The following is a 55,927-nucleotide window of genomic DNA, read 5'->3' on the forward strand; positions in this document are numbered from 1 at the left end:
CTGCCGGCCACCGAGCTGACCGTCTGCCCCGGGGCCGGGCACATGCTGATGATGGAACGCCCGGACGAGGTCAACGCCGCGCTCACCGGCGTGCTGCGGCGGGTGCTCGCCGAAACGCCACCGGCCCACCATGCCGCCACCGCGACCCCGGCCGAGACGGGTGCCTGAGCACGTTCGCGCACCTCGGGCGCGGCGGGTCGAGCCGAGGGCCGTACCCTTCTGCGGTTGGCCCGCGCGGTTCCCGCCGCCTGCCAGCGACCTTTGAAGGAGCGTGCGTTGACCGACCAGAACGGCCTGGAGCAGGAGATCGCCGTCGAGCAACGGCACCTCGACCGGGTGTACGCCCGGCTGGCCGAGCTGCGGCGGTCGGCCGTCCGCGCCGAGCGCGACGGCTACCGGATGGCGCGGGTGGGCACGCACGGCGCACTGGTCGAGCGCGACGCGATGGTCTTCCACGCGGCGCAGCGGCGGCACACCCTGGACGCCGAGCACGAGGGGCTGGTCTTCGGCCGGCTGGATCTGCGCGACCGTCAGGTGCTGCACGTCGGGCGACTCGGAATCCGCGACGAGGACGCCGTCACGCTGGTCGTCGACTGGCGCGCGCCGGCCGCCGCCGCCTTCTACCAGGCCACCCCGGCGCAGCCGCTGGACGTGGTGCGGCGCCGCACGATCCAGTCCCGCGCCGAGCGGGTCACCCGGATCGAGGACGACCTGCTGGACCCGAACGCCGCCCCGGAGGGGATGACGGTCGTCGGTGACGGCGCGTTGCTGGCCACCCTCTCCAAGGCCACCGGTCGGGGCATGCGCGACATCGTGGCGACCATCCAGCGGGAGCAGGACGAGGCGATCCGCTCGCCCGGCTCGGGGGTGACCATCGTCGCGGGCGGCCCCGGCACCGGCAAGACCGCGGTGGCCCTGCACCGGGCCGCGTTCCTGCTGTACTCCGACCGCAGTCGCTACGCGGGCGGCGGAATCCTGGTGGTCGGCCCGTCGTCGGTCTTCGTCGAGTACATCGGCTCCGTGCTGCCGTCGCTCGGTGAGGACACCGCGACCCTGCACTCGCTGGGCACCCTCTTTCCGGGGATGAGCGCCACCCGTACCGACCCGCCCGAGGTGGCGGCGGTGAAGGGCTCGCTGCGGATGCGCCGGGTGCTGGAGCGCGCGGCCCGCGACGCGGTGCCGGGCGGCCCAGGTGAGCTGCGCCTGCTCTACCGGGGCACGCTGCTGCGGCTGGACCGGGCCGCGCTGGACCGCATCCGGGACCGCGCGCTGCAACGCGGCGCGCGGCGCAACGAGGTGCGCCGGGCCGGTTTCGACGGGGTGTTCGCCGCGCTGTGGGCGCAGGCCCGTGAGCTGAGCAGCGGTCGGCTGCCGGAGCAGCCGGCCTTCGAGGCGGAGATCGCCGAGCGGTCGGAGTTCCGGGAGTTCCTCAAGGCGTGGTGGCCTCGGCTGCACCCCCGGCACGTGCTCGGCTGGCTGGCGCAGCCGGACCGGCTGCGCCGGTACGCCGGGGGGATCCTCTCCTCGGCGGAGATCCGGCTGCTCGACGCCGCGTACCGGAACCTGGACTCGGCCGGGCTGACCATCGCCGACGTGGCGCTGCTGGACGAGTTGGACGCGCTGCTCGGTAAGCCCGCGCAGCCGGCCCGGGCGCGACGCGATCCCTTCCAGCTCGCCGGTGGTGTCCGCGAGCTGAGCACCCTCGGCGAACGGCAGCGGGCCGCTCGCGCGGCGGCCCGGGAGCGTCCGGAGGACTACCGGGATTACGCGCACGTGGTTGTGGACGAGGCGCAGGACGTCTCGCCGATGCAGTGGCGGATGCTCGGTCGGCGCGGCCGACTGGCCTCCTGGACCGTGGTGGGCGACCCCGCGCAGACCGCGTGGACCGGCGATCCGGAGGAGTTGACCCGAGCCCGCGACCAGGCGCTGGGCCGGCGCAAGCGACACGATTTCACGCTCACCACCAACTACCGCAACTCGGCGGAGATCTTCGCGGTGGCGGCGGCGGAGATCCGCCGGCTCTACCCCGACCTGCCGCTGCCGACCGCCGTCCGCTCCACCGGCGTCGAACCGGTCGAGCTGGTGGTGCCCGCGCCAGGGTTGGAGACCGCGACCGTGGAGGCCGCCGCCGGCCTGCTGGCCGAGGTGGAGGGCACGGTCGGGGTGATCACGCCGGTCCCCCGCCGCGACGAGGTCGCTGGTTGGCTCGGCGCGCTCGGCGCGCCCAGGTTGCAGGTGGTGACCAGCTTGGAGGCCAAGGGCATGGAGTACGACGGGGTGGTGCTGGTCGCCCCGAGTGAGATCCGGGCGGATCCGGGTGCCGGGGTACGCACCCTGTACGTGGCGCTCTCCCGGGCCACCCAGCGGCTCACCACCATCGACCCGACCGGCTGACGTGCGCGGACTGCCGCCAGCGAGAGGCGCTGCGCGTACACTTGCACACATAGCGATGTGAGCATACATTTGACCGGGTCCCGGCCGGCGGCGGAAGGTAATTCTCGTGGGCGCAGGTCATGACCACCACCATGGGTCCGTCGCCAATGCCGCACACCAGCACCGGGGTCGACTCTGGGCGGCGTTCGGGCTGCTCGCCACCCTGATGATGGTCGAGGCGGTGGCCGCTCTGCGCACCGGCTCGCTCGCCCTGCTCTCCGACGCCGGGCACATGTTCACCGACGTGCTCGGCATCGGGATGGCGCTCGCCGCGATCACGGCGACCCGGCGGGCCACCGGCGATCCGCAGCGCACCTTCGGGCTCTATCGACTAGAGGTGCTCGCCGCGCTGGCCAACGCCCTCCTGCTCTCCGGCGTCGCGATCTACGTGGTGATCGAGGCGCTTCGCCGTTTCGGCGACCCACACGAGGTAATCGCCGGCCCGATGCTCGCGGTGGCCGTGCTCGGCCTGCTCGCGAACATCGCCGCCTTCGCCCTGCTGCGCGCCGGGGCTCGGGAGAGCATCAACCTCCAGGGCGCCTACCTGGAGGTGCTCGGCGACCTGCTCGGCTCGCTCGGCGTCATCGGCGCGGCGCTGCTCATCACGGTCACCGACTGGTGGTGGGCCGACCCCCTGGTCGCGGTCGCCATCGGCGTGTTCATCCTGCCGCGTACCTGGCGGCTGGCCCGTGCCGCCATCCGCATCCTGGTGCAGGCCGCACCGGAGCACCTCCAGGTGACCGCCGTGCACGACCGGCTGGCGGCGGTCCCCGGTGTCGTCGAGGTGCACGACCTGCACGTCTGGACGCTCACCTCGGGCATGGAGGTGGCCTCGGCACACCTGACCATGGCACCCGGCGCGGAGGTCGGCGCGGTGCTCACCGCGGCGCGTACGGCCCTGCACGACGACTTCCGCATCGAGCACGCGACGTTGCAGATCGAGCCCGGTGCCACCTCCGGAGCGTGTGGCTCCATCGAGTGGTGACGGGGCTTTTCAGAGCATTGCTCGACTTTCGGCCCAATTTTCGGTGATGACGCACGCACCGTCCGTCACATTGGCTGCAGCCGCCCCACCGGCACCGGTAGGCTCGGTCCCGGCCTCCACCAGGCGGCGCCTCCCGGCGCCGGTGGCGGTCGCCGCCTAATCGCCCAACTGGGCGAACCGGGGAACCATGTTCCTGGGGTGCATCCGCGTCAGCGGTAGGGATCTTCCGTCCCGAACCCGTCAGCTAACCCGGTCGGCGGCTGACGGAAGGACATGCGCAGTGGCACCAGCACGACCACCCGCCGCCCGACTGGCGGCCCTGATCGTCGCGATGTTCGCCCTCGGCGTCGCGCTTCCGGCCGGCACCGCCTCGGCCGCTCCCCCGACCGGCCTGCGAGCTGCCGCACCCGACTCCGACGAGGAGGGCGGCACCCCGGCGTTGCGCGCCCAACTCGAGGCGGCCAGCAAGGGCTATCTGGACGCGAAGCGCGCCCTGGACACCTCCGTACAACGGCAGCAGCAGCTCGCCACCCAGCTGAAGACCATCGAGGTCGAGATCGACCAGCGCAACGGCAAGGTCGGCGAGATCGCCGAAGTGGCGTACCGGACCGGACGGCTCGGCGCGATGTCGGCGCTGCTCAACAGCAGCACTCCGGAAGGCTTCATGGACCGGGCGGCCGCGCTGGACGCGGTGGCCGCCAACGAGGACCGGGTGCTGCGCGACCTGTTGAAGAGCAAGGACCAGGCCAACCGCACCCGGGTCGCCCTGGACAGCGAGATCCTCGAACAGCGCAAGCAGGTCACGGTGATGGCCAAGCGCAAGGAACAGGCCGAACGGGCCCTGGCCGTGGCCACCACACCCAAGACGCGGACCACCGCCGACACCTCCAACCGGGGCACCTCCACCGCCAACGCGACGGCGGCGCCCCGCAACTCCGACGGCTCCTGGCCGTCGGAGTCGTGCAGCGTCAACGACCCCACGCCGGCCAGCGGGTGCATCACCCCGCGCACCCTGCACGCGCTCAACCAGGCGAAGGCCGCAGGCTTCACCCGGTACGTCTCGTGCCACCGCCCCAGCGGCTCCGGTGAACACCCGAAGGGTCGGGCCTGCGACTTCGCCGCGCAGAAGGGTGGCTTCGGCGGCGCCGCGACCGGTGGCGACAAGACCTACGGCAACAACCTGGCCGCGTACTTCATCCGCAACGCGGACCGGCTCGCCGTGCTCTACGTGATCTGGTACCGGCAGATCTGGCTGCCCAGCAGCGGGTGGAAGTCGTACAGCGGGGCGCACGGCACCCCGTCCACCGACCACACCAACCACGTACACCTGTCGGTCTACTGACCCGCGCGTGGTGATGCCTGTGAGTCGTCCTGGCGACTCACAGGCATCACGCACGTCCGGGGCCGGGCTACGTCGCCGGGCGTACCCCTGATGTCGTCGCTCGTCGGACGACCCGGTCGGGGGCCGGCGGGCAGCATCGCGGTATGCCTCGGATCCGACCCACCACCCGCAAGGCGCTGCTCACCCTGCACCTCGTCACCTCGCTCGGCTGGCTCGGCACCGACCTGGTGCTGCTCACCCTCGGCGTCGCCGTGCAGCGGGGCGCCGACCCGGCGGTGGTCTATCCGGTCAGCGCCCTGATCGGCACGGTGCTGTTCGCGCCGCTGAGCATCATGGTCTGGGTGATCGGAGTCGCCAGTTCGCTGCTCACCCCGTGGGGCCTGCTGCGCCACCGCTGGGTGCTGGTCAAGCTCGTGCTCACCACGGTGATGGTCGGGCTGGTGCTGTTCCTGCTCACCCCGAACCTGCGCCACGCCGGAGCGGTCGGCGCCGCCCTGCCCGCACGCGATCGCGCCGACCTGGTCATCGCGCCGGCGGTGTCGACGAGCCTGATGATCATCGCGACGGTGCTCTCCACCTACAAGCCGTGGGGCCGCCGCCGCACCGCCGCAGCCACCCGCACCGCCGCAGCCACCCGCACCGGCGGTGGCCGCGCTACCGCACGGCAGTAGCGACCGCCGCACACCGATGATCGTGCTCGATCCATGATGTAGTGGCCTCGATGCGTCAGGAGGCCACTACATCCACGATTGAGCGCGATCATGAAGCGGGGTGGCGGGGCGGGGCGGCGGGGTGGCGGGGCGGGGCGGCGGGGTGGCGGGGTGGCGGGGCGGGGCGGGTCAGGTGGGTGGCGGTTCGCCGGTGCGGTCGAGGGCCGCGCCCAGCCGGGTCGCGAGGGCGAGGTGGGCGGCTCGGGCCTGGCGGAACGCGTACCGGAACAGCGGCTTCGGCGCGGTGAGGGTGATCTCCACGTCGATGCGGACCAGGCCGTCCGGCTCGGCGCGCAGCCGGGTGTGGTTGCGCACCGTGGTGGCTGGCCACTGGCGGGCCACCATGACGATCTCGTCGGCCTCGCTGATCAGCACGTCCGCGTGGTAGGTGGTCTGGAAGCGCAGCGGGCCGGCCATCAACCGGTCGTTGATCGTGTAGCTGGCCTGCGCTCCGGACCGGGGCGGCACCCGGCGGACCCGGACGATCAGCGGATGCAGCTCACCCTGCCGGGTCAGGTCGCTGAGCAGCGCTGCCGCCTCGGCCAGTGAGCAGCGGGCCTGGACGGTGTAGCTGAAGGTATCGCTGCTGAGCACACCGTCTCCCGCCGTGGTTGGTCGCCCGATCGTCCCGTACCGATGTCCGGCTGGCAACGCCCGACCGGCCCCAGCGACCGCGACGGGGCGGGCCGATGCGGCGACCTGCCACTACCTGCCCTATTAAGGTCAGTTAGTGCGAATCTTCCGAAGGCGCCGGAGGGCGGCCCGATGAACGGCGACGACCAATGAGCGGGCACGTGATGGTCTTCGCGCCCACGCCACAGCTGACGGTGACCGTGGACCAGCCCAACGACCACCCCGAGCTGCACCTGCACCCCGGCGGGCAGGGCGTCTGGCAGGCCCGGATGGTGATCTCCCTCGGTGTCGACGTGGTGCTCTGCGCCGCCCTCGGTGGCGAGATCGGCCAGGTGCTGGAGCCGCTGCTGCTCAGCGAGGGCGTGGACCTCAAGGTGGTGGTCCGCGACTCCGGCAGCGGTGGGTACGTGCACGATCGCCGGGAGGGCTCCCGGCGGGAGATCGTCGACGTGCCCGGGCATCCGCTGAGCCGGCATGAGATCGACGAGCTGTACAACCTCGCCCTCGGCGAGGGCCTGCGAGCCTCGGTGAGCATCCTCAGTGGACCGAACGAGCCCTGGCTCGTACCGGCCGACCTGTACCGACGCTTCGCCGCCGACCTCGGCGCGAACGGCGGCCGGGTGGTGGTCGACCTCTCCGGCGATCACCTCGGTTCGGTGCTGGAGAGTGGAGTGTTCTTCCTCAAGGTGAGTCACGAGGAGTTGATCCGCGACGGCCGCGCCCGCAGCGACGACACCGTGGAGCTGACCCAGGCCATGTACGAGCTGCACGCGGGCGGCGCCGAGACGGTCGTGGTGAGCCGCGCCGACCAGCCGGCGCTGGCGCTCATCGACGGGGAGTTGTTCCAGGTCGAGATGCCCCGACTGGAGGCCGCCGACCCGCGCGGCGCGGGCGACTCGATGACCGCCGGAGTGGCAGCCGTCGTGGCCCGGGGCGGTGACATCCGGACCGCCATCCGCACCGGCGCCGCCGCCGGCGCGCTGAACGTGACCCGGCACGGCCTGGGCACCGGACGACTGGATTCGATCACCGGGCTGGTGGACCGGGTCCGACTGGTACCGGCGGACAGCCGGCAACAGGAGCGGACCACCCCGGACGAGCTGGCCGACCGGGTGACCGAGCGATGACCCTGCGGGTGTTGATCACCAACGACGACGGGATCGCGGCGCCGGGCATCCAGGCGCTGGCCTGGGCGGCCAGGCAGCGGGGCCTGGACGTGGTGGTCGCCGCGCCGATGGAGGAGGCGAGCGGCACCAGCGCCGCGATGAGCGCCATAGAGCGCGACGGGCGGGTCATCGTGAACGACCACCCGCTGCCGGAGCTGGCGGGGGTGCCGGCGTACGGGGTGGCCGGGTCCCCCGGCTTCATCACGCTGATCGCGCTGCACGGGGCGTTCGGTCCACCGCCGTCGGTGGTGCTCTCCGGGGTCAACCGGGGTGCCAACGCCGGCCGGGCGGTGCTGCACTCCGGGACCGTGGGGGCTGCGTTCACCGCCGCCTCGAACGGTTGCCGGGCGATGGCGGTCTCCCTCGACGTGCTCTCGGCCGGCGAGGCGACGGCCGCGAGCGGTGGCGCAGCGGTGGACGCCGCCGCCCGGGTACGCGACGCCGAGCGGCACTGGAGCACCGCCGCGCGCGTCGCCCTGGACCTGCTCCCCCGGTTGACCTCCGCACCGATGGAGAGCGTGCTCAACGTGAACGCCCCGGACCTGCCGCACGAGCAGCTGCGTGGGGTGCGGCGGGGCAGCCTGGCCAGCTTCGGTCAGGTGCAGATGACGGTGGCCGAATCCGGCCACGGCTTCGTCCGTACCTCGCTGGAGGAGCCGGGGCAGGCCGCACAGCCCGGCACGGACGTGGCGTTGCTGGCCGCCGGGTACGCGTCGGTGACGGCCATCCGAGCGGTCACCGAGGCGACCGACATCGACCTGACCGGCCTGGACGGGCAGCCCTGACGGCGGTGCCGACGCGCTCAGGCGCCGGGCAGCACCTCGGGGGTGGCGGTGCCGGCGAAGTAGGGCTCCGGGGCACCGAAGAGGCCGAGCAGGCCGGTCACCCAGAGCTGCCGGTGCACGAACCGGCTCGGCTCCGTGACGACCAGCTTGACGTCGCTGACCTCGGCCGTCTGGAAGCCGGCCACCATGGCGCTGATGCCGACCGAGTCGATGAAGGTGACCAGCCTCATGTTGAGTTCGATGCGCAGCGGGCGGCCCTTGGCCAGCACCTCCGCGATCGCTTCGCGCACCTCGTACGCTGTGTCGACGTCGATTTCGCCCCGCGGGGCGATCTCCACGACACCACCGGACAGAACCGACTTCACGATCGACAGGCTCACGCGAGCACCTCCACCCGCCCGTCCCCCGGGCGCCTCATCAGTACGCGGGCCGCGACCGAGAGTATTCCTCCGATGGCCTCGGTCGCCACCCCTCTGGATGAGCAATTCGCGGATCCGGGCCCAAAAAGCCGCCCATATCCGCACTTTTCAGTATCTGATTACTCAAGACTTTTTGTTATCCGAGCATCGACGATCGGTCGTGACCGACGCGCCGCCGAACCAGGGTAGCGGTCCGGACGTGGCCCATCCGACAACCCGCCCCCGACGTACGCCCGCCCCGTGCGCCGTCGGCGTGTCGCGCACCGTCGGCCGGCGCGATCCGCGCCGAGGGTTGTCCACGCGCCCTAGCATCGGCCGGGACACCCACCGTGACGGAGAGGATCTTCGATGATCAAGCGACTTGCCGGGTTGGCCGGCGTCGGCATTCTGCTCGCCCTCGTCCTGGCCTGCGGTTTCGGTGGCGGAGACGACGATGACGACGACGATGACGACTTCGCCAGGGGCGTCACCGTGTCAGCGGTGCGCTGAGCCGGTGGCGCGTCGGGTGACGGCGCGCGCCGAGCTACCTGTGTTCCGCGGAGGTCGGGGTTTGCGTCCGGCTGACGCGGGGCACTGCGGGATGGGCGACACCGTGACGCGCTGGAAAGACGCCGAAGTCCGAAGTGGCCGGCGGCTTCGGCACCTGAGGAGGTAACCACGATGTTCGGAACCAACCTGCTGGACCGGCGCAGCAAGCCGGAGCGGATCGCGGACCAGGCCTGGGAGCACCTGATCTCGGCCGTCAACTCCGCCGGAGACAGTGTGCTGGGCACCGCTCGCTCGGCCCGTCGCAACAGCAGCGACCTCGCCGAGGGGGCGGGTGACCTGGTGGGATCCGCCGCCGAGGAGGCGCGACGCCGCGCCTCGCTGGCCTTCGACGCGCTCGCCGGCCGCCAGCCGGCACTGCCCTGGACGCTTCTGATCGGCGCCGCGCTGGTCGGCGCGGCGGTCGGGTGGGCCGTCGGTTCCGCCGCGCGAGCCGCCGGCAGCCGGGACGACCGTCCCGTCGACGACGTGGAGTTCGTCGACGTCGACCGCCCCAACTCCCCCGCCGTCTGAACGACAGCGCCACCACGGGCCCCGCACGACCCCGGTCGGGTGGGGCCCGAAGTCATGCGCAACCTTCCACCGCGACTGCATGATCAGCGCCGCTGGGCGGGCCGGCCCGCCGGGTGCCGGACCCCTCAGGCGGCCCGGCGGACCGGTGTCTGTGTGGTGATCCGGGGTCCCGTCCGGATCACCTGGGCAGTGGCGCGCGCAGGTGCTGGCCTCCGGGTCTGGTGGCCACCAGCCGGAGTGCGCGCAAGTTGTCGATCAATGGGCGGGCCGCGGGCCGAAGTGGACGTCGGCACCGGTGGAGGGCGCCGGACTGAATCTCCGCATCTGCGGTTCCTCTCGGGATGAAACCCCGGGGGACGGGGTCGATCGACTGGGTGACGCCGTGGCCCGGGGGACGAGCACGACGACGGAGACGGACGGAGCTGCCCTGGCTCCACCACCCGACGCGACGGCTCCCGCGATCGAGGAACGCAATTACGGTAACCGAAAGCCGCTCGCTTTGGAAGCGCTCCCATCATCGATGTTGGTCCGTGCTTCCCAGCCGTACCGCCCAGGTCGGGCCGCGCCGTCACCCGGTCCGGGCGACGGCGGCTCACCCGGTGCGGCGGCAGGATGGCAGCACGGCGGACCTCCGGCCACAACCGCCACCAGGTCCGCCATCGCAACAGCGGAGGAGGACAGATGGCCATCGCGGAGATCAACCGGACCGACCAGGACATCCAGTCCGCCGTGCTCGACGAGCTGACCTGGGAACCGCGGGTGCAGCCGCACGAGATCGGCGTGACCGTCGCCGACGGCGTCGTCACCCTGACCGGCCGCGTGGACAGCTACGCCAAGAAGTGGGCCGCCGAACGGGCCGCGCACCGGGTCACCTCGGTCCGGGCGGTCGCCAACGACCTGGCCGTGCAGCTCACCAGCAGCACCGAGCGCGCCGACACCGACCTGGCCGCCGCAGCCAGCCACGGGCTGGAGTGGGACGCGTTCGTGCCCATCGAGAAGCTCCAGGTCACCGTCTCGGCCGGCTGGGTGACGCTGCACGGCGACGTCGAGTGGGAGTACCAGCGCCGAGCCGCCGAACGCGCGGTCGCGCGACTGACCGGCGTACGCGGGGTGAGCAACGGCATCACCGTCCGACCGGCCGCCGCGCCGGACGGCCGCGACCTGGCCGATCGGATCGTCGACGCCCTCACCCGGGCCGGCGCGACCGAGGCCGAACGGATCAGCGTCCGGGTGCACGGCGACACCGCGATCCTCGCCGGGTTGGTGCACTCGATGCCCGAACGGGCCGAGGTCGAGCAGGTGGCCTGGTCCGCGCCCGGCATCCGGGAGGTGCAGAACCACATCGCGGTCGCCCCGGTGCTGCGCTGAGAGCGCCCGGGCGCGGAACCACCCGGGGTGGGTGAGCCCACCTCACCCACCCCGGGGGCAGGCTCGTGGCATGAGTGATCCGAACGGGCTGATCCAACCGGGACGCACCGCGCCCGATTTCACCCTGCCGGCCACGCCGGACGGTGCTCTGACGGGGCCCCAGCAGTTCCGTGGCCGGCCGGTCGTGCTCGCCTTCTACCCCGCCGACTGGAGCCCGGTCTGCGGGGACCAGATGTCGCTCTACCAGTCGGCGGCACCCGTCTTCGCCCAGTACCAGGCGGTGGTGCTCGGCGTGTCGGTGGACAGCATCTGGTCACACCGGGCGTTCGCGGAGAGCCGGGGCATCGAGTTCCCCCTGCTGGCCGACTTCGAGCCGAAGGGCGAGGTTTCGCGCCGCTACGGGGCGTACCAGCCGCAGCGGGGCGAGGCGGCTCGCGCGCTGGTCGTGCTCGACCCGACCGGGAAGGTGACCTGGAGCCACCTGTCGCCGCCGGACGTCAACCCCGGCGCCGACGGCATCTTCGACGCGCTTGACCAACTCACCGCCGATCGGAAGGTGATGGCCGGATGAGCACGCCACTGCAGGTCACCGCCCGACTTCGCGACCCGGTGACCACCGACGACCACATCCGAGGGCCCGCCGACGCGGCGGTGACAATCGTCGAGTACGGCGACTTCCAGTGCCAGTTCTGCGGTGCCGCGTACCCGAACCTGCACGAGTTGCTGCGGCAACGGGCCGACACCGTACGGCTGGTCTACCGCTACTTCCCGATCGCCAACGTGCACCCCTACGCCGAACGCGCCGCCGAGACGGCCGAGGCCGCCGGGGTTCGGGGCCGGTTCTGGGAGATGCACGACTGGCTCTACGAGCATCAGGACCAGCTCGACCCGGTGCACCTCTCGCTCGGGGTCGAGCAGGTCGGGTTGCCGCCGGACGAGTTGAACGCCGAGGTGGAGAACCGCACGCACGCCGACCGGGTGCGCCGGGACTTCGTGGGAGGCATCCGCAGTGGGGTGAACGGCACCCCCACCCTCTTCGTCAACGGCATCCGGCACGACGGCGGGTACGACCTGCCCGACCTGCTGACGGCCGCGGACGCCGCCGCCAACGCCTGACCCGCTCAGATCAGCCGCAACTCGCGCGCCCGCCGGACCGCCTCACGCCGGCGGGTCGCGTCGAGTTTCCGGTAGATGTTGCGGACGTGGGTCTTCACCGTGTTGACCGAAAGAGACAACTCGCTGGCGATCTCCACGTTGGACAGGATGCTCTGCAGGTAGCGCAGGATCGTCAGCTCCCGCTCGGTGAGCGGCTCGTCGAGCCCGCCCTTCGGCCCGGCGACCGGCTCCGCAGCGCCCTGCCCCGCACTCCGCACCAGGTCACTGACGAGCGCGAAGTGCGCGGTGCCGGCATCCAGGTGCGCGGCCAGCAGGTCCCGCACCGGCGGCTCGGCACGGGTGAAGGCTCTTCGGCAGCCCTGCGGGCCGGCCAGGTCCAGCGTCTGCTCCAGGATCCGGCCCGCCCGACGCGCGTCCCCGGCGCGCTCGGCCAGCACCGCTTCCAGCAGACCCGCGTCCAGCCGTACCGGTAACGGCCAGGCCGAGGCGGCCGGGGCCTGCCACTCCGGCAGGGTTCGTTCGGCGGCGGCGGCGTCACCGGCCAACAGCTGCACCTTCGCCAACGCCACCGCCAGCACCGGATCCGCCCCCTCGTCGGCGGCGCCGGTCAGCACGTCGTGGGCGTAGTCCAGGTCGCCCCGGGCGGCACGCAGTTCGGCTTCGGCGGCCCGCAGCAGAACGGTCAACGCGGCGGCGGACGGCCGGTCCGCCAACGCCTCCCGAGCCCGGACGAGTAGCCGCTGGCCGGCAGCCGGGTCGCCGGAGTCGCGGCAGAGCTGAGCCTGGCACAGCGCGGTCACCGCCGCCGCCACCGGTTCGCCGGGAGCGGCGGCCAGCCAGTCGTCGCCCACCTGGAGGTCGCCGGACCAGCCACCCGTCACGTCGAGCGCCGGGCGGGCGAGGGCGAGGTTCGCCGTGGCCTCGTCCGGTTGGTCACGCCACAACGCCACCACAGCGAGAGCCAGGTACGCGTAGCCGCAGTCGAGCCGACAGGACCATCCCTTGCCGGGTGGCATGCCGAGTGCATCCCGGGCCGCCTGCTCGGCCGCCCGCAGCTCACCGCGCACCGCGAGCAGCAGCGCGGCACGGCTCGCGGCGACCAGCTCGGTACGCGGTCTGCCGGCCTCCCGAGCCGCCGCCCGGGCCCGGACGAACCGGGCGGTGGGCAGCGCCCCATCGGCCAACTCGACCAGCCCCAGCGCGGTGCCGGTGAACGCCCGCAGATCCAGGTCGTCGGCGGCCCCACCACCACCGGCCGTCGGGGCGGAACCGGCCACCCCGGTCGGCAGCCGGGTCGGCGTGGCCTCCGCCGGGCGGGTGCGCAGCAGGCGAGCGGCGGCGGTCCGGACCTCAGCGCGGTCGTCGGTGAGCCGGGCCACGGTCAGCTCCAGCGCGGTGACCAACCGCAGGAACCGGTCCCGACGCGGCACCGGGAGGCCCGCCGCGTTCCCGGCGGCGGCGCGCAGGTAACCGGTGGCCGCCGGCAGGTCACCGGCGTAGGCCCGCTCGGCGGCGCAGGCCAACGCCGTCTCCGGGTCGGCGCGGATCACCTCCGCCGGCGGCGGCGCGGGTGCCGACGCATGCACCGGTTCGCGGTCGTAGCGGGTCAGCTCCGGCCAGTGCGCCACGAACAGGTCGCCAGCCCGGTCCCAGCGGCCGGCGGCCACGGCGTGCCGCAGCCCGTCTGCCGGCCGGCCGGCGCCCACGTACCAGTCGGCGGCCCGGACGTGCAGCTCACGCAACTCGTCGGCGGGCAACCGGGCCAGGTCGGCGCGGAGCAGGTCGGCAAGCAGCGAATCGCACCGGTACCAGGGTGGCCGGGTCTCCTCCCGGTGCAGCAGACCGCCGGTCCCGGCCAGGCCTGCCAGCGCCTGCCCGGCGTCGGCGCGGCCGGTCAGGGCCTCGGCCAGGTCGGCGCAGACGGCGTCGACGAGGGCGGTACGGCGCAACAGGTCCACCTCGGCCGGGCCGAGCGTCGCCAACACCTCCTCGTGCAGGTAGCCGGCGATCTCCGGTTGGTCTCCGCCGAACTGCCCCGCCCAGCGCTCCGGGTCGGCCTGTCCCCGGATCGCCAGGGCCGCGATTCGCAGCGCGGCCGGCCACCCACCGGTGCGCTCGCGCAGCCGGTGCACTGCGGTCGCCGGCAGCGCGGCGGCGTGGGCGGTGAGCAGATCGGCCACCTCGTCGTCGGTGAACGCCAGCTCGTCCGGGCCGATCTCGGTCAGCTCGCCGGCGAGGCGGAGCCGGTGCAGTGGCAGGTGCAGTCCGGCCCGCGCCCCGATCACCAGACGGAGCCGGCGGCCGGCATGCCGCAGCAGGAACTCCAGGCCGGTCAGCGCTGCCGGGTCGGCGACCCGGTGCAGGTCGTCCAGGATCAGCAGCACCGGCCGGTCGGCGGCGGCGAGCGTGGCGGCCAACGCCTCCAGCTGGTCGGGGCGTGGCGGTCGGTCGGGCACCGGGCCGTCCTCCGCCGACCCGATCGCCGACCGCAGCGCCGCGGCGAGGTACGCCCAGAGCCGATCGGAGTCGTCGCCGGCCTCGACCGACATCCAGGCCGAGACCGGTTCGTCAGCTGGCGAAACCGACAGGTCGCCGGAGTCGGGCACGACCGCGCCGGGCTCGACGTCGGGCTCAGCTCCGCCCAGCCGCACCCAGGAGGCGAGCAGGGTGGTCTTGCCCCAGCCTGCGGGGGCGGCCACCAGGGTGACCGGCCCTCGGCTGCCCTCGTCCAATCGGCGCAGCAGGCGGGGCCGGGCCACCACCGGCTCCGGCGGCACGGCAGGCGTCAGCCGGGACGCCAACAGCGGTGGCCCCGGTGCCGGCTCGACCCGTACCCGATTCTGTTCCGGCACCCAGCCCCACCCCCACCACGCGCTCCGCCCCCGGTCGGCGAACGGTTACCCGACCCGGGCCGGTTCACCCCTTCCGGGCGAGCGCGCTTCACCCGGCCGCGACCGACGATCGGGGGACCTGAACCGGGAGGACGGGTGGTACCGATGGGACGGCTGGCGCGGGCGGGACCCGCCCTCGGCGGCGCGGCGCTGGCCGGGGCGGCACGGTTGCTGCGCGTACCCCATCGGGGTGGCCGGCCGGGCCCGGACGGCGACGTTGCCGCGCCGGCCCGGTGGGAGGTGGTGACCGTCGACCGCCCACCGGAGCAGGTGCTTCCCGACGGCCGCTGGCCGGAGCCGCTGCGCCGCCTGGACGGGGCGGTCGAGGTGCGGGTGCGGCCGGCGCCCGGCGACCGGGGCACCGAGCTGGCCGCCCGGCCGCTGGCCGGCGTCGCCCCGCCCACCGGGCTGGCCGCGCACCTGGTCGGCGACGACCCGGGTCTGCTGGTCCGCCGGACGCTGCGTCAGATCAAGCAACGGGTGGAGGCCGGTGAGGTGCTCCGCGCGGACCGCTCCCCGCTGGACCGCCCCGAGGGCCCCGGGTGAGGGCGCTGTGCTGGGTGGCCGCCGGCGAGCTGGGGGTACGCGAGGTGCCCGACCCGGAGCTGCGCAACGAGCGTGACGTCATCGTCCGGGTGCGGCGCAGCTCCACCTGCGGAGGTGATCTGCCGCTGCTGGCTGGCCGGCACCCGCTGCTGCGGGCGGGCGACGTGCTCGGCGCGGAGTTCCTCGGCGAGGTGGTCGAGGTCGGCCCGGGGGTCCGGCGGCACCGGGCCGGCGATCGGGTGGTGGTCGGCGCGAGCATGGCCTGTGGCGGTTGCTGGTACTGCCGCCAGGGCCTGCACTCCTGCTGCGACAACGCCCATGCCGACTCGGCGAGCGTCGACCCCGACTGGGCCCGCCCGGACGCCGGCTGCTTCGGCCGACCGCGGGCGGCGGGCGGCTTCGCCGGCGGTCACGCCGAGTACGTGCGGGTGCCGTACGCCGACGTGAGCGCGTTCCGGGTGCCGGACGCCGTCGACGACGACCGGGCGGTGTTCGCCGCGGACGTCGCGCCGACCGGGTGGCTCGCCGCCGAGCTGGGGGCAGTGCGCCCCGGGGACGTCGTGGCGATCTGGGGCGCCGGGGCGGTGGGCCAGTTGACCGCCTGGGCGGCGGTGCTGCGCGGTGCCGCCCGGGTGCTGATCGTGGACCGGCACGAGGAACGGTTGCGGATGGCCGAGCGGCACAGCGACGCCGAGCCGCTCGACTACCGCCGCACCGACATCGCGGCCGAACTGCGTGACCGGAGCGGTGGGCGCGGGCCGGACATGTGCGTGGTGGCGGTCGGCACGCCGCTCACCCGGTCGGTGGCCGACCGGTTCGGTGGCCAGCACGCCGACCGACCGGACGCGCTGCGGGAGGCCGTGCACGCCTGCCGCAAGAGCGGCGTGGTGGTGGTGCTCGGCGGGACGGGCGGGTTCGTCGACGCGTTCCCGCTGGGTGCGCTGACCGAGCGGCGGCTCACGCTGCGCGGCGCCAGCCGGCCCGATCTGCGGGACGTGCCGATGCTGCTGGACCGGATGGCCCGCGACGAGCTGCGGACCGAGCACCTGGCCACCCACCGGCTGCCGTTGGCGCGGGGCCCCGAGGGGTACGCGCTGTTCCGGGACCGGGCCGACGGCTGCGTACGCGCCGTGTTCACGCCGTGACCCCCGCCCTCGCGAGTGTCGATCGGCGACGGCGAATGGCAGACTCCGGGAATGGCCGTGGAGCGAACGTACGACGTGGTGTTGTTCGGCGCGACCGGGTTCACCGGCGGCCTGACCGCTGAATATCTGGCCCGGCACGCGCCGGCCGGGCTGCGCTGGGCGCTGGCCGGGCGCAACCCGCAGCGCCTCGCCGCCGTACGGGACCGGCTCACCGCGATCGACCCGAGCCTGGCCGACCTGCCGCTGCTCACCGCCGACGTGACCGACGCCGACTCCCTGCGGCCGGTGGCGGAGAGCGCCCGGGTGGTGGCCAGCACGGTCGGCCCGTACATCCACCACGGGGAGCCGCTGGTCGCCGCCTGCGCCAAGGCCGGCACCGACTACCTGGACATCACCGGCGAGCCGGAGTTCGTCGACCTGACGTACGTGCGCCACCACGCCGAGGCGAGCCGCACCGGCGCGCGGCTGGTGCACGCCTGCGGCTTCGACTCCATCCCGCACGATCTGGGCGTGTGGTTCACCATCAAGCAACTGCCCGCCGACGTCCCGATCACCGTGGACGGGTACGTGCGCGCCGGTGGCCGGTTCTCCGCCGGCACCTACCACTCGGCGCTCACCGCGTTCTCCCGTACCGGGCAGGCCAGCCAGGCCGCCCGGGACCGTCGGGCGGTCGAACCGCGCCCCACCGACCGTCGTGTCCGCGCGGTGCCCGGCCGGCTGGCCCGCTCGGCCGAGCTGGGGGTCTGGGCCGTGCCGCTGCCGACCATCGACCCGCAGGTGGTCCGCCGCTCGGCCGCGGCCCGCCCGGAGTACGGCCCGGACTTCCGCTACCGGCATTTCGCCGCGGTGAAGCGGCTGCCCACCGTGCTGGCCGGCGCCGCCGGGCTCGGCGCGCTCATCGGGCTGGTGAAGCTGCCGCCCAGCCGACGCTGGCTGCTCGGCCGGCTCGCGTCCGGGCAGGGCCCCACCGCCCAGCAGCGGGCGTCGTCCTGGTTCCGGGTCCGGTTCGTCGGCACCGGCGGTGGGCAGCGGGTGGTCACCGAGGTCGCCGGCGGTGACCCCGGCTACGACGAGACGGCGAAGATGCTCGGCGAGTCGGCGCTGTGCCTGGCGCTCGACGAGCTGCCGCCGACCTCCGGCCAGCTCACCCCGGTCGGCGCGATGGGTGACGCGCTGCTCGACCGGCTCGTCCGGGCCGGCCTCACCTTCCGGGTGCTGGAGCGCTCGGCTTGACCCTCAACCGGGTCGAGGGGGCAGGATGCCCAGCGTGAGCCACCTGCACAGCATCGGCGAGCTGGCCCGGGCCAGCGGCCTGACCGTCAGCGCCCTGCGCTTCTACGACTCGGCGGGGGTGCTGGCGCCGACCCTGGTCGACCCGGTGACCGGCTACCGCTGGTACACCGAGGAGCAGATCGCCCCGGCCCGACTGGTGGCCGGGCTGCGCCGGATCGGCATGCCGGTGCCGCAGATCGCCGCCGCGGTGCGCGCCGAGCCGGCCGTGGTGCACCAACTGCTCGACGCGCACCTGCGCCGGCTCGCCGACGGGCTCAGCGACGCCCGCCGCGAGGCCGGCCGACTCCGGGCCCTGGTGGACCCGACCCCGCCGGCCGCCACCACGCTCCTGGTCTCCCCCGCCGCCCTGGCCGCCGCGCTCGACGCGGTGCGCTTCGCCGTCGGCGTCGACCCGGAGCTGCCGATGCTCGCCGGCGTGCTGTTCGACGTCGAGTCCGACGGCGTCCGACTCGTCGCCACCGACCGGTACCGGCTGGCGCTGGCTCGGGCTGCGGCCGACGTCGACGGGCCTCCGGTGCGGGTGTTCGTGCCGGTGGCCCTCGTCGATCAACTCCGGCCACTGCTCGACGCCGCCGACGCCTGGCCGGTCCGGCTCACCGTGGCGGGCCCGGACCTGCGGGTGCGGGTGGCCGACGGCACGGTGACCGGCACCGCGCTGCCGTACGACTTCCCGGACTACCACCGGCTGCTGCGCAAGTCCGTCGGCGAGCGGCCGACGGCGCGACGGATCCCGGTGGACGTCGCCACGCTGCGCGCCGCGCTGGCCGACCCGGCTGCCCCCAGAGTCGCCCACGAGCACGACGGCACGACCCGGGAGGTCACCGTGCTCGGCGTCGACGACCAGGGCGGGCTGCGGCTGCTCCCCGCCGCCGACCTGGGCACCGACGCGCTGCGGGTCGGGGTGGATGGTGGCTACCTGCTGGACGCGCTGAACGCGGCCGGCGGGCCGCAACTGCTGTTGGAGCTGGATGGGCCGATCGCCCCGCTGGCCGTACGCCGACCGGACGACGCGGACACCTACTCGGTGCTGATGCCGATCCGGCTCTAGAACCTCCCCGCCCCGGGCCCAGGGGGCCGCGACGGTAGCATCTGGGGGTTCAGTGAACCCCGGACGGAGGCGTACGGAGCAGCATGCTCGACATGGAGTTGATCCGGAAGGATCGCGAGGCGGTGGCGACCGCGCTGGCGAAGCGTCTGGATCCCGCCGAGGTCACCCGTGCCCTGGACGAGATCCAGCGGCTCGACCAGGAACGCCGCGCCCTGATCACGGAGATCGACGCCGAGCGGCAGCGCCGCAAGGCCGAGGCCCGGGCGTACGCGCAGGCGAAGCGCGCCGGCGAGGAGCCGCAGGTCGCCGCGCCGGAGGCGGAGCGTAAGCAGCTCGCCGAGCTGGAGTCCCAGCTCGACGAGGTGCAGGCCCGGCTGCGGGACGCGATGAGTGAGCTGCCCAACCTGCCCAGCGACGACGTGGTGGCCGGCGGCAAGGAAGCCAACCGGGTCGTGAAGACCTTCGGCGAGCCGCCGGTGATCGACAAGGTCCGCGATCACGTGGAGCTGAGCCGGGCGTTGGGCCTGGTCGACTACGAGCGCGGGGTCAAGCTCGGCGGGTCCGGTTTCTGGATCTACACGGGCGTCGGCGCCCGGCTGGAGTGGGCGCTGCTCAACTACTTCGTCGACCAGCACATCAAGGCCGGCTACGAGTTCCTGCTCCCGCCGCACCTGCTGCTGGATTCGGCCGGCTTCGCCGCCGGGCAGTTCCCCAAGTTCTACGACGATGTCTACCACCTGGACTCGGCGTCCGCCCCGCGCGGCCAGTTCCTGCTGCCCACGTCGGAGACGGCGATCCTCGGCGCGTACCAGGACGAGATCCTGGAGACCCCGAAGCTGCCGCTGAAGGCGTTCGCGTACACCCCGTGTTACCGGCGGGAGTCCGCCGGCTCGCACTCGGACGAGCGCGGCACGGTGCGGGGGCACCAGTTCAACAAGGTGGAGATCTTCCAGTTCACCCTGCCGGAGCAGGCCGACGCGGCGCTGGAGGAAATGCTCGCCCACGCCGAGGGCCTGGTCGAGGGGCTGGGTCTGCACTACCAGCGCACGCTGCTCTCGGCCGGCGACGCCAGCGCCTCGATGAAGAAGACCCTCGACATCGAGGTGTGGATGCCGAGCACCGGCAAGTACAAGGAGGTGTCGTCGGTCTCCTGGGCCGGCGACTACCAGGCTCGTCGGGCGGCCATCCGTTACCGCGAGCCGGGCGGCAAGCAGACCCGCTTCGTGCACACCCTCAACGGGTCGGCGCTGGCCACCAGCCGGCTCTTCCCGGCCATCCTGGAGCAGTACCAGCAGGCCGACGGCAGCGTCCTGGTCCCCAAGGTCCTCCAGGACCGCCTAGGAACCGACCGTCTGACCCCCCTGCGCTAGACCCACTCACCCCGCCGATCTTGCACTTTCTGTCGTCTCGATGCCCCGATTCGCGTCTTTTGGGGCGACAGAAAGTGCAAGATCGCGGGTGTGTCGACGGGGGCGGGGCTGATGCGGACCGCATCAGCCCCGCCGTCGTCGTTTCGGGCCACGGGTGTCAGACCGTGGTCGATCCCGACCGTTCAGGCACCGAACACCTCCACGGAGGTCAGCCGGGCGTCACCGGGCTGCCAGTCGGCGACCGCGACCGCCAGGTACCGCGCGGAGGACCCGGTCGAGATGGTGGTCTCGGGTTTCGGCTTCGGCACCGAGGCGACCGCCAGGTAGCCGAGTCCGTCGGCCGAGGTGGCTACGGTGATCGGCCGCCGCCGACCGGGAGTCCAGGTCAGGCGGACCGATGCCAGATCCTGGAGCGATCCGAGGTCGATCACCATTCGGCCGTTCGGGCCGGGTTGCCAGGCCGTCCCCGGGTCGCCGTCGACGGCGGCCGACGGGTCGGTCATGCCGGCCGGGAGCGGTGACGTCGGGTAGGTCGTCCGAGACCGGGCCAGGTCGCCGGTCGGCGTCACCGTCTCACCCGCGAACGCGAAATCCTTGCTGTGCCCAGCGGGGACCGTCGCTCGCTGTCGGGCGCCGCCGGCCGCGGACTCCAGCTGCACCTTCACGATCTGCCCGGCGGGTGCGGTGATTCGGACATGGTGCGAGTCGGTGACGTCGAACCGGGTACCGGCGGGAATCGCCTTCTCCGGCTGTGCCGCGGTCACGGTGAACCGGGGCGGCTCGACGCGTGCGGTCGCGGCGGCAAGGTCGACCTGGTAGGTGGTGGTCCCCGATCCGGTGACCTGGCTTCCGTGGTACAGCCGCAGCGTGGCGCCCTGCGAAAGCGTGACGGCCGCCGTCGTGATGTCGTCGCCGGACAGGTTGAACAGGCTCAGGTATCCGTCCGCGTCACTCACCCGCAACGCCTCCGGACCGCCGTTGGGCAGGGTTCGAGACGCCGCGGCGGCCAGGGCCGGCCGGTTCGCGCCCGCGTACCCCTCGATGATCAGCCGAGTGCTGCCGGTGGCCGGTCCGCTGGACAGGGTGACGGTGGTGGCGGTCACGGTGATCGGATTCTGGGCGTTGTGGACGACCAGACCCGCTCGTCCGTCGACGTCCAGCCAGGAGCCGGCGATGGTCGGGCTGTCCGGCACAACCGCCGCGTCGCTCCAGTTGGTGCCGTCGAGAGAGGTCTGGACGACGTAGCGGGTGCCGTACGCGGCCTCCCAGTCCAGGCGTACGCCGCTGATGTCGATGGGCTCGCCGAGGTCGACGGCGAGCCAACTGTCCGTGCGGCCACGTTCCTCACGGGCGACCGCCCAGCGGGTGGTGGAGTTGCCGTCGGTCGCGCGCGCTGCGGGGTAGGCGGGGTCGGCGGACGAGGCCGTGGTGGGCCGGCCGATGGCGCGGTCGACCCCGCCGGCGTCGAGCACGGCGAAGGCGAACAGCGAGTAGCCGTACTGGTTGGCTGGGGATCGGCCGAGCATCCGCACGTGCCTGGCTGAACGAGGCGCGAAGCTGATCTGGTCGGTTCCGCCGTCGCCGACGCCCTGTCCAGCCAGGGTGACGGACCCCTGTTCGCCGGTGAAGGTACGGGTGCCGGTGAGCCCGGGTACGCCGGGCATGTCCAGGTTGAACAGGGTGAGCGCGCCCTCATCGGCAGCAACTCCGGTGGTGGCGTACACGACCGTACCGGTGGGCAGGGTGGCGTATCCGGCGGTGCCGCCGGCGACGCGGAGGACGGTCGCCGTGGCGTCGACACCGTCCCGGGCCACGGTGTAGGCAGCGGAGGTGCGACCGAGGACCGGCGCGGACTGCTTCGGCAACAGCGAGGCGGCCCGGGTGTCGAACAGCCAGTTGTCGTGGGCGGGGGCCCACTGGAACGAGACGAATCCGGTCTTGCTGACCGCCGCGGCGAAGGCAGTCGGGGTTTGGTGGGCGGTCAGCCCGGCTTTCGCCCCGAAGTCCCGGGTGCCCGCCGCCGCCGTGAAGAACGTGGTGCTGGCGACCGGCTCGACCACGCCGCCGTTGGCTGCCCGCCAGGCATGGAAGAGATAACTGATGGCGATTTCGGCCCGGGCTTCGGGCTCGTACTTCGGCTCGCCGCTGAACTTGGTGAGCCGGTTCTCGGGCGGGTAGTTCAGGTAGGGCATGAGCCGGTCGGCGAGGTCCGCCTCGGCCCGGGCGGCGTGCGGGTCGCCCTGGACCTGCGCAAGGAAGGCGAGTGGCAGGGCATCACGGCCGTACAGGTGGTAGCGGTCCGCGACCATCGGCATGAAGGGTTCGCCGGCATCGCTGGCCATCAGCCGCATGGTCCGCCACAGCTCGGCGCCGTTGGGCTGCCGGGTGAGTGCCTCGGGGAGCGGTTGGCCGGCGGTCAGGAAGTGCACCGCCGTACGACCGGCGGTGCGCCACAGTTCTTCCTGGTAGTGCGGGCCGAAGGAGTCGTGATTCTCGACGAGGAACGTGTCGTGGATGTTGTGGGCGGTGTTCCAGTCCGCGACCGCCCGCCCGTCGACGACGGCGGGGTTGGCCCGGTCGGCTGCCGGTAGCCCGCTCGCGTTGAGCATCCACGTCAGGAACCGCTCGCGCCACGCCGCGGCTGCGGGGTCGTCCGTCGCCCAGGCCAGGCCGGGCGCGATCGCCTGGGCGTAAACCCCCATCTCCTCGAGCTTGGTGTCACCGCTCCAGCCACCGGTGAGGCCGTTCGGGGTCCAACCGCCACTCAGCGGGTCGTTACCGGTGCCGAGGGAGTGGGCGTACGCGGCCTGCCCGCGGGCGATGCGGTCGACGTTGTTGCGGGTCACCTCGTCCAGGTCGGACCAGAGCAGTCGGGCGGCCAGGACGAAGTACAGCTCAAAGGTGCTGTCCCAGAACAGCTGCCGGCCCCACTCGGTGCCGCCGGTGAGCCGGTTGGTGGCCGCGAACCGGCGGATGGTCGCGATGGTACGGGCGTGCAGCGTGTCCCGGTCGACGCCGGCTACCGCCGCGTCGTACCCGGGCGAGATGAGCAGGACCGCGTTACCGAGGACGACCGCGAACCTGAAGTCCGCGAGGCGGTACGCGTTGGTCGCCGGATCCCACTGCTCTTCGGCCCATCGGGTGTGGGCGAGCAGCAGCGCGTGGTAGGTGCTGGCAACCGGGCCGGTGGCCGCAGCGCGTGGCGTGGTGCCGGCTGGCGCGGCCTGGGCGGCGGCGGGTCGGGCGATGGCGAGTCCAGCGCCGATGGCGCCGCCAAGGATGAGGAGCCGCCGCCTGCTCAACTCGAATTCGGATATACGCATGGTGGTCCTTCGGTGTGACAACGTTGTCAGCCAGCCTCCGACGATCATTCCCAGATGTCAAGACCAAGACCGTCACCTCAGGCCCCACCCCACCCCTTGCCGTTGATCATGAAGTTATTGCTCGTCACCTCGGCGTGTCGGGGCAATAACTTCATGATCGACGAGGGCGGGGGGCGGGGGTCGGGGTTGGGCGGTGGGCGGTGGGCGCGTCTTGATAGGAGCGCGGTTAGGAGGAGCAGGGTGGCCAGGGCGGCTAGCAGGACCGTTGGGCCGATCCGGTCGAGGGCGTCGGCCAGGGCTCGCTGGACCTGGGCGGCCACCCGGATGACCGGGTCGTGCAGGGCGTCGCGGCTGCCGGCGGCAAGCCGCAACTCGTACCAGCCGTACCAGGCGACGTAACCGCCGGCGAGCAGCAGCACCAGGCCGCTGAGCCGGGGCACCAGCGCCCCGGCGACGCGCAGCCGGGCCACCAGGCCGTCGCGCACCAGCGCCACCCCGAGCGCGGCGACCGCGACCACCAGACCCATCCCGAGGGCGTACGCGCCGAACAGCGCCAACCCCTGGCCGGTCGAGCCGGCCTGGAGGCTGGTCACCACGATGGCCAGGAACGGCGCGATGGCGCAGCCGAGCGACGCCAGCGCGTACGCCGCGCCGAACAGCGCCATCGACGGCCAGGACCGGGTCAGCCGGGGCGCCCGCGCGGACCAGCCGGGGGCGGGCAGCCGCCGACCGGCGAGCAACCAGCAGCCGGCCACCACCAGCAGCACACCGAGCGCCACCGTCAGCCACGGCAGCCGGGGCCGCAGCCACCCGGCCAGCGGCGCGAGCGCCAGACCGAACGCGCCGAACACCAGCACGTACCCCAGGGTCAGCCCGGCCGCCGCGGTGAGCGCGCGGCCGACCGCGCCGCGGATGTCCGACTTCCCGGCGACCAACAGCGAGAGGTACGCGGGCAGCAACGCGAAGCCGCACGGGTTGACCGCACCGAGCATGCCGGCGGTCAGCGCGAGCAGCAGTGCGGCGGTCACGCCCCGGCCAGTGCGGCAACCTTGGCGGTGAGCGCCTCACCGTCCAGGAAGCCCTGGTGGACGATTGCGCCGTTCCGGTCGATGACCACGAAGATGCTCTGCTCGGTCACCTTGAACCGCTTCCAGAGCGCGCCCTTGCTGTCCTCGATCTGCGGTGTGCCGTCGAGCTCGAACTCGGTGACGAACTCCTTCATGGCCTTCCGCTCGCCCAGCCCGGCGACGCCGACGATCGGCACGGTGTCCCGGTACTTCGGTGCGATCTCGGCCACCGTCCAGGCCTGACTGGCGCAGGTGGCGCACCACGGCGCCCAGAACCACAGCACCACCGGTTTGCCGGCGAGCTGTGCCGCGTCGAACGCGGCCCCGCCGAGGGTCGTCCCGGTGAAGCGCAGCACGTCCGGAACCTGCGCCGGGGCGGCGGGCGGTCCGCCGGTCGCCGCGCCGCTCGGCGTGGACGGTGAGTCGGTCGAGGCCGGGGCCGATCCGGCGGCGGCGGGCCCACCCGGGGCGGTGCCGGTGCAGGCCGCAACGCCGAACAGGGCCACGACGAGCGCCCCCGCGGTGGCGGCCCGGCGCAGCCGCCCGGCCGCGGGAAAGCGGCGCAGTTGCCCGGCCGCTGGAAAGCGGCGTGGCCGCCCGGCCCTTGTCAACGCCATGCCGATCCGCATCCGCTTCTCCGTTCCGGTCCGGAAGGAACCCTTGCTGGGCCTGACGCTTCGCTATTCGGCCTTGGCGAGGCGGAGAGCCAGCTCCGGGCAGACCTTGACCGCCTTCAGCGCGCCTTCCCGCAGCCAGGTCGGCACGGGGGTGGTCGGGAAGGCCGGATACCCGTTCGCGTCGAGCCGGATGAAGTCCGGTACGACGTGCGCGCACAGGCCGTGCCCGTCACAGCGCGACCAGTCCAGGGTGAGCTTCTGCGGGTTCGCATCGGGTGCGCCCGGCAGCCCCATCACGCCCTTGACCCGTCGGCCACAGCCGTCGCCGGTGCTGTGCAGCCGCAGGTCCTCGGCGAAGACCTCGATCGCGGAGAGCGCGAACCGGGCGGTGCCGTCGGGGTGGCTGCACGCGCCCCGGCCCTTCACCTCGCCGGCGGCGGCTCGCACCACGTCCGCCGGTTGGCTGCCGGCGACGGCCAGGTCCACCGCGCGGGCCAGGTCCGGCAGGCCCATCTTGCACGGTCCGCACTGCCCGGCGGACTCGCCGGCCAGGTAACGCACCACCTGGGCGGCCTCGCCGAGCGGGCAGGTGTCGACACCGATCGGGACGATGATGCCCGCGCCGAGGGTGCCGCCGACCGCGGCCAGGCCCTTGCGGGAGACCTCGGCCTTCTCCGCCGCCTCCGGGGTGATCCACTTGCCGTGGTAGCCGCCCATCAGGATGCCCTGGACGTCCGGCACCTCGCACAGGTCGAGGACGTCGCGCAACGGCATGCCGGCGGTGCACTCCACCACTGCCGGTCGGCCGGCCGCGCCGGTCACGGTGAGCAGCACGGTGCCCGGCTCGTCGTCGGTGCCGAGCGCCGCGTACTCGTACGGGCCCAGTCGGGCGCCGACGGCGAGCTGGGCGTACGTCTCGGCGTTGGACAGCAGGGTGGGCAGGCCGCTCACCCCGGAGTCGCTGGAGCGCTTCTTGGTGCCCGGCGGGATGTGCGGCAACCCGTTGATCCCGTTGACCAGTGCGCCGCCCTCGCCGGAGATGAACCGGTGCGGCACGGTGACGATTGTCGTCTGCACCGGCATCCGGCGCTCTTCGAGGGCATCCATCAGCGAGTCCCGGCCGACCCCGTCGTCCGCCACGCCGATCACGATCTCGTCGGCGTCCAACGCGTACGCGGCCAGCGCCGCGCCGTCCAGGATCAGGTGCGGGGCGCGGGTCAGCAGCACCTTGTCCTTCCAGCTGGCCGGCTCTCCCTCGGTGGCGTTGACCACCACGACGGCGGCGAGGTCCTGCCGCTCGCAGGACTCCAGCACGGCGCGCAGTTTGCGGGCGAACGGGAACCCTGCCCCGCCCTTTCCCTTGAGCTGCATGCCCTCGGCGAGCCGGAGCAGCTGCGCCGGCTCCATCGGGCCGATCGGTCCGTGCACCTCCTCGTGCGCGAGCAGGTCGAGCCGGCCGTACTCGGCGAAGCCGGCGGTGAGCCGCGGCTCGCCCACGCAGGCGACCGGTGGCACGGCGGTCCGCATCACTTCGCCTCACCCCGCAGCCCGGCCCAGTACGCCCCGTCCACCGCGTCGGCGCTGGCCTTGCGGCGCTTGGACTTGCCCTCGCCTGCTGCCCGCTTGGCGCGGCGGGACGCCAGGTCGACAAGGGTCGGGGTGTCGTCGACGGGCGGCGGCACCTCGTCGGGCACGTACCGGGCCGGTGGGCGCCAGTAGTCCGGCTCCTCGGGCAGGTCGTCCTCAACGCTGTGCCGGCCGCTGCCGCTGCGCGGCGCCGACGAGATCGGGCTGCTGGAGACCGGGCCGGCGGAGATCGGCTCGTCGGCCTGCCACCGGCGCGGACTGTCCCACGGCTCCTCGGGCTCGTCGAGCGTCGGTTGCGGCGGGGCCGAGTAGCGGCTGCCGTCGTCCTCGCTGCGGGACCGGCGGCGGGACCGCTCGGCGGCCGGCTCATCGGCCCGTCGCCGGCCGGTCGGAACGGCCTCGTCCCGGGTACGCGAGGCACGCCGCCGGGTCACCGGCTCGGCCTCCTCCTCGTCGCGTCGGCGGGTGTCGGTCTCGTCCACGCCGCGGCGGGCCGACCGGCGGGTCGTCGACTCCTCCTCGGCACGTCGGCTGCGCGCGGACCGTTCGGTGTCGCGGCGGGCTGCCGGCTCCTCGTCCCGCCGACGCCGGCTCGGCCGGGTCGGTTCGACGAGGGAGCCGGGCTCGGGCACCACCGGGACGGTGAACCGTTCCGGGTCGCGCCGCGCGGCCGGGGCGGCCCAGGTGGCAGTGGTGGTCTCCGCCCAGGCGGGACGCTTGTCGGCGGCCTTCGGGCGCCGACCCAACCCGGCCAGCAGCGTTCTGGCGGTCTTCGCCTCCTCGGCCCGGCCAGCCATCACCGCGTTGCGCACCGCGGCCTGGTGCTGCTCGCGGCTGCGCCGACCGATGCTGACCGAGAACCGGACCAGCAGGGCCAGCACCACCAGCAGGATGCAGCCGAGGTAGCTGAGCGCCACCCAGGGCGCTGCGGCCCGGCCGGCGTTGAGCCCGTGCAGGATGGCGAACGGCCAGGCCAGGTACGCGGTGGAGTGCAGTGTGCGCCACAGCCATTTCGGACCGACACCGGCGAAGCGGGCCCGGATGATGCCGGTCCAGATGACGCTGACCATCAGCAGGGCGGCCACCGTGCCGAGCCCGATGTAGAGCCCTCCGCCGCCGACGAACGGCACCAGCGCGTCGGTCGCCGCCGCGCGCCCGGTGCCGATCTTGGTGAGGACGTGGAAGCCGAGCCCGGCAACGCCCAGCACACCGGTGGCCCGGTGCGCCGACTGCATCAGCACCCGGTGCGAGATGCCCAGCACCAGCCGGTCGGTGGCGAGCAGGCCGAGCATGACGGTGAGGCTCAACGACACCAGGGAGACCACCCCGGCGAAGAACTCGGTGAAGAAGAAGCCGTACGCGTACGCCGTCTGGCCAGTGCCGGTCAGCATGATCGCCGCCCAGAGCGCGGCGAGCATCGACGCGATCAGCAGGGCGCCCGCCGACCGCGACGGGGTACGCACCCCCCGACTGCTGGCGCTGGTCCGGACAGTCGCCGCCTTTTTGTCCTGCTGTGCCCGGGCCATCTGCTCCTCGATCGTCTCGCGGCGGCGCACCACCGGCCGACCCCTGCTCCCCCATCCAGTACGGACCGGCGGGGCGCGCGGATCACCCGCTGGTGGAAATTTCTGGGCTGAAATCGAACCGAGGGGCGCAGCCGTGCGTTGTGCCCGCTCCCCGCCGTCGCCCCGGACAACGACAGATGTCCATGCATTGACAGCCTTCGCAACACGCTTGTAACTTTTCAGCAAGGGTTGCAAGATTCCGGCAGCCCGGCGCTCCCCCACCCGCACCACCACCCCCGCTCCCGTCAGGAGTCCCCATGCACCGACGTCGGCGCGGCTCGGCGTTCCTCGCCCTCGGCCTGATCGCCAGCCTGCTCGTTCCCACCACCGTGACGGCACCCCCGGCCGTCGCCGCCCCGTCCGGCGGCAAGAAGGTCATCGTCCAGCTCTTCGAGTGGAACTGGCCCTCGGTGGCCAGTGAGTGCCAGAGCACCCTCGGCCCGAAGGGTTACGGCTACGTGCAGGTCTCACCCCCGCAGGAGCACGTGCGGGGCAACCAGTGGTGGCTGGCGTACCAGCCGGTCAGCTATCGGATCGAGTCCCGCAAGGGCACCAGGGCCCAGTTCCAGTCGATGGTGAACACCTGCCACGCGGCCGGGGTAAAGGTGATCGTCGACGCGGTGATCAACCACATGTCCGGTCAGGACAACGGCGGGACCGGCTGGGCCGGCTCCTCCTACTCGCACTACGACTACCCGGGCATCTACCAGACGCAGGACTTCCACCACTGCGGACGCAACGGCGGCGACGACATCGCCAACTACAACGACCGGTACGAGGTGCAGAACTGCGAGCTGGTCAACCTCTCGGACCTGAAGACCGAGTCGGACTACGTCCGTACGAAGATCGCCTCGTACCTCAACGACCTGCTCTCCCTCGGCGTCGACGGTTTCCGGATGGACGCCAGCAAGCACATGCCGGCCGCCGACATCGCCGCCATCAGGGGCAAGCTGTCCCGCTCGGCGTACATCGTGCAGGAAGTCATCCACGGCGCCGGCGAGCCGATCCAGCCGACCGAGTACACCGGCAACGGTGACGTGCACGAGTTCCGCTACGGCAAGGACCTGGCCCGGGTGTTCCGCTCCGAACGGTTGGCGTACCTGCGCAACTTCGGCGAGGGCTGGGGGCACCTGCCCAGCGCTCCGGCCTCGGTGTTCGTCGACAACCACGACACCCAGCGCGACTCCGGCGGGGTGTTGACCTACCACGACCGGGGCATCTACGCCCTGGCGAACGCCTTCATGCTGGCCTGGCCGTACGGCTCCCCCACCGTCATGTCCAGCTACACCTTCAGCAACCGGGACGCCGGGCCACCGTCCGACGGCGCCAACAGGACGCTCAACGCCACCTGCTACTCCGGCTGGGAGTGTGAGCACCGTTGGCCGGTGATCGCCAACATGGTCGGTTTCCGCAACGCCACCGAGGGCGCCGGCGTGGCCAACTGGTACGACAACGGCAACAACCACATCGCGTTCAGCCGCAGCGGCAAGGGCTACCTCACCGTCAACGACGAGGATGCCGCGGTGAACGGACGCTCCTACTACACGGGGTTGCCCGCCGGCCGATACTGCGACGTCATCCACGGCACGTACGCGGGCGGCACGTGCAGCGGACCGGTGATCACGGTGGACGGTAATGGCTGGTTCGCGGCCAACGTGCCGGCGCACGACGCCGTGGCCATCCACATTGGCGCACGAATCTGATTCGGCAGGGCCCCCGGACAGCGGTTTTCGCCGAACCGGGGGCCCCGAAGCATTCGCCACCATAGAGTGGTTTCGTGTCGTTTGACCGAAAGTCTCCGCCCCGCCGTCGCGGCGTCTGGGTGACCGCCGCGATCGGCGTACCCGTGCTGCTGGTGACCGCGCTGCTGGTCGGCCAGGCCCTCACTCCGAGCTCGACGGCCCCCGAGGACCGCAACGTGGTGGTGGCCGACCCGACCCCGAGCAGTGTGGAGCAGAGCCCGGAGGAGTCGATCCCGCCGGCCGCGCCCGCCCCGGACGGGCTGCCGGTGGTCGACTACGACCCCGCGCCCGGAGGGTTCCCCGCCGATCCGGCCAGCAAGGACGTCACGCCGCTGACCGAGGGCGCGCACCCGACCAGACGGATCGCCGCGTACGACGCGCCCAGTGGTCGTCCCCGCGCCTTCCTCGAACCGACGATCCGCGGTGTCGAGCTGACCATGCCGATCGCCCAGCGGCGTGTCGGCTGGACCGCCGTCCTGCTGCCCTCGGCCAACCGACGGCTCGCCTGGCTGCCTCCCGGCGGGTTCGAGACGGTGCCGCTGCGCGACCAGATCGTGGTGGAACGCAAGGTCCACCGGCTCACCTGGTACCGGGCCGGCAAGGCGGTGCGCTCCTGGGAGGTCACCCTCGGCCAGTCCGGCCAGGAGACTCCACTCGGGCGGACCTTCGTCCTGGGCCGCACCCCACCGCCGGAGGCGGTCTACGGCGGGGTGGACATCTACGCCCTCGGTTCGGTGCCCGACGACCCGGAGTCGGTGCCCGCCGGGCTGCGCGGCGCGCACATCGGGGTGCACACCTGGCACAACGACGACGATCTGGGCGAGAACACCACCAACGGCTGCATCCGGCTGACCCGCTCCGGCCAGCGCGAACTGCTCGCCGAGGTCCGCCCCGGCAGCAGTGTCGTGGTGGTCGACCAACTGGCCGCCCCGCCGCCGACCGCCTGAGCGCCGGCCCACCCGGTCACTCGCCGAGCAGCCAGCCGTTCTGCTCGGCGAGCCGGATCGCGTCGGCCCGGTTGCGGGCACCGGTCTTGCCGATCGCCGCCGACAGGTGGTTGCGCACCGTCCCCTCGGACAGGTGCAGCGCCCGGGCCAGGTCGGCGACGGTGCCGCCGCTCCGGGCGGTCCGCAGCACCTCGGTCTCCCGCTCGGTCAGTGGGCTCGCGCCGGTGGCCAGGGTCTCCGCGGCCAGCGTCGGGTCGACCACCCGCAGGCCGGCGTGCACCCGGCGGACCGCGTCGGCGAGCTGCCGGGCCGGGGTGTCCTTGACCACGAATCCGCTCGCACCGGCCTCCATCGCCCGACGCAGGTAGCCGGGACGGCCGAAGGTGGTCACCACGAGCACCCGGCAGGTCGGCAGCGCGGCCCGCAACGCCCCGGTGGCGGCGATCCCGTCCAGGCCGGGCATCTCCACGTCCAGCAGGGCCACGTCGGGCGTGGTACGTCGGGCCTCGGGCACCACCTCGTCGCCACGGCCGACCTCGGCGACAACTGTCAGGTCCTCCTCCAGCGAGAGCAGGGCGGCCAGCGCACCCCGGACCAGCGCCTGGTCGTCGGCGAGCAGCAGCCGGATCGGCGTGGGTTCGGCGCTCACCGGGCCTCCTCCGGCGCGTGCACCCGCAGCAGAAAACCGTCGCCCTCCGGCCGCCGACCCACGGTCACCACCGCGTCCAGCCGCCGCGCCCGCTCCCGCAGGCCGACCAGCCCGTGCCCGCTCGGGTCGGGAGTGGACGGCCCACGACCGTCGTCACTGATCTCGACCCGGGCCGGGTGCACCCTGATCACGCAGCACCGCGCCCCGCTGTGCCGGACCACGTTCGTCACCCCTTCCCGGACCGCCCAGCCGAACAACCGGTCCCACTCCTGCGGCAGGTCCGGCACCTCGGTCGACACGTCCGCCGCGATGCCCGCCGCAGCCAGCGCGGAGCGGGCGCCGGCCAACTCCGCGGCGAGACTGACCTCGCGGTACGCCCCGACCGTCTGTCGTACGTCGGCCAGCGCGGTCCGAGCCAACGCCTCCACCTCGGCGATCTCGACGGCGGCCCGCGCCCGGTCGACATCGAGCAGACGCCCGGCCAACTCGGCCTTGATCGCCACCACGGTCAGCGAGTGCCCGAGGATGTCATGCAGGTCGCGGGCCGTGCGGGCCCGCTCCTCGGCGACCGCCAGCCGACCGATCTCCTGCTGGGCGGCCCGAAGTTCGCTGTTGCGCTGGGCCAGCTGGGACACCCCGAACATGGCGAACGAGGCGAGCAGCACCGCGAAGACGATGCCGCTCTCCGCCTCCCACCCCGGCACCAGCCAGGACGTCAGCACTGGGGTCACAGCGCAGAGCACCACGACGGCCAACGCCTCCCACTGCGGCAGCAGGAACACCGCAGCGGCGGCAACGTAGACCAGAGTGGCCAGCCAGTCCCCGCCGGTGCCCGGCAGACTGGCCAGGCCCACCGCGAACAGCAGCACCAGCCCGGCCCGGGCCCGACCGACCGGGATCGGCAGCAGCGACTGACGCAGCTTGCGGGCCCACTGGAACAGCAGCACATAGCCGACGCTGAACACGACCAGGGCCGCCACACCCAGGACCCGCCGCCACGGCGACGGCTGGTGCAGGGCGGCGGCGAGGGGCACGTTGAGGAAGAACAGCCAGACGGCGGCCAGCAGCCAGCCGGTGAACCGCCAGTGGCGGCTCACCGGCCAGGGCTGCCCGGTCGAGAGGTCCATCGGGTTCACGCTAGCGGCCCGGCCGTTCAGACCCGCGCGGTGTCCCGGCGGAACAGCCGGGCCGCGCCGACGCCGAAGACCAGCGCCCAGACGACGAGGTTGACCACCGCCGCCATGCTCACCCCGTCACCGGTGAGGGGGGCGCGAGCCAGCACCCCCATGCCGTACACCGGGGTGAACTTCGCGACCTGCTGGAGCACGTCCGGCAGCACCTCGACCGGGACGAACAGCCCGCCGAACATGGCCAGCACCGCCAGGACCGGGCCGATGATCTGCATGACGTTCTCGGCCGGCGCCAGGTAGCCGATGAAGAGACCGAACGCGGCGAAGACCAGCGAGCCGATCCAGGCGGCGAGCCCGGACAGCAACCAGACGTACGCCGGGACGCGGACGCCGGCCACGGCACCCACCAGGAACTCGACGACGACCGCGAGCAGACCGAGGCTCATCGCGGTGATCAGCTTGGTCGCCACGTACGCCGCCGGGCGTAGCGGGGTGAGCCGCAGCTGCCGGCTCCAGCCCAGCGCCCGCTCGGTGGCCACCGCGCCGCCGACACTGGTCGTCGCCACCATCGCCGCGTACACGGCCAGGCTGATCATGACGTACGCCGTCACCGGCCGGCCGTTGTCCAGCGACTGCCCACCCTGCGGCAGGCCGAAGATGAGGAAGAAGACACCCGGCATGATCAGCGTGAAGGCCAGGGTGCGGCGGTTGCGCAGCACCCGGCGCAGCTCGATGCGCAGGGCGCCCAGGGCGAACCCGCCGAGTGCGGGCAGCCGACGGTCCGGCTCCGTGACGCCGGTGCGGGTGGGGGTGGGGGTGGCGGTGGTCATCTCAGGCTCCGGTCTGCGCGGTGGTCAGGGCGAGGAAGGCGTCCTCGAGGTTGCGCGAGGTGATCTCGACGTCCCGGGCGGCCGTCCGGGTCAGCAGGTGGCGGGCGATCGCGTCCGAGTCACCGGTCCGCACCAGCACGCTGTCGCCGCGCACCTCCACGGCGTCGACGCCGGGCAGCGCGGCGAGCGCGGCCTGGTCGGCGCCGGGCAGGGTGGCCCGCACCGTACGGCCGGCGGCCAGGTTCTTGATCTCGGCGGTGGTGCCGTCGGCGACGATGCGTCCCTGCCGGACCAGCACGATCCGGTCGGCGTACGCGTCCGCCTCGTCCAGGTAGTGGGTGGCGAAGATGACGGTCCGTCCACGCCGGGCGTCACGGCGCAGCGCCTGCCAGAAGTCCCGCCGACCCTCGACGTCCATGCCGGTGGTCGGCTCGTCGAGCACCATCAGGTCCGGGTCGGGCAGCAGGGCCAACGCGAAGCGCAGCCGCTGCTGCTGACCGCCCGAGCAGCGCCCGACCACCCGGCCGGCGATGTCGGTGATGCCGGCCCGCTCCAACACCTCCGCTGCCGGGCGGGTGTGCCGGTAGAAGTGGGCGGTCATCTCGACCGTCTCACCCACGGTGAGGTCCTTGAGCAGCCCACCGGTCTGGAGTACGGCGGCGACCCGGCCTCGGGCCACCGCGTCGTCCGGGGTGCCGCCGAGGACGCGGACGGTGCCCGTGTCCGGACGGGACAACCCGAGCAGCATGTCGATGGTGGTGGTCTTGCCCGCGCCATTCGGGCCGAGGAAGGCCACCACCTCGCCGGGCTGCACCCGGAGGCTCAACCCGTCGACAGCGGTGACCGCGCCGAAGCTCTTGGTGAGGCCGTCCAACTCGACAGCCGGATGCGTACTGGTCATGCCACTGATGCTCCGGCAGCGCGTACCCCGATGCCCGGAGCGGTCGTCACGCCCCGACCGTGACATTTGTCAGGAGACCAGGCGCCACGGAGAGTGACCTCCGCGCGAGCAAACACCGCGACGAGCGTGATGCCTCTGAGTCATCACGATGCCCCTGAGTCATCACACTCACCGCCACGTCCGCCCCTCGAACACGACAGGCCGAGGCGAGCAACCGGCGGAGGAATTCCCGACGCGGCAGCGGGTAACCGCCGCCCCGGATGCCGCGACACCGGGAGGACGCGATGGGTGCCACGCCGCAGGGTCAGGTCGACACGGTCGTGCTGATCCACGGGCTCTGGATGACGCCGCGCAGCTGGGAGGGGTGGGCGCAGCGGTACACCGAGCGCGGCATGCACGTCATCGCCCCCGCCTGGCCCGGGATGGACCGGTCCGTGGAGCAGTTGCGCGACGATCCCACCCCGATCGCTGAGCAGAGCATCGCCACGATCGTGGCGCACTACGACCGGATCATCCGGGCGCTGCCCCGACCACCGATCATCATGGGGCACTCGTTCGGCGGCCTGATCACCCAGATCCTCGTCGACCGGGGCCTCGGCGCCGCCGCGGTCGGAGTGCACCCCGCGCAGGTGAAGGGGGTGCTCAAGGTGCCGCTGAGTCAGCTGCGCTCGGGCTTCCCGATCCTGCGCAGCCCCGCCAACCGCAACAAGGCCGTCCCGTTCACGAAGGACGACTTCGCCTACACCTTCGGCAACGCGATGAGCCGCGAGGACTCCGACCGGGCCTGGCAGCGCTACGCCGTCCCCGGCGCCGGTCGGGTCTACTTCGAGGGGGCATTCGCCAACCTCGACCCGCGCTCGCCGGCCCGGGTCGACGTCGGGCGCGACGACCGGGCGCCGCTGCTGCTGATGGCCGGCGAGGTCGACCACGTGGTGCCGGCGTCGGTGGTGCGCGCCAACGCCGGGCTCTACCAGAAGTCCCGCGCGCTCACCGCGTACGAGCAGTTCCCCGGCCGATCACACTTCACCGTCGGGCAGGACGGCTGGGAGAAGATCGCCGACTACGCGCTGGACTGGGCGCTGCGCGCGGCGGCCCTGCCCCGGGAGGCGACGATCGCCAGTGAAGCCCCGCGCCGCTGACAGGCCGCCAGCTACGCTCGCTCACCTGTCCCAGGTCTGGCTGATATCAAGGATCTCCAGCCCCGGGGGCATCGCCGGCGCCACGATCTTCGGGTCTCGGGTGACCAGATAGCAGCGGTAGAGTGCGGCGGTCGCGACGGCGTGCGCGACATCCAGCGACACGTGTGAACGTGCAGCGATGCGGGCAACCCGTCGGCTCGTGGCCGCGTCATAGACCGCTACCTGGATGTCGCGGTCTTCCGTGAACAACAGGTCAAGCATGGTGGCGGCTGCGGTGCCCGCCAGTTCGAGCTGCGCCTGCCCCAGGCAGAGGGCGGGCACCCACACCTGCTGCTCCGGGTCCTCTTGGGCGAGGGTCAGCATCGCACCAGGTTCGACGCTCGTCCCCGAGGCGTAGGCGAGCAGAGCAGAGGTGTCGAGGACCAGGCCGTTCACGCGGCGGCAGTCCCCTCATCGTCGAACTGACGAAGCCATTCGAGGTTGCGAGCGTGCTGCTCGTCACTGATCGGTGGGAGAGCTGCCAGGCGAGCCCGGGTCCTTTCGACGTCCTCGTCGGTGACCACGTAGCCGAGCTGCGCCCACCGGGCACGGAGACTGTCGGCGCGCATCTTCCTACGGAGGATCCCGGCGATGAAACCGGACGTGTTGCCCTGGGTGCGCTCGACATAAGCGGCCACGTCGTCGGGCAGGCTGATCGTGATGCGGCGAGTCATACTCTGAGCATACCGCCTGCATACTGGCGGAGTGTTCCCAGCTGATCACGCCACGCGGTCACGCGCCGCACCGGCCGCCTCGATCATCGAGGTGCAGGCCGCTGTCGCGTACCGCGTTGACGAGTTCCTCCGGCGGGGCGGCCGACACCGCCCCGGCGAAGATCCGGTACGCCAGCGCGCCGAGGAGAAGACGTCGAGCTGGTGGCCCGGCAGCCGGGTGAGCTGGGTGGTGCGGCCAGCCGGCCGCCGGTCTGCCACTGCGCTCGGCACGGTCGACCGATCACACCAACCGAGCCGCCACCACGTCGACTGGCATGGGCGGGCTGAGTAGGGGTATGGGGCCGGGATGAGGGCCAGTTTCCGGCTTGGCCGGGTCGCGGGGGTGCCGGTCGGCGTCAACTGGAGCGTGCTGGTCATCTTCGCGTTGATCGCGTGGGGGTTGGCCGCGAATCAGTTCCCCCGCTCGTACCCCGATCACTCACCCGTGGCGTACCTGATCGCCGGGCTGGCCGCGGCGGTGGTCTTCTTCGTCGGCCTGCTCGCCCACGAGGTGTCGCACGCGGTGGTGGCCAAGCGCAACGGGTTGCAGGTCGACGGCATCACGCTGTGGCTGTTCGGCGGCGTCGCCGAGTTGCGGGGCGAGCCGCGTGACCCGGGCGCGGAGTTGCGGATAGCGGGCGTCGGCCCACTGGTCAGCCTGCTGATCGGGGCATTCTTCGGTGCCATCGCGGCGCTGCTCGCGCTGGCCGGGCAGGGCGGGCTGCTGTTCGGGGCGGTGGCCTGGCTGGCGGGGATCAACGTGCTGCTGGCCGTCTTCAACGTGCTGCCGGCCGCACCGCTGGACGGTGGCCGGTTGCTACGGGCCGCGGTTTGGAAGGCCACCGGTGACCGGACCCGGGCGTCAGTGGTCGCCGCCCGGGCCGGTTGGGTGCTGGGAGTGCTGCTGATCGGCCTGGGGCTGTGGCAGTTCCTGTCCGGGGTCGGTTTCGGTGGGCTGTGGCTGGCGCTGATCGGCTGGTTCCTGATCGGCGCGGCCGGAATGGAGGAGCGGCAGGCCCGCACCGGCACCGCGCTGCGCGGAATCCGGGTCGGCGAGGTGATGACCCCGCAGCCGCAGACCGCCTCGGCGGAGATGACGGTCGCGGACTTCGTCGACAACTACCTGTTCGCGTACCGGCATTCGGCGCTGCCGCTGACCGAGGACGGCCGGCCGGTCGGCCTGGTCACCGTCGACCGGGTGCGGGGCGTACCGCCCGAGCGGCGGGCATCGACCACGCTGGCCGAGGTGGCCTGCCGCGCCGACCAGTTGGTCCTGGCCCAGCCCGGTGAACAGCTCAACGACCTGCTCCCCCGGCTCACCGAGTGCGCCGACGGCCGAGCCCTCGTGGTATCCGACGACGGCCACCTGACCGGCATAGTCTCCCCCAGCGACATCAGCCGAGCCGTCCAACGCAGCACCCTCCGCACCCCTACCCCCACCCCCACCTCCCGTTGATCATGAAGTTATTGCCACCCGGCGCGGCGTGTCGGCGCAATAACTTCATGATCACCGGGGAGGGGCGGGGTGGGGACCGGGCGGGGAGGGGGTCAGCGGGGGAAGTAGTGGTTCAGGGTTTCGGTTTGGAACTTGTTCTTTGGGTCCAGGTCGGTTAGGAGGGTGGTGAAGTCGGCGTAGCGCGGGTAGCGGGTGGACAGCTCTGCCGGGTCGGTGACGAAGACCTTGCCCCAGTGCGGGCGGGGCGCGAACGGCGTCAGGCGCTCCTCCACCTCGGCCACCACCGGAAGCACCGCCGCGGTGTCGTCGACCCAGGTGAAGTGCAGTACGAAGCTGTCCCGCCGGTAGTTCGGGCTGAGCCACAGCTCGTCGGCCGCCACCGTCCGCAGCTCGGACACCAGCAGCACCGGGGCGATCAGGTCCGCCACGTCGTCCAGAGCGGCGAGCGCGTCCGCCGCCGCCGACCGTGCCACGTGGTACTCGGACTGCAGTTCCTCACCGCTGCTCGGGGTGAAGCCGAACTTGAAGTGCGGCAGCCGCTCATGCCACGGGCCCGGCTCGCCGAGCTGCGGGGTGCAGTTCTCCGTCGGCATCCCGAGCACCGGATGCCGGGGCTGGGCGGCGGCGGTGGTGCCCAGCCAGTCCGCCGACGGGGGGGCCTGGTCCGCCGCCTGCTTACGCCACACCTCGCGCAGCCGGGGCGTACGGAAGTCGGTGAAGACACTCACGCTGTACGCCGAGCCGAGCGCCTCGTCCAGCGCCGCCCGGTCGAGGTCGAGGCGGACGTACTGGCGCAGCGTGAAGGTCGGCACGATGTCCAGGGTGACGCGGGTGACCAGGCCGAGCGCGCCGAGCCCGACCACCATGCCGGCGAACGTGTCCGGGTTGCTGTCGCGGTCGACCCGCAGCAGATCGCCGTCGGCGGTGACCAACTCCAGGCCGGCGACCGCGCTGGCCAGGTTGCCGTGGGTCTGGCCGGAGCCGTGGGTGGCGGTGGCCACCGCGCCGGCCACCGAGATGTGCGGCAGCGAGGCGAGGTTGGCCAGCGCGTACCCCTGGGTGTGCAGCTGTCGGGCGACGTCGCCGTAGCGCAGCGCGCCACTCACGGTGGCCTGCCCCCGCTCGTGGTCCACCTCGACGACCGGGGGCAACCCGGCGAGGCTGACCAGGTCACCGTCGGTGTCGCCGAGGCGGTTGAAGGAGTGCCCGCTGCCCACTGCCCGGATCCGGGGGCTGCCGGCGACGAGCCGGCGCAGGTCGTCGACGGAGGTGGGCCGGTGGAACGCCTTCGCGGCGTACCGCACGTTGCCGGCCCAGTTGCGGCGCGGAACGTCGGTGCTCGACGCGGTGTGCGATCCCTGCGCGGTCATGTGGCGGTCTCCCGATCGGTGGTCTGCTGGTCGGCCAACGCGGCGACGAGGGCGTCCAGAACCGTATCCGCCTGGATCGGGTGGTAGCCACGCTGGGCGATCGGCAGCCCGGCCGCGCTGGCGCGTTCGATCTCCCCCCGGGCCGCCTGGCGGGTCGACGCGTCCCCGGATATCAGGGCGTCCTGGCCGCGTCGGATCAACTGGTCGACCCGGTCCATCTGGTAGCCGCGCAGGCCGACCGGGAGGTCCGGGGCGTCGAAGGCGACGCGACGCAGCGCGAGCAGGTCGACGAAACGACCTCCGGCATAGCGGGTGAGCGCGGCGGACACCTGGTCGGGCTGCTCGCGGACCTGGTCGAGAACGAGCAGCTCGATGGCGGGCCGGCCGTCGAGCGGATGACGGGCGGTCACCGGCTTGGGCGGCACTCCCTGCGCGGGAACCAACAGCAGTCGCGGCGGCTCAGGATGGCCGTCGCGCCGGGGCGGCTCGTCGAGGATCAGCGCGCCGACCTCGGCCCACCGGATGTCCCGGCGCAGGCCGGGCCGCCGGACGGTGAGCCCATCCTCGTGGATGCCGAAGCGAAACGGACGCAACCCGCTGACCAGCGCCACCGCACCGAGGGCGATCGCCCCCACCGCGATGACCGTCCGTAGCACGGCGCCGTCGCTGGGATAGACCAACAAGAGCAACCCGCCGAGTACGCAGACCAGGGCGAGCACACGGGCGCCCCGACTCCGGCGCAGTTCCACGCTCGAACCCCCGTTCATGACCGTGGCGTCGGTCCCCGCATCTTCCGCCAAACCGGGCACCGAGGACACCGGTCGATCGGGCACGGTTGTTCTCGTCATCGTCGGGGAACCCTACGCTCATGAGCAGCTACCGTGATCCGGCCGCACGAGGTGACGTGTTCCCCTCCGAGGAGGAGTTGGACCCGACCGGCACCGGAATCGAGCAGGCCAGCGCACCGCAAGCGGGCGGGTTGCCGAGTCACCCGTCGCCCACACCCGGTCCTCGACCCACTCCGGCGCCCGCGCCCGCCCCGACGCCGGTGCCGGCACCCGGCCCGCCACCGCGCGCCCCCGGCGCGCAGTCGATCGTGACCCGTCACCTGGACGGCTCGGTGGAGGTGGTCACCGACCTCGACGGTGACGGCGTCGCCGACATCGTCCAGATCGATGTGGACGGTGACGGTGTCCCGGACATCACCTACGTCGACAGTGACCGCGACGGGCGGCTGGACACCGTGTTGGGCGACCCGGACGCGGTCGGGAGCGGCGCCCACCGGGCCTGACCGGCGGCGTCGCTCCCCAACCACCCGCCCGGCTCAGAGCTTCGCCATCACCTCGCTGGCGACCAGCTCCAGGTGCTCCAGGTCGCTGAGGTCCAACACCTGGAGGTAGAGCCGCTGACTGCCGATCTCCGCGTACCGGCCGATGGTGTCCAGCACCTCGGCGGGCGTCCCGGCCAGACCGTTGGCCCGCAGCTCGTCCGGGTCGCGGCCGATGGCGGCGGCGCGGCGGGCCACCTCGGCGTCGTCGCGCCCGCAGCAGAGCACCAGCGCGTTGGACCAGACCATCTCGGCCGGGTCACGGCCGATCTCGGCGCAGGCCGCGCGGACCCGGTCGAACTGCGCCGCCGTGTCCGCCGCCGAGGCGAACGGCAGGTTGAACTCGTCGGCGTAGCGGGCGGCCAGCCGAGGGGTGCGCTTCGGGCCCGTCCCGCCGAGCAGGATCGGTGGGCGCGGCTGCTGCACCGGCTTGGGCAGGGCGGGCGAGTTCCGGACCGGGTAGTACTGGCCGTCGTGGTCGAACCGCTCCCCCACCGGCGTGGACCAGAGCCCGGTGATGACGGCGAGCTGCTCCTCCAGCCGGTCGAACCGCTCGGCCAGCGGCGGGAACGGCATGCCGTACGCGCTGTGTTCCTCGCCGTACCAGCCGGTGCCGATGCCCAGCTCCACCCGGCCGCCGCTCATCTGGTCGACCTGCGCCACGGTGATCGCCAGCGGGCCGGGCAGCCGGAAGGTGGCGGCGGTCATCAACGTGCCGAGCCGGATGCGGCTGGTCTCCCGGGCCAGGCCGGCGAGCGTGGTCCACGCGTCGGTGGGGCCGGGTTCGCCGCTCACGTCACCCATCACCAGGTAGTGGTCGGACCGGAAGAACGCGCCGTAGCCAGCGTCCTCTGCGCACCGGGCGACGGCGAGCAACTGGTCGTAGGTGGCACCCTGCTGAGGCTCGGTGAAGATCCGAAGTTCCATGATCCGAGCATAGGGTTCCCCGGTCGGCCCGGCCGGCGGTATGCCGACCGGACCGCCCGGCGTCAGCTCACACGTACGGCCGTTTGGCGTACGCCTCGCGCAGCGCGGCCAACCCGGTCGCCTTCGGCGTCAGGGTGCCCCACCCGGAGTTGAAGTAGTTGGTGCGCACGATCCGTGGCCCACGCTCGGCGTTGAGTTGGGCGATCGCGGGCGGCACGGTGGCGATCCAGGCCGCCTGGTTCGGGATCTCGGCCACCCGCACCCCCCACTCGGCGATGATCACCGGCCGGGACAGCGCCACCGGGCCGAGGTCCGCCACCGCCCAGTCCTTGGTACGACGAAACCGGGACAACGCGGTGTGGCTGGCGTTGGTGGCGTACGCGTTCCATTGGAGATAGTCGAGGCGGGACATCAGCGACTCCGGGTGGGTGCGCTGGAAGCAGGCCCGGTCGAAGCCGCCCAGACCCACCGAGAAGGTCGTGCCGGCCGGCAACGTCCGTGCCTTGAACCAGGTCAGGATGTAGTTCATCGCCTGCACCGCCCGCGCGTCCGACTCGGCCCAGTTGTACGCCTTGCCGTCCTCGGTGGTGCCGAACTCGTGATCGGTGTCCAGTTCCGAGGCGAGCTGGATGTTCACCCCGAAGCCGAGCGTCCGGTACTGCGACAGCGCGCGGGCCAGCAACCCGTCGCACTGCCCCTTGAGCACCTGGCCGTACCCGTACGCCTTCGGCCAGGTCGTGCCGGGTCGCTGCTGGATGGTCATCGTCGGTGCCGGCACCGTGTAGCTGACGCCGTCCACCGCGAAGCTCTGCGTTCCCTGGCTCGCAGCGCCATAGTGCTTCAACTCCAGGACCATGTTCATCTGCACTCCGGCCTTGCCCAGGTTGACCAGCCAGGGCCGGTTGTAGCCGGGAAAGATGTAGCCGTCGGCGAGGCTGCGGTACTGGGTGAGTGACCGGAAGTTGCCACCGGCCATGTCGGCGGTCGGATCGGCGCCGCCGGAGAGGTAGTAGCCGCCGAGCACGGGTTGTCCCAGGCTGTAGTCGGCGGCGGCCGTCGCGGTGTTGCCGGCGGCGTCACGGACCTGGACGGTGACCCGGGGCATCACGCCACCGACCGATACACGGCCACGGAGCCGTTGTCGGAAACCCGGGTCCAGGTACGTCCGGAGTTGTCGGAGACGGTCACGGTGAGTGGGTCGATGACCGCCGTGACCTTGACCGGCGCGCTGCTGTTGCCCTGCGCGTCGGTGACCACGATGGTGACGGTCAGCGGTTTGGTGTCGGCGTCCGAGTAGGTCACGGTCAGCAGCATCTGGTCACCCGGCGTGAAGACGGATGCGTTCAAGGCTGCGGTCGCGGTGGGAGCGGCCATGTCGGGCCCTTTCTGGCTCGGTCGCCAGGGCTCGGCGCGCGGTCGAGCGACGCCGGACCCCGGCGGGGTCCACGGTGCGAAAGGCCGGCGGGGCACGGGGGCGGCGGGCACGGCCGGCGGACGGCGTTGCCTGACAGCCGACGGTGCTGACGTCCTTGTCCCGGTGGGCGGAGGCACCGCTGCGGGCGCCCGCAGGGGTGTCGGTGGCAGCCTCGGCCTGTCGTACGCGCGATCGGATCGGCAGCTGTGCCGTGACCGTCGCGGCTTCGAGGCCGGGCTGGGTGAGGGCGGCACCGGTGCGGACGATGTTGTCCGGGCCGGGCCGGAGGATCGGGATGTGGCCCGCCACCCGTCTACCTCCACCTGCCCCAAGGGTGCTCTACCAGGGGCTTTACCGTCTTGTCCGAATTGCGACAAGCTCCGGCGAGGCCCGGCGCGACGGCTACTCGGGCGGCGTGCCGCGTACTGCCCGGCCCTTCAGTCACGTTCGAAATGCCGGATATTGTCTGCTTAGTCCTTATATCTGGAAGAGTGAGCATCGTGACGACGAATCATCCGGCATCTGCGGCGACAGACCCGGGGTACGCCGCCGCGCTGGACACGGCTGAGCGTCTGCTGGGCTTCCGCTTGGAGCGCTTTCTTGGCGCCACCCCTGGTGAGCCAGCTAACGGCGCAGACTTCAAACGGATCGCGACGATGCACGCCTTCGGCGACGTCTGGCCGCGCACCGAGCACCTGGATACACGGACGCGGGCACTGGTGTCCGTCACCATCGCGGCGACGCTCGGCGTCCTGGAGCCCCTCCGTGGTCAGCTGCGCATCGCGCTCAACGCCGGCGCCACCAAGGAAGAGATCGCCGAAGTCTTTCTTCAGGTCGCGGCCTACGCTGGCGTAGCACGCGCGTTCGACGGCTACCAGGTCGCGGCCCAGGTCTTCGCAGAGAACCCGGAACGCTCAGGCCCTGGTCAGTAAGGTCCGCCGCAGGACCTGATCACCCACCGCCACGACCGTTACTGCCTGCCCGTCAGCTTCGCCCGACGCCGCGCAACAGCGCGTCGACGACCAGGTCGGCGGCGGGTGCGGCGGCCAGGTCGGGAAAGTTTTCCGCGGTGGCGTTCACGATTTGGTCCAGCAGCGTCCTGGCCCAGCCCGGTGGCAGGTCGGCGCGGAGTAGCCCCTCGTCGGTGGCGCGCTGGATGAACCGGTCGAGCCGCTCGCCGAGTTGCTTGCTCCGGGCCGCGGCCTCGACGTCCATGTTCATCATTGGCTTGAGGACCTGGATCGACCAGCGCCGGATGACCGGGATGATGCCCTCCACATAGCGGTGCAGGGCCACCGCGACCGGTGCCTCCGTCAGCCGGGCGTCGTCGAGCGCGCGCTCGGAGGCGTCGAGCTTGGCCTGGTAGACCCCGGCGAGCAGGGCCTCCCGGGTGGCGAATCGGCGGTAGACGGTGCGCCGGTCGACGCCGGCCGTGGCAGCGATCGTGGCGATGCTCGTGGCCGGATCCTGCGCGAGCAGTCGAGCACCCACGTGGAGGACCGCGTCGAGGTTGCGGGCTGCGTCGGCTCTCATAGTGCCGTCAACTCTACCCCTGTGTGGCAGGTCACGCGGCTAGCTGCACACGCTAGTGGCGGGACCTTCGATAAGTGCTACGGTTATGTGGCATCTAGTCGTACAACACGTCACATCGTTGTGCCCCTGATGATCGCGACGCGGAACGCGTACGCGGCGGGGGCGCAGTCCGGACGCCGATCACGAATCGGCTCAGAACCTGCAATAGGGGAGTAATCACCGTGCTTGTTCACGACAAGCTCTACGTTGGTGGCCAGTGGGTCACGCCCGCCGAGGGCGGCCTGCTCGACGTCCACTCGCCGCACGACAAGTCGCTGGTGGGGCGGGCCGCCGAGGCCTCACCGGCCGACATCGACCGGGCGGTCGCCGCCGCGCGGAAGGCCTTCGACGACGGGCCGTGGCCCCGGATGACGCCGCAGGAACGCCAGGCGGTCATCGCCCGATTCAACGAACTACACGCGGCGCGGGCCGACGAACTGGCCGCGTTGATCACTTCGGAGAACGGCTCCGCGTCGTGGTTCACCCGGTGGACGCTGCACGCACTGGCGGAGCAGACCGGCGCCTACCTGCGGGCCGCCGAGGCCTTCGGGTGGGAGGAACGGGCAACCGAATCCGGCCCGCTGATCCGGCGCGAGCCGGTCGGTGTGGTCGCCGCGGTCATCCCGTGGAACGCCCCGCACCAGTCGGCCCTGGTGAAGATGATTCCGGCGTTGCTGGCGGGCTGCACGATCATCCTGAAGGCCTCGCCCGAGACCGCGCTGGACGCGCTGGTGCTGGGCGAGATCTTCGAGCAGGTTGGGCTGCCGGAGGGCGTGGTCAGCATCCTGCCGGCGGGCCGGGAGACGAGCGCGTATCTCGTCGCGCACCCCGACGTGGACAAGGTCGCCTTCACCGGATCGACCGCCGCCGGGCGCACGATCGCGTCCGTGGCGGGCCAGCAGCTCAAGCGGGTGAGCCTGGAGCTGGGCGGCAAGTCCGCGACGATCATCCTGCCGGACGCGGACCTCGCGGCCGTGGTCGAGGGACTCAAGTTCCTGTCGTTCGGCAACAACGGCGAATCCTGCGTCGCGCACACCCGGATCCTGGCCCCGCGCAGCCGCTACGAGGAGGTCGTCGAGGCCGTGAAGACCATGACGGAAAGCCTCGTCGTGGGAGACCCCGCCGACCCGGGTACGTGGATCGGCCCGATGGTCCGCGCCGACCAGCAGCAGCGGGTCCGGAGCTACATCGAACTCGGCATCTCCGAGGGGGCGCGTCTCGTCACCGGCGGTCCCGAGGTGCCGGAAGGGCTCGAGGGCGGTTACTACGTACGGCCGACGGTCTTCGCCGACGTCGACAACGGCATGCGCATCGCCCAGGAGGAGATCTTCGGACCGGTCCTCGTCGTCATCGCGTACGAGGACGAGGACGACGCGGTACGCATCGCCAACGACTCCCCGTACGGGCTCGGCGGTGGGGTGTGGACGGCCGACGTCGAGCGTGGCCTGGCGCTCGCCCGCCGGATCCGTACCGGCTTCTTCACCGTCAACGGCGCCGACCCGGGCTTCGACGCGCCCTTCGGCGGCTACAAGGGCAGCGGTGTCGGCCGCGAGTTTGGAGCCGTCGGCCTGGCCCAGTACGTGGAGCACAAGACCATCGCGGTCTGAGTAGGACCGCCGTCCGCTCCCAACCACCGAGAACTGGAGTCTTTTCGTGGCTCGGACCACCACCCGTACCCCCTACCGGACCACATTCGCCATCCTCGCGGCCGGCGCCGGCTTCTTCGCGATGCTGCAGTCGCTCCGGGTTCACTCACGGGTTCGAGATGCTGACCGTCACCTCGCTCGCGGCAGTGGTGGCGGCGCTTGTCGTGCCCGCCGTCCCGCCACGATCAGCCAGGCGAAGAGGCGGGTGGAGGCGACCGGCGTCGTCCAATCGACGCCGCTGCATCCAGCGGAGGCGGCCGGCGTCGTCCAACCAAGAGTTGGCCAGAGATCTTGGACAGTTTCCGTTAGGCCGTAACGGAAACTGTCCAAGATCTCTCGATGCGCGGCTACGAGAGGGACCTTTGTGGGGGTCGGTGGCGTGGCTTGTGCGGCGATCCCGCCCCGGACACCCCGACATCACCATCGACCACCGCACCTGACGGCTCAGCGACGCCGCAGCGCCGGGTCGAGCAGGGCCGGCGGGGTGTCGAACTTCTCGCCTGCGGCGAGGTCGACGCCGGGTGCGACGATCGCGTCGATCGCGTCGAGCACGTCGGCGGTGAGGACGGTGTCCGCGGCGGCGAGTTGGGCGTGCAGGTGGTCCATGGTGCGGGGGCCGATGATGGCGCTGGTCACGGCGGGGTGCGCGGTGACGAAGCCGAGGGCGAGCTGGATCAGGGTGAGCCCAGCCTCGTCGGCGACGGTGACCAGCCGCTCGACGGCGTCGAGCCGGGCCTGATTGGCCGGGATGCTGAGGTCGAAGCGGGCGGGCAGGACCGCCGAACGGCTGGTGGTGATCTCCCGGCCGGCCCGGATCGCGCCGGAGAGCCAGCCCGAGGCGAGCGGGCTCCAGGCGAGCACACCGAGACCGTACTGCTCGGTCACCGGCAGGACGTGGGCCTCGATCCCTCGCTGCAGGATCGAGTAGCTGGGCTGCTCGGTGACGTACCGGCTCAGGTGGTGCTCCCGGGCGGTCCACTCGGCCTGCACGAGGCGGTACGCGGGGAAGGTCGAGGCGCCGAAGTAGCGGATCTTTCCTGCCCGTTGCAGGTCGGTCAGCGCCGACAGGGTCTCCTCGTCGCTGGTGGTCGGGTCCCACCGGTGGATCTGGTAGAGGTCGACGTGGTCGACGTTGAGGCGGCGCAGGCTGTTGTCCAGTTCGGTGACCAGCCAGCGGCGGGAGCTGCCGGTCTGATTGCGCTCGTCACCCATCGGCGTGCCCGCCTTGGTGGCCAGCACGATGTCGTCGCGGCGGCCGGCGATGGCCTTGCCCACCATCTCCTCCGACTCGCCCTGGCTGTACCTGTCGGCGGTGTCGATCAGGTTGATTCCGGCTTCCAGCGCCGAGTCGACGATCGCCGTCGCCTCGGCCTGGGTGGTGTGCCCCAGTGTGCCGAAGTTCATCGCGCCCAGTACGAGGGTGCTGACCTGGACGCCGGTGCGCCCCAGAGTGCGGTACCGCATGGCTGTTCCTCCACGGAAGGGTTGAGGTGGCACTGGCCCACCCGCTCTGGCATCCTGAGCAAGTGGAACCGTGTTCCGCTAAGAACGATACGGAACAGCGTTCCGTTTGCCAAGTGACGGAGGTAACGCGCGATGCCCGACATCGACAGCGGATCAGGACGATCGACCCCGCGGAAGCGGGCCGACGCCCGGCGCAACGAGGCGACGCTGCTGGACGCCGCCGCCTCGGCCTTCGTCACCTCCGGCGTGGACGCGCCCGTCCGGGACATCGCCGCCAGGGCGGGTGTCGGCGTCGGCACGATCTACCGCCACTTCCCGACCCGCGCCGACCTCATCGTCGCCGTCTACCGGCACCAGGTCGAGGCGTGCGCCGAGGCTGGCCCGGCACTGCTGGCCGACAGCAGCACCGCGCACGCCGCCCTCGCCCAATGGATCGACCTCTTCGTCGACTTCCTGGCCACCAAGCACGGCCTCGCCGAGGCACTACAGTCCGACGACGCCGCCTTCGAGAAGCTGCACGCCTACTTCCTGGACCGCCTCGTCCCGGTGTGCGCCCAACTGCTCGACGCCGCCGCCACGGCAGGCGAGATCCGGCCCGATGTGACCGCCTACGAGCTGATGCGTGGGGTCGGCAATCTCTGCATCGGCGCCGGCGATCCCCGGTACGACGCGCGTCGCGTGGTCGCACTCCTCGTCGCCGGGCTGCGCCAACGCCCGAGCGCCGAGCCCCGATAGCCTATTGATCATGGCGGACTGGGAGATCCGGCCGGCTTCGATGGCGGACGTCGAGGCGGTGGCCGAGTTGCGGGCGGTGGTGCTGCGCGCCGATCTGGAGCGGCTCGGGCGGTACGACGACCAGCGGGTGCGGCAGCGCCTGCGCGACGGTTTCGCGCCGGCGTACACCTGGATCGTCGAGGTGGACGGCGCGTTCGCCGGCTGCGTGGCCCTGCGGCCCGACGGGGACGCCCACTGGCTGGAGCACTTCTACCTGGCTCCGCATCTTCAGGGCAGCGGCATCGGCACGGCCGTGCTGCGGGATCTGCTGGACCGCTGCGACAGTGACGGCACCCTGGTCCGGCTAGACGTGTTGCGGGGCAGCCCGGCCCGGCGGCTGTACGAGCGGCACGGTTTCGCCCTCGACACCGAGGATCCGGTGGACGTGTTCATGGTCCGCGCACCCAGGACGTTCACCGCCGAGGCCTCGATAGTGTCAATGTAACGTTGACAGATGACGTCGGAGCTGGCTCGGTTGGCGGAGGTTCGCGCTACCCGCGCCCGCCTGGACGAGCAGGAGCTGGAGATCATCGACCGCGCGCGCCACGGCGGTGCGACGTGGGCCCAGATCGCGACGGCACTCGGGCTCGGTAGCCGGCAGGCCGCCGAGCAGCGTCGACAGCGGCTGGTGGCGGCGCGCTGGTCGCGGCGGCAGCAGCTCGATCACCGCCTGCCTCCGCAGATCGCGGCGCTGCGGGCGGCGGTGGCCGACCTCGGCCGCTGGATCGGTGCCGATCAGCGGTGGGACAGCCGATTTCGTCGAGCGGCACTCGTGCGGAGCACCGTGGACGCCGCGCTGGACGCCGCTCCGGGCTCGCTGTACGCGTTGGCCCTGCACCTCGCCACCGATCTCGCCGACGCGGGCGAGCGACTGCCCTCGCCCGCACGGACCGCCGCGACGAAGATCGACATCACCCTGTCAACGTTCCGTTGACGCGGCACAGCCGCATTGCCCGCTTCACGCTCAAGCTTGAGGATGTGAGTCACCTCGACTCAACTCGGAGCGCTCATGCGTCGCAATGCGGGTTTGTTCGTGGCGATCTCCCTGCTGTCCGGCTTCGGCAGCAGCGCCATGTCCCTGGTCGCCGGCATCTGGATCCTGGACCTCACCGGTTCCACCAGCCTCGCCGCCCTCGCCGGGCTCTGCGTGTACGCCCCGGTGCTCGCCGGCCCGTGGCTGGGCGGTCTGCTCGACCGGGTGCCCCGGCGGCCGCTGGTCATCGCCGTCAACCTCATGTTGGCCGCCGCCCTGCTGGCACTCCTCGCCGTGCGGGGGCCGGGGCAGACCTGGCTCGTCTTCGCCGTCTCGTGCGCCTACGGCGTCAGCTACGTGCTGATCGACGCCGGCGAGACGGCGCTGCTGCCGTCGGCGCTCGCACCCACGGAACTCGGCGACGTCAACGGATGGCGCTCCAGCGCCCAGGAGGGCATGAAGCTCGTCGCTCCCCTCGCCGGGGCCGGCCTCTACACGTGGCGGGGCGGCCACGCCGTCGCCGTCCTCAGCGCGGCCATGCCGGTCCTGGTCGCCGTCCTGTACGCGGTGCTCCGCCTGAACCGGACGCCCCCCGACCAGCGCACCGAACGCGGCGGTAGCCCGCGTACCGGACTGGTGGTCCTGTTCGGACAGCGGGCGACACGTGTGCCGGTGGCGCTCGCCGCGGTGTCGATCGCCATGTCCGGCTTCACTACGGCGGGGATCTACGCGATCGTCGTGACCGAACTACGACTGCCGACGACGTTCCTGGGTGTGCTGGCCAGCGCGCAGGGCGCGGGTTCCATTCTCGGTGGCCTGATCGTCGGCCGGCTCATCGCGGCCAGAGGTGCCATAGCCGTCGGTGTCGTCGGGACGGCGCTGTTCGCGATCGGCTGCCTGGCGCGTTGCCTGCCGTGGTGGCCGGCCACTGTCCTCGGGGCGGTGGTGGCCGGCGTCGGGCTGCCGGGGACCCTGGTCGCGGCGGTGACCGCCGTGCAGACCCACACGCCATCGGCGCTGCTGGGGCGGGTCTCCGCGACGGCCAACACCGCAATGTTCGGACCGCTCGTCGTGGCGATCCCCCTCGGCTCCGCGGCCGTCCACCTCGGCGCCCGCCCGCCGCTCATGGCCGCCGCGGCGATCTGCCTGACCGCCGTAGTGGCCACGTTCCGCCGCCGGTCGACGCCGCACGACGAGACGCCGGCCGCGCCGCGCCTGAGGGCTGGAACGGGCCCGGCGAGCCGCTGACCAGGGTCACCCGCGTACCGGATGGGTGGCCTGGAAGGCGAGCCGGCGGGTACGACCACCCCGCGCTCGCGGCCCCTCTCGCCGGGCGCCACAGCTCGTTCGCTTTGGCTACGCTCCTCCGCACAAGCGAAGGGGTCACCAGTGAGATATCGCCTACGGCAGGTCGCGATGGTCCTGCTCGGCGCAGCGCTGTTCGGCACGGTCGGCCTGAGCCTCGGCTCCTGGTACGCCGGCCGCGGCACCGCGCCATTCAGCGTCGACCAGGCACAGGGAATGGCGGCGGAGCTGCTTCCCGGCACCGAATCAGTCGGGTCGGACCTCGGCCACCACTACCGCTACGGGGTGATGGTCCCCGACGACTTCGGCTCGGCGTACGCGAGATTCCACTACAGCGACACTGCCACCTGCGGGCACTCCGAATTGGTGCAGCGCAACGCCAACGCGCTGGGTTGGCAGGGCAGTCACCGGGTCACGGGCACGCCATGCGATGGCTGGCGGGCCGAGCGGGACGGGCTGACAGCCACGCTCACCCAGGTGGACGGCATGGCGATCCTGAGCTTCACGCCAGCCGTGCCGGATGGCTATGTCGCCGTCACGCTCGCTGCCACCGCCCTGGGCGCCGCGGCTGGAGCGGCGCTGTTCTGGCTGGTGGGGCGGCAACGTCCACCCGTACCCCGACTGGTTGGCACGCTTGTGACGATCGTCCTCCTCCCGGGCGTCGTCTACACCTGGCTGGGCCTGATGGCGTACGGATGGTCTGAGCCGACGTGGCCGGTCTGGCGGGGCCTCGCGCCCGTATTGGTGCCGCTGGCGCTCGTACTGCTGTGTGCCGGGCTGATCTTCTACGTGGGTCGACGGGAGCCGAGCCGGGTTTCCCGCCCGAATGCGAGCCAGCTCTGAGCCGTTCGCCGTGCGCCTGGATACTGTCTAGTCATGCCGCTCAGTCCGGACGAGGTCGAGCTGTTCGAGCACTCCAGGGGTCGCCTGGAGGCGATCGCCTATCGCCTGCTGGGTTCGGCCAGCGACGCCGAGGACGCCGTCCAGGACACCTTCCTCCGCTGGCAGGCCGCCGACCGTGAGCACGTCGAGACGCCCGAGGCGTGGCTGACGAAGGTCCTCACCAACGTGTGCCTCAACCAGTTGACCTCGGCGCGGGCCCGGCGGGAGACGTACGTGGGCATGTGGCTGCCCGAACCGGTCCTCGCCGGGGACCGGATGCTCGGCCCGCTGGACACCGCCGAGCAGCGCGAATCGGTCTCGATGGCGGTGCTCACCCTGCTGGAGCGGTTGTCGCCCAACGAGCGCGCCGTGTACGTGCTGCGGGAGGCCTTCGGCTACTCGCACGGTGAGATCGCCGAGATCCTCGGCATCACCGAGTCGAACTGCCAGCAGACGTACCGGCGTGCCAAGCAGCACGTCACCGCGGAGCGGGCCCGCACGGAGGTCGACCTGGCCGCCGCCCGGAAGGTCGTCGCGGAGTTCCTCACCGCGGCGAACAACGGGGAGATCCAGCGGCTGGTGGAGTTGTTGACCGACAACGCGACGAGCACCGCCGACGGCGGCGGCAAGATCCCGGCCCGGACGGCGCCGATCGTCGGCGCACTGGCGGTGGCGAAGTTCCTGCGTGGCCTGTTCAAGCCCGCCGACGTCAAAAGGGACCTGGTCGGTGGCAGCCCCGCCGTGCACGTCGCCACCGTCAACGGCGCGCCGGCGGTGGTGGTCGTGGTCGACGACCGGGTCATCGGCGTGATGTCGCTGGAGGTGACGCCCGAGGGCATCACCTCGATCCACAACCAGGTCAACCCCGACAAGCTCGACCGCGCCACCCGGCAGTGGTCCGCCTCCGAGCACGGGGAACCACTCCACATCTGGTGATCCAGGTCATAGCCAACTCCTGTCAGGAATCGCGTCGCTGCTCGGTTCAGGAAGCGACCACCACCGAGACAGGAGTGCCACCATGAAGCACCGCATCGTCGTCCTCGGAGCCGGCTACGCCGGAGCCATCGCCGCCGGTCGCCTCGCCAAGCGGCTGCACCCTGACGACACCGAGATCACCGTCGTCAACGCCGACACCGATTTCGTCGAGCGGGTCCGCATGCACCAGGTCGCCACCGGGCAGGACCTCAAGCACCGTCCGCTGACCGACATCTACGCCGGCACCGGCGTCGACGTTCGACTGGCACGGGTCACCGCCGTCGACGCCGACCGCAGGACCGTCGCGCTCACCGACGACCACGGCACCGACGAGATCACGTACGACACGCTCGTCTACGCCCTCGGCAGCACCGCCGCGGACCACGTCGTTCCCGGGGTCGCCGAGCACGCGTACGACATCGCCGGCCGGCCGTCGGCGCTGCGGTTGCGCGATCGTCTCGCCCACCTCGCGGCCGGCGGGACCGTGCTCGTCGTCGGCGGGGGCCTCACCGGTCTGGAAGCGGTCACCGAGATCGCGGAAGCCCGGCCGGACCTCGACGTCGCGATCGCCGCCCGCGGCGGTCTCGGTGACTGGCTCAACGAGAAGGCCCAGCAGCACCTGCGCGGCGTCTGCAACCGGCTCGGCATCACCGTCCACGAGCACACCGACGTCGCGCGGGTCCAGGCGACAGGCGTGGTCACCCGCGACGGTCGGGAGATCCCGGCCCAGGTGACGGTCTGGACGACCGGCTTCGCCGTGCACCCCATCGCCGCCGCCACGACCCTGGCGGTCGCGGACACCGGGCAGATCGTCGTCGACGACAGCATGCGGTCGGTCTCGCACCCCGACGTGTACGCGGTGGGCGACGCCGCCGTCGCCGAAGGCCCGGGGGGCAAGCCACTGCGGATGTCCTGCGCCTCGGGCATCCCGATGGCCTGGCAGGCCGCCGACGCCATCGCCGCGCGCCTGACCGGCCAGACGAAGTTCCCGAAGGCCCCGCTGCGCTACTTCAACCAGTGCATCAGCCTCGGTCGCCGCGACGGCATCATCCAGTACGTGACCGCCGACGACCGGGCCAAGCCGGCCTTCCTCAGCGGGAAGCTGGCGGCCCGCTACAAGGAGTTCGTCTGCACGGGCGCGGCCTGGAGCATCGCGCACCCGATCATGTACCCGGTCCGCCGCCGCCGGGTCACCGCCACCCGAACGGCGGCCGTCGCCGCCGTGTCGTGAGTGGCGGCGATCAGACCCTCGCCTGGGCGGGCCGGACCTCCGGTGGAGGCCGGCCCGCCGGCCGTTGCGTCAGGGCAACGTGCAACGGCGCTGCGGGTTCGTGCACGTCTTCCCCACCGGGACACTGGCGGCGGACGAACGCCACCCCGGATGGTGTGGCCGCCACGGGTGCGATCGAGGCGGGGAACACCGGTCCCGCATCTCGGACGTGGACACCAACCGACTCGAGGCGTCGATCGTCACCCTGGGGTTGGTACAGACAACCCATCCAGCGGCCGAGCCCATGGTGGTGATGACCGCGACGGACAGCGCGGCCTCCGGCCAAGTGGCGTTGTCCATCGGCCAAGCGCGTGCCCTGCGCTATCGTCTCGGCGCACTGGTCGACGCGGCCGAACGCGGACGCACCTCATAGTCATGGCAGCAAAGGCGGAACCCGCTCCGCGCCGACCGGTGCGGTCGATGCGGAGCGGGAGCGTGGGCGGCCTACCCGTCAGAACCCGCCCCATTTCTTGGCCGAGCACTTCCAGGTCTTTCCGTTGTCCTGCGAGACGCAGAACACGAGGAACCTGCCGAGGAACGGAAGGTTGAGGCTGAAGAGGTGCCCCTTGGTCTTCGCGTACACGACGCCGGACTTCTCGGCGAGGTCGACCAGCGCCCACCCGGGGTCCGGCCCGTCCACTGTCGCCACTCGGCGCATCGACTCGATGTCCTTGCCGTCGAGGAGCGTCTTGATCTCGTCCGCCGACGGCTCGCGGTCGCCGATCAGCGTGTCCACGCTGTACGGCCCTTCGACGGCGACACCATTGGCCTTCTCGAAGGCGGCCTTCGTCTCGCCCAGCGTGGTGCTGCCGGCGAAGCCGAGGGTGAGGATCAGTTCGCCCGTCCGGCGCGACAGCAGGCATTCCCAGACGGACTTGCCCGACGCGACGCACATGGTCAGGCACCACTCCCGGCCGTCCGGGGTGGATGAAGCGAAGAGCAGGGAGGTCGCCGTCCCGCCGTCACCCTTGCCGTCGTACGCCCCGTCGGCGAGGTCGGCCATGGTCGTGCCGAGGACGTCCCGGCTGCCCGGAATCGTGCCGACGACCTTGACACCGTCGACCTCCTTACCGGTGGCGAGCGCTTCGAGCTGGTCGCCGGTGAGGTTCCGCCCGCCGGTGTCGACGGCCAACACCTTGTCCAGGTCGCCGACGGGCCGGCCGGTCAGGTCCTCGAACTGTTGAAGCATCGTCGCCGGCGCGCCGGGGTGGTCGGTGATCGTCGTCCGGGCCTCCCCCTCGGCGGCCTGCGACGGGGCGTACGAAGCGGTCAGCCCGACGATCAGGGCGGTCGTGACGATGGTGGCGCGTCTGGTGATGTCCCGCAGGGTTGTCATGCTGTCCTCATTTCCGTGATCGGTATCGGCGGGGTGGGACGGGCTACCAGCGACACGTGACGATGTCGCCAGTGTTGTTTGGGAACCCCCAGTCGCAGTGGTCGTCGATCCACTCGCCGATCTCGCCGATCTTGTCCACGACCCAGGCGACCGCCGCCTTGATCGCGCCCCAGATGCTGAAGTAGACGACCGTCGTTTCCGGGGTGCCGCCGGCCTCGTCGATGAGGTCCTTGGTCGACATGGCGGCGTTCGGCTTGTCGATGATGTCCAGCACCCGTACCCCGGTGTCGTCCTTGCCGGCCAGCAGTGCCCGGATCTGCTCCGGGGTCCGCTCCTTGCCGTCGTCGACCGCCACGATCGCGCGGTCGAAGAACACCTCCCGGCTGCCGCTGAGGGCTCGGGCGATGCCGGCCATCTCACCCACCGTGAGGTCGTAGCCGAGCGCGGGCCCGGCGAACCGCCGGACCGACACGGCACCGGCCGGATCGACCTGGATCTCACTGGCCGTGATCATGTCGTCTGCCGCGAAGGGCGCCCAGGCGAACGTCCACTGCCCGCCGACGCAGCGGAACGGGCCGTACTCCCGGCCTTCACGCTCGGTCTCGGTACGGACGACGCCGCCGCGCTCGTCGACGTGCTCGACCACGCAGTCGGTGCCCTTCTGCGGCGGCTTGACGG

56 protein-coding genes and 1 riboswitch (2 of these 57 cut by a window edge) are annotated in these 55,927 nt (G+C 72.2%); of the genes, 33 read left to right on the forward strand and 23 right to left on the reverse strand.

All coding sequences use genetic code 11. The features are described 5' to 3' along the window. The 5 genes from V6U86_RS06920 to V6U86_RS06940 all read left to right on the forward strand — a co-directional run. Positions 1-168, forward strand: partial view of an alpha/beta fold hydrolase gene (locus V6U86_RS06920; RefSeq protein ID WP_334499700.1) — the final stretch only. 786 nt of this gene lie to the left of the window's left edge; 168 of the gene's 954 nt are visible here — the last part of the coding sequence; its start codon lies off the left edge, out of view; the stop codon is at positions 166-168. 108 nt (positions 169-276) lie between these two features. Further along, positions 277-2,394, forward strand: a complete 2,118-nt coding sequence (locus V6U86_RS06925; protein WP_334499702.1) for a HelD family protein — start codon at positions 277-279, stop codon at positions 2,392-2,394. A gap of 106 nt (positions 2,395-2,500) precedes the next feature. Continuing rightward, positions 2,501-3,418: a cation diffusion facilitator family transporter gene (locus V6U86_RS06930; RefSeq protein ID WP_334499704.1), complete on the forward strand. Its 918-nt coding sequence runs from the start codon at positions 2,501-2,503 to the stop codon at positions 3,416-3,418. 143 nt (positions 3,419-3,561) lie between these two features. Further along, positions 3,562-3,693: riboswitch (cyclic di-AMP (ydaO/yuaA leader) on the forward strand. A 5-nt stretch (positions 3,694-3,698) separates the two neighbouring features. Continuing rightward, a complete protein-coding gene (locus V6U86_RS06935; protein ID WP_442934889.1) occupies positions 3,699-4,760 on the forward strand; it encodes a coiled-coil domain-containing protein in 1,062 nt (353 codons plus the stop codon). Between the two features lie 143 nt (positions 4,761-4,903). After that, positions 4,904-5,431, forward strand: a complete 528-nt coding sequence (locus V6U86_RS06940) for a DUF2269 domain-containing protein (protein WP_334499706.1) — start codon at positions 4,904-4,906, stop codon at positions 5,429-5,431. Positions 5,432-5,599: 168 nt separating this feature from the next. On the opposite strand, the gene V6U86_RS06945 is transcribed toward V6U86_RS06940, so the two are convergent. Next, positions 5,600-6,064 (reverse strand): SRPBCC family protein, encoded by a 465-nt coding sequence (locus V6U86_RS06945; RefSeq protein ID WP_334499708.1) that lies wholly within the window; start codon positions 6,062-6,064, stop codon positions 5,600-5,602. Positions 6,065-6,252: 188 nt separating this feature from the next. On the opposite strand from V6U86_RS06945, the gene V6U86_RS06950 reads away from it, so the two are divergent. Next, positions 6,253-7,230: a 1-phosphofructokinase family hexose kinase gene (locus V6U86_RS06950; RefSeq protein ID WP_334499710.1), complete on the forward strand. Its 978-nt coding sequence runs from the start codon at positions 6,253-6,255 to the stop codon at positions 7,228-7,230. After that, positions 7,227-8,054, forward strand: a complete 828-nt coding sequence (surE, locus tag V6U86_RS06955; RefSeq protein ID WP_334499713.1) for a 5'/3'-nucleotidase SurE — start codon at positions 7,227-7,229, stop codon at positions 8,052-8,054. Before V6U86_RS06950 ends, surE begins: the two co-directional genes overlap by 4 nt. A gap of 17 nt (positions 8,055-8,071) precedes the next feature. Here surE and V6U86_RS06960 read toward each other — a convergent pair whose 3' ends face one another. Further along, complete coding sequence (locus tag V6U86_RS06960) at positions 8,072-8,434, reverse strand: STAS domain-containing protein (RefSeq protein WP_278147425.1); 363 nt, start codon at positions 8,432-8,434, stop codon at positions 8,072-8,074. Between the two features lie 387 nt (positions 8,435-8,821). On the opposite strand from V6U86_RS06960, the gene V6U86_RS06965 reads away from it, so the two are divergent. From V6U86_RS06965 to V6U86_RS06985, 5 genes are all read left to right on the forward strand, one after another. After that, positions 8,822-8,962, forward strand: coding sequence for a hypothetical protein (locus tag V6U86_RS06965; protein ID WP_334499719.1), 141 nt, complete (start codon positions 8,822-8,824; stop codon positions 8,960-8,962). A 171-nt stretch (positions 8,963-9,133) separates the two neighbouring features. Continuing rightward, positions 9,134-9,532, forward strand: coding sequence for a hypothetical protein (locus V6U86_RS06970; protein ID WP_334499722.1), 399 nt, complete (start codon positions 9,134-9,136; stop codon positions 9,530-9,532). Positions 9,533-10,213: 681 nt separating this feature from the next. Beyond that, positions 10,214-10,900, forward strand: a complete 687-nt coding sequence (locus V6U86_RS06975) for a BON domain-containing protein (RefSeq protein ID WP_334499724.1) — start codon at positions 10,214-10,216, stop codon at positions 10,898-10,900. Positions 10,901-10,970: 70 nt separating this feature from the next. Next, positions 10,971-11,471: a redoxin domain-containing protein gene (locus tag V6U86_RS06980; protein WP_334499726.1), complete on the forward strand. Its 501-nt coding sequence runs from the start codon at positions 10,971-10,973 to the stop codon at positions 11,469-11,471. Further along, the gene (locus tag V6U86_RS06985; protein WP_334499729.1) at positions 11,468-12,016 is read left to right on the forward strand and encodes a DsbA family protein; all 549 of its coding nucleotides are present in this window, start codon (positions 11,468-11,470) and stop codon (positions 12,014-12,016) included. Before V6U86_RS06980 ends, V6U86_RS06985 begins: the two co-directional genes overlap by 4 nt. Positions 12,017-12,021: 5 nt before the next feature. Here the strand turns inward: V6U86_RS06985 and V6U86_RS06990 are convergent, their stop codons facing one another. Next, positions 12,022-14,868, reverse strand: coding sequence for a helix-turn-helix transcriptional regulator (locus tag V6U86_RS06990; protein ID WP_334499731.1), 2,847 nt, complete (start codon positions 14,866-14,868; stop codon positions 12,022-12,024). Positions 14,869-15,012: 144 nt separating this feature from the next. Here V6U86_RS06990 and V6U86_RS06995 point away from each other — a divergent pair, with 144 nt between their 5' ends. The 5 genes from V6U86_RS06995 (at position 15,013) to serS (ending at position 20,309) form a co-directional block, all read left to right on the forward strand. After that, positions 15,013-15,453 (forward strand): hypothetical protein, encoded by a 441-nt coding sequence (locus V6U86_RS06995; RefSeq protein WP_442934890.1) that lies wholly within the window; start codon positions 15,013-15,015, stop codon positions 15,451-15,453. Then, positions 15,450-16,598 carry an alcohol dehydrogenase catalytic domain-containing protein gene (locus V6U86_RS07000; RefSeq protein WP_334499736.1) on the forward strand — a complete coding sequence of 383 codons (1,149 nt, stop codon included), beginning with the start codon at positions 15,450-15,452 and terminating at the stop codon, positions 16,596-16,598. Before V6U86_RS06995 ends, V6U86_RS07000 begins: the two co-directional genes overlap by 4 nt. Before the next feature lie 51 nt (positions 16,599-16,649). Further along, entirely contained in the window at positions 16,650-17,831 is a 1,182-nt protein-coding gene (locus V6U86_RS07005) for a saccharopine dehydrogenase family protein (RefSeq protein ID WP_334499738.1), read from the forward strand. Between the two features lie 25 nt (positions 17,832-17,856). Next, positions 17,857-18,939, forward strand: a complete 1,083-nt coding sequence (locus V6U86_RS07010) for a DNA polymerase III subunit beta family protein (protein WP_334499740.1) — start codon at positions 17,857-17,859, stop codon at positions 18,937-18,939. An 83-nt stretch (positions 18,940-19,022) separates the two neighbouring features. Then, positions 19,023-20,309 carry a serine--tRNA ligase gene (gene serS, locus V6U86_RS07015; RefSeq protein ID WP_334499743.1) on the forward strand — a complete coding sequence of 429 codons (1,287 nt, stop codon included), beginning with the start codon at positions 19,023-19,025 and terminating at the stop codon, positions 20,307-20,309. A gap of 182 nt (positions 20,310-20,491) precedes the next feature. On the opposite strand, the gene V6U86_RS07020 is transcribed toward serS, so the two are convergent. The 5 genes from V6U86_RS07020 to V6U86_RS07040 form a co-directional block, all read right to left on the reverse strand. Next, the gene (locus V6U86_RS07020) at positions 20,492-23,632 is read right to left on the reverse strand and encodes a discoidin domain-containing protein (protein WP_334499745.1); all 3,141 of its coding nucleotides are present in this window, start codon (positions 23,630-23,632) and stop codon (positions 20,492-20,494) included. A 77-nt stretch (positions 23,633-23,709) separates the two neighbouring features. Then, a complete protein-coding gene (locus V6U86_RS07025) occupies positions 23,710-24,660 on the reverse strand; it encodes a cytochrome c biogenesis CcdA family protein (protein WP_334499747.1) in 951 nt (316 codons plus the stop codon). Continuing rightward, positions 24,657-25,328, reverse strand: a complete 672-nt coding sequence (locus tag V6U86_RS07030) for a TlpA family protein disulfide reductase (RefSeq protein WP_334499749.1) — start codon at positions 25,326-25,328, stop codon at positions 24,657-24,659. Before V6U86_RS07030 ends, V6U86_RS07025 begins: the two co-directional genes overlap by 4 nt. 51 nt (positions 25,329-25,379) lie before the next feature. Then, a complete protein-coding gene (locus V6U86_RS07035) occupies positions 25,380-26,843 on the reverse strand; it encodes an NADH-ubiquinone oxidoreductase-F iron-sulfur binding region domain-containing protein (RefSeq protein WP_334499751.1) in 1,464 nt (487 codons plus the stop codon). Further along, on the reverse strand, positions 26,843-28,462 hold the full coding sequence (locus V6U86_RS07040) for a hypothetical protein (RefSeq protein WP_334499753.1): 1,620 nt from the start codon (positions 28,460-28,462) through the stop codon (positions 26,843-26,845). Before V6U86_RS07040 ends, V6U86_RS07035 begins: the two co-directional genes overlap by 1 nt. 263 nt (positions 28,463-28,725) lie before the next feature. Here V6U86_RS07040 and V6U86_RS07045 point away from each other — a divergent pair, with 263 nt between their 5' ends. Both V6U86_RS07045 and V6U86_RS07050 read left to right on the forward strand, forming a co-directional pair. Continuing rightward, entirely contained in the window at positions 28,726-30,171 is a 1,446-nt protein-coding gene (locus V6U86_RS07045; RefSeq protein WP_334499755.1) for an alpha-amylase, read from the forward strand. Positions 30,172-30,245: 74 nt separating this feature from the next. Further along, positions 30,246-31,157 (forward strand): L,D-transpeptidase family protein, encoded by a 912-nt coding sequence (locus V6U86_RS07050; protein WP_334499757.1) that lies wholly within the window; start codon positions 30,246-30,248, stop codon positions 31,155-31,157. 16 nt (positions 31,158-31,173) lie between these two features. Here V6U86_RS07050 and V6U86_RS07055 read toward each other — a convergent pair whose 3' ends face one another. From V6U86_RS07055 to V6U86_RS07070, 4 genes are read right to left on the reverse strand one after another with little or no spacing between them, the layout of a single operon-like run. Next, positions 31,174-31,806 (reverse strand): response regulator transcription factor, encoded by a 633-nt coding sequence (locus V6U86_RS07055; RefSeq protein WP_334499760.1) that lies wholly within the window; start codon positions 31,804-31,806, stop codon positions 31,174-31,176. Further along, the gene (locus tag V6U86_RS07060; protein WP_334499762.1) at positions 31,803-32,933 is read right to left on the reverse strand and encodes a sensor histidine kinase; all 1,131 of its coding nucleotides are present in this window, start codon (positions 32,931-32,933) and stop codon (positions 31,803-31,805) included. The genes V6U86_RS07055 and V6U86_RS07060 overlap by 4 nt, the downstream gene beginning before the upstream one ends. 26 nt (positions 32,934-32,959) lie before the next feature. Beyond that, positions 32,960-33,766, reverse strand: coding sequence for an ABC transporter permease (locus tag V6U86_RS07065; RefSeq protein ID WP_334499765.1), 807 nt, complete (start codon positions 33,764-33,766; stop codon positions 32,960-32,962). 1 nt (position 33,767) lies between these two features. After that, positions 33,768-34,667, reverse strand: coding sequence for an ABC transporter ATP-binding protein (locus tag V6U86_RS07070; protein WP_334499767.1), 900 nt, complete (start codon positions 34,665-34,667; stop codon positions 33,768-33,770). Between the two features lie 284 nt (positions 34,668-34,951). On the opposite strand from V6U86_RS07070, the gene V6U86_RS07075 reads away from it, so the two are divergent. After that, positions 34,952-35,806, forward strand: a complete 855-nt coding sequence (locus V6U86_RS07075) for an alpha/beta hydrolase (RefSeq protein ID WP_334499769.1) — start codon at positions 34,952-34,954, stop codon at positions 35,804-35,806. A 21-nt stretch (positions 35,807-35,827) separates the two neighbouring features. On the opposite strand, the gene V6U86_RS07080 is transcribed toward V6U86_RS07075, so the two are convergent. Together V6U86_RS07080 and V6U86_RS07085 are read right to left on the reverse strand one after the other, a co-directional pair. After that, positions 35,828-36,241 carry a hypothetical protein gene (locus V6U86_RS07080; RefSeq protein WP_334499771.1) on the reverse strand — a complete coding sequence of 138 codons (414 nt, stop codon included), beginning with the start codon at positions 36,239-36,241 and terminating at the stop codon, positions 35,828-35,830. After that, the gene (locus V6U86_RS07085) at positions 36,238-36,519 is read right to left on the reverse strand and encodes a hypothetical protein (protein ID WP_139583854.1); all 282 of its coding nucleotides are present in this window, start codon (positions 36,517-36,519) and stop codon (positions 36,238-36,240) included. Before V6U86_RS07085 ends, V6U86_RS07080 begins: the two co-directional genes overlap by 4 nt. Before the next feature lie 31 nt (positions 36,520-36,550). Between V6U86_RS07085 and V6U86_RS07090 the strand changes: the two genes are divergently transcribed. Further along, positions 36,551-36,850, forward strand: coding sequence for a hypothetical protein (locus V6U86_RS07090; protein WP_334499778.1), 300 nt, complete (start codon positions 36,551-36,553; stop codon positions 36,848-36,850). 15 nt (positions 36,851-36,865) lie between these two features. After that, positions 36,866-38,014 (forward strand): site-2 protease family protein, encoded by a 1,149-nt coding sequence (locus V6U86_RS07095; RefSeq protein WP_334499780.1) that lies wholly within the window; start codon positions 36,866-36,868, stop codon positions 38,012-38,014. 92 nt (positions 38,015-38,106) lie between these two features. Here the strand turns inward: V6U86_RS07095 and V6U86_RS07100 are convergent, their stop codons facing one another. Further along, positions 38,107-39,384 (reverse strand): FAD-binding protein, encoded by a 1,278-nt coding sequence (locus V6U86_RS07100; RefSeq protein ID WP_334499782.1) that lies wholly within the window; start codon positions 39,382-39,384, stop codon positions 38,107-38,109. Beyond that, on the reverse strand, positions 39,381-40,133 hold the full coding sequence (locus V6U86_RS07105; RefSeq protein ID WP_334499784.1) for a hypothetical protein: 753 nt from the start codon (positions 40,131-40,133) through the stop codon (positions 39,381-39,383). Before V6U86_RS07105 ends, V6U86_RS07100 begins: the two co-directional genes overlap by 4 nt. Positions 40,134-40,252: 119 nt before the next feature. On the opposite strand from V6U86_RS07105, the gene V6U86_RS07110 reads away from it, so the two are divergent. Continuing rightward, positions 40,253-40,675, forward strand: coding sequence for a hypothetical protein (locus tag V6U86_RS07110; protein WP_334499786.1), 423 nt, complete (start codon positions 40,253-40,255; stop codon positions 40,673-40,675). Between the two features lie 33 nt (positions 40,676-40,708). Here V6U86_RS07110 and V6U86_RS07115 read toward each other — a convergent pair whose 3' ends face one another. From V6U86_RS07115 to V6U86_RS07125, 3 genes are all read right to left on the reverse strand, one after another. After that, a complete protein-coding gene (locus tag V6U86_RS07115) occupies positions 40,709-41,638 on the reverse strand; it encodes an LLM class F420-dependent oxidoreductase (protein ID WP_334499788.1) in 930 nt (309 codons plus the stop codon). Positions 41,639-41,705: 67 nt separating this feature from the next. Next, complete coding sequence (locus tag V6U86_RS07120) at positions 41,706-42,743, reverse strand: hypothetical protein (RefSeq protein WP_334499790.1); 1,038 nt, start codon at positions 42,741-42,743, stop codon at positions 41,706-41,708. Further along, positions 42,743-43,012 (reverse strand): hypothetical protein, encoded by a 270-nt coding sequence (locus tag V6U86_RS07125; RefSeq protein WP_279518771.1) that lies wholly within the window; start codon positions 43,010-43,012, stop codon positions 42,743-42,745. Before V6U86_RS07125 ends, V6U86_RS07120 begins: the two co-directional genes overlap by 1 nt. Before the next feature lie 531 nt (positions 43,013-43,543). Here V6U86_RS07125 and V6U86_RS07130 point away from each other — a divergent pair. Continuing rightward, on the forward strand, positions 43,544-43,984 hold the full coding sequence (locus V6U86_RS07130; protein WP_334499795.1) for a carboxymuconolactone decarboxylase family protein: 441 nt from the start codon (positions 43,544-43,546) through the stop codon (positions 43,982-43,984). A 52-nt stretch (positions 43,985-44,036) separates the two neighbouring features. Here V6U86_RS07130 and V6U86_RS07135 read toward each other — a convergent pair whose 3' ends face one another. Continuing rightward, positions 44,037-44,585, reverse strand: coding sequence for a TetR/AcrR family transcriptional regulator (locus V6U86_RS07135; RefSeq protein ID WP_334499797.1), 549 nt, complete (start codon positions 44,583-44,585; stop codon positions 44,037-44,039). A gap of 221 nt (positions 44,586-44,806) precedes the next feature. Between V6U86_RS07135 and V6U86_RS07140 the strand changes: the two genes are divergently transcribed. Beyond that, positions 44,807-46,231, forward strand: a complete 1,425-nt coding sequence (locus V6U86_RS07140; protein WP_334499799.1) for an aldehyde dehydrogenase — start codon at positions 44,807-44,809, stop codon at positions 46,229-46,231. 483 nt (positions 46,232-46,714) lie between these two features. Here V6U86_RS07140 and V6U86_RS07145 read toward each other — a convergent pair whose 3' ends face one another. After that, positions 46,715-47,734, reverse strand: coding sequence for an aldo/keto reductase (locus tag V6U86_RS07145; RefSeq protein ID WP_334499801.1), 1,020 nt, complete (start codon positions 47,732-47,734; stop codon positions 46,715-46,717). A 132-nt stretch (positions 47,735-47,866) separates the two neighbouring features. Between V6U86_RS07145 and V6U86_RS07150 the strand changes: the two genes are divergently transcribed. The 8 genes from V6U86_RS07150 to V6U86_RS07185 all read left to right on the forward strand — a co-directional run bounded on the left by V6U86_RS07150 (position 47,867) and on the right by V6U86_RS07185 (position 54,286). Then, positions 47,867-48,469 (forward strand): TetR/AcrR family transcriptional regulator, encoded by a 603-nt coding sequence (locus V6U86_RS07150; RefSeq protein ID WP_334499803.1) that lies wholly within the window; start codon positions 47,867-47,869, stop codon positions 48,467-48,469. 10 nt (positions 48,470-48,479) lie between these two features. After that, on the forward strand, positions 48,480-48,953 hold the full coding sequence (locus tag V6U86_RS07155; RefSeq protein ID WP_334499805.1) for a GNAT family N-acetyltransferase: 474 nt from the start codon (positions 48,480-48,482) through the stop codon (positions 48,951-48,953). Positions 48,954-48,962: 9 nt separating this feature from the next. Further along, on the forward strand, positions 48,963-49,442 hold the full coding sequence (locus V6U86_RS07160; protein WP_334499807.1) for a hypothetical protein: 480 nt from the start codon (positions 48,963-48,965) through the stop codon (positions 49,440-49,442). Between the two features lie 75 nt (positions 49,443-49,517). Next, entirely contained in the window at positions 49,518-50,729 is a 1,212-nt protein-coding gene (locus V6U86_RS07165; protein ID WP_334499809.1) for an MFS transporter, read from the forward strand. A gap of 141 nt (positions 50,730-50,870) precedes the next feature. Then, positions 50,871-51,629, forward strand: a complete 759-nt coding sequence (locus V6U86_RS07170) for a hypothetical protein (RefSeq protein WP_334499812.1) — start codon at positions 50,871-50,873, stop codon at positions 51,627-51,629. A gap of 33 nt (positions 51,630-51,662) precedes the next feature. Continuing rightward, complete coding sequence (locus V6U86_RS07175; RefSeq protein WP_334499814.1) at positions 51,663-52,604, forward strand: RNA polymerase sigma-70 factor; 942 nt, start codon at positions 51,663-51,665, stop codon at positions 52,602-52,604. 82 nt (positions 52,605-52,686) lie between these two features. Beyond that, a complete protein-coding gene (locus tag V6U86_RS07180; RefSeq protein WP_334499816.1) occupies positions 52,687-53,874 on the forward strand; it encodes an NAD(P)/FAD-dependent oxidoreductase in 1,188 nt (395 codons plus the stop codon). 208 nt (positions 53,875-54,082) lie between these two features. After that, the gene (locus V6U86_RS07185) at positions 54,083-54,286 is read left to right on the forward strand and encodes a hypothetical protein (protein WP_334499818.1); all 204 of its coding nucleotides are present in this window, start codon (positions 54,083-54,085) and stop codon (positions 54,284-54,286) included. Positions 54,287-54,364: 78 nt separating this feature from the next. Here V6U86_RS07185 and V6U86_RS07190 read toward each other — a convergent pair whose 3' ends face one another. Beyond that, a complete protein-coding gene (locus V6U86_RS07190; protein WP_334499820.1) occupies positions 54,365-55,249 on the reverse strand; it encodes a hypothetical protein in 885 nt (294 codons plus the stop codon). 43 nt (positions 55,250-55,292) lie between these two features. Further along, positions 55,293-55,927, reverse strand: partial view of a hypothetical protein gene (locus V6U86_RS07195; protein ID WP_334499822.1) — the 3' portion only. 85 nt of this gene lie beyond the right edge of the window; the window shows 635 of its 720 coding nt (coding positions 86-720); its start codon lies off the right edge, out of view; the stop codon is at positions 55,293-55,295.

This window comes from Micromonospora sp. CPCC 205558 (assembly GCF_036902955.1).
Classification (GTDB): domain Bacteria; phylum Actinomycetota; class Actinomycetes; order Mycobacteriales; family Micromonosporaceae; genus Micromonospora.

Excerpts from the sequence above, each read along its gene's own strand:
- V6U86_RS06940 (WP_334499706.1), top strand. The coding sequence starts at position 4,904 with ATGCCTCGGATCCGACCCACCACCCGCAAGGCGCTGCTCACCCTGCAC.
- V6U86_RS06950 (WP_334499710.1), top strand. The coding sequence starts at position 6,253 with ATGAGCGGGCACGTGATGGTCTTCGCGCCCACGCCACAGCTGACGGTG.
- surE (WP_334499713.1), top strand. The coding sequence starts at position 7,227 with ATGACCCTGCGGGTGTTGATCACCAACGACGACGGGATCGCGGCGCCG.
- V6U86_RS06965 (WP_334499719.1), top strand. The coding sequence starts at position 8,822 with ATGATCAAGCGACTTGCCGGGTTGGCCGGCGTCGGCATTCTGCTCGCC.
- V6U86_RS06970 (WP_334499722.1), top strand. The coding sequence starts at position 9,134 with ATGTTCGGAACCAACCTGCTGGACCGGCGCAGCAAGCCGGAGCGGATC.
- V6U86_RS06975 (WP_334499724.1), top strand. The coding sequence starts at position 10,214 with ATGGCCATCGCGGAGATCAACCGGACCGACCAGGACATCCAGTCCGCC.
- V6U86_RS06980 (WP_334499726.1), top strand. The coding sequence starts at position 10,971 with ATGAGTGATCCGAACGGGCTGATCCAACCGGGACGCACCGCGCCCGAT.
- V6U86_RS06985 (WP_334499729.1), top strand. The coding sequence starts at position 11,468 with ATGAGCACGCCACTGCAGGTCACCGCCCGACTTCGCGACCCGGTGACC.
- V6U86_RS06995 (WP_442934890.1), top strand. The coding sequence starts at position 15,013 with ATGGGACGGCTGGCGCGGGCGGGACCCGCCCTCGGCGGCGCGGCGCTG.
- V6U86_RS07005 (WP_334499738.1), top strand. The coding sequence starts at position 16,650 with ATGGCCGTGGAGCGAACGTACGACGTGGTGTTGTTCGGCGCGACCGGG.
- V6U86_RS07010 (WP_334499740.1), top strand. The coding sequence starts at position 17,857 with ATGCCCAGCGTGAGCCACCTGCACAGCATCGGCGAGCTGGCCCGGGCC.
- serS (WP_334499743.1), top strand. The coding sequence starts at position 19,023 with ATGCTCGACATGGAGTTGATCCGGAAGGATCGCGAGGCGGTGGCGACC.
- V6U86_RS07020 (WP_334499745.1), bottom strand. The coding sequence starts at position 23,632 with ATGCGTATATCCGAATTCGAGTTGAGCAGGCGGCGGCTCCTCATCCTT.
- V6U86_RS07030 (WP_334499749.1), bottom strand. The coding sequence starts at position 25,328 with ATGCGGATCGGCATGGCGTTGACAAGGGCCGGGCGGCCACGCCGCTTT.
- V6U86_RS07035 (WP_334499751.1), bottom strand. The coding sequence starts at position 26,843 with ATGCGGACCGCCGTGCCACCGGTCGCCTGCGTGGGCGAGCCGCGGCTC.
- V6U86_RS07045 (WP_334499755.1), top strand. The coding sequence starts at position 28,726 with ATGCACCGACGTCGGCGCGGCTCGGCGTTCCTCGCCCTCGGCCTGATC.
- V6U86_RS07060 (WP_334499762.1), bottom strand. The coding sequence starts at position 32,933 with ATGGACCTCTCGACCGGGCAGCCCTGGCCGGTGAGCCGCCACTGGCGG.
- V6U86_RS07065 (WP_334499765.1), bottom strand. The coding sequence starts at position 33,766 with ATGACCACCGCCACCCCCACCCCCACCCGCACCGGCGTCACGGAGCCG.
- V6U86_RS07070 (WP_334499767.1), bottom strand. The coding sequence starts at position 34,667 with ATGACCAGTACGCATCCGGCTGTCGAGTTGGACGGCCTCACCAAGAGC.
- V6U86_RS07075 (WP_334499769.1), top strand. The coding sequence starts at position 34,952 with ATGGGTGCCACGCCGCAGGGTCAGGTCGACACGGTCGTGCTGATCCAC.
- V6U86_RS07085 (WP_139583854.1), bottom strand. The coding sequence starts at position 36,519 with ATGACTCGCCGCATCACGATCAGCCTGCCCGACGACGTGGCCGCTTAT.
- V6U86_RS07095 (WP_334499780.1), top strand. The coding sequence starts at position 36,866 with ATGAGGGCCAGTTTCCGGCTTGGCCGGGTCGCGGGGGTGCCGGTCGGC.
- V6U86_RS07100 (WP_334499782.1), bottom strand. The coding sequence starts at position 39,384 with ATGACCGCGCAGGGATCGCACACCGCGTCGAGCACCGACGTTCCGCGC.
- V6U86_RS07110 (WP_334499786.1), top strand. The coding sequence starts at position 40,253 with ATGAGCAGCTACCGTGATCCGGCCGCACGAGGTGACGTGTTCCCCTCC.
- V6U86_RS07115 (WP_334499788.1), bottom strand. The coding sequence starts at position 41,638 with ATGGAACTTCGGATCTTCACCGAGCCTCAGCAGGGTGCCACCTACGAC.
- V6U86_RS07120 (WP_334499790.1), bottom strand. The coding sequence starts at position 42,743 with ATGCCCCGGGTCACCGTCCAGGTCCGTGACGCCGCCGGCAACACCGCG.
- V6U86_RS07125 (WP_279518771.1), bottom strand. The coding sequence starts at position 43,012 with ATGGCCGCTCCCACCGCGACCGCAGCCTTGAACGCATCCGTCTTCACG.
- V6U86_RS07135 (WP_334499797.1), bottom strand. The coding sequence starts at position 44,585 with ATGAGAGCCGACGCAGCCCGCAACCTCGACGCGGTCCTCCACGTGGGT.
- V6U86_RS07145 (WP_334499801.1), bottom strand. The coding sequence starts at position 47,734 with ATGCGGTACCGCACTCTGGGGCGCACCGGCGTCCAGGTCAGCACCCTC.
- V6U86_RS07150 (WP_334499803.1), top strand. The coding sequence starts at position 47,867 with ATGCCCGACATCGACAGCGGATCAGGACGATCGACCCCGCGGAAGCGG.
- V6U86_RS07155 (WP_334499805.1), top strand. The coding sequence starts at position 48,480 with ATGGCGGACTGGGAGATCCGGCCGGCTTCGATGGCGGACGTCGAGGCG.
- V6U86_RS07160 (WP_334499807.1), top strand. The coding sequence starts at position 48,963 with ATGACGTCGGAGCTGGCTCGGTTGGCGGAGGTTCGCGCTACCCGCGCC.
- V6U86_RS07165 (WP_334499809.1), top strand. The coding sequence starts at position 49,518 with ATGCGTCGCAATGCGGGTTTGTTCGTGGCGATCTCCCTGCTGTCCGGC.
- V6U86_RS07175 (WP_334499814.1), top strand. The coding sequence starts at position 51,663 with ATGCCGCTCAGTCCGGACGAGGTCGAGCTGTTCGAGCACTCCAGGGGT.
- V6U86_RS07180 (WP_334499816.1), top strand. The coding sequence starts at position 52,687 with ATGAAGCACCGCATCGTCGTCCTCGGAGCCGGCTACGCCGGAGCCATC.
- V6U86_RS07190 (WP_334499820.1), bottom strand. The coding sequence starts at position 55,249 with ATGACAACCCTGCGGGACATCACCAGACGCGCCACCATCGTCACGACC.